This is a genomic window from Arthrobacter sp. Soc17.1.1.1 (assembly GCF_036867195.1).
GTDB lineage: Bacteria > Actinomycetota > Actinomycetes > Actinomycetales > Micrococcaceae > Arthrobacter_D.
In genome coordinates, this window is the sequence record NZ_JBAJII010000001.1 from 1,655,402 (window position 1) to 1,710,841 (window position 55,440).

At 70.2% G+C, this 55,440-nt stretch carries 57 protein-coding genes, 1 pseudogene and 1 riboswitch (2 of these 59 only partly in view); of the genes and pseudogenes, 34 read left to right on the forward strand and 24 right to left on the reverse strand.

Annotation, left to right across the window (positions count from 1 at the left end; translation table 11 throughout):
* Positions 1–2, reverse strand: a 2-nt sliver of a protein-coding gene (gene aztA, locus V6S67_RS07465) for a zinc ABC transporter ATP-binding protein AztA (RefSeq protein WP_334209636.1). It extends 796 nt beyond the left edge of the window; only 2 of the gene's 798 nt are visible here; only part of the start codon is in view: it crosses the left edge, with 2 bases visible at positions 1–2; its stop codon lies off the left edge, out of view.
* 53 nt (positions 3–55) lie between these two features.
* Between aztA and aztB the strand changes: the two genes are divergently transcribed.
* From aztB to aztD, 4 genes are read left to right on the forward strand one after another with little or no spacing between them, the layout of a single operon-like run.
* A complete protein-coding gene (aztB, locus tag V6S67_RS07470; RefSeq protein ID WP_334209637.1) occupies positions 56–964 on the forward strand; it encodes a zinc ABC transporter permease AztB in 909 nt (302 codons plus the stop codon).
* Positions 951–2,243: an ABC transporter gene (locus tag V6S67_RS07475; RefSeq protein WP_334209638.1), complete on the forward strand. Its 1,293-nt coding sequence runs from the start codon at positions 951–953 to the stop codon at positions 2,241–2,243. Before aztB ends, V6S67_RS07475 begins: the two co-directional genes overlap by 14 nt.
* The gene (gene aztC, locus V6S67_RS07480; protein WP_334209639.1) at positions 2,240–3,169 is read left to right on the forward strand and encodes a zinc ABC transporter substrate-binding protein AztC; all 930 of its coding nucleotides are present in this window, start codon (positions 2,240–2,242) and stop codon (positions 3,167–3,169) included. The genes V6S67_RS07475 and aztC overlap by 4 nt, the downstream gene beginning before the upstream one ends.
* A 26-nt stretch (positions 3,170–3,195) precedes the next feature.
* Positions 3,196–4,449 carry a zinc metallochaperone AztD gene (aztD, locus tag V6S67_RS07485; protein ID WP_334209640.1) on the forward strand — a complete coding sequence of 418 codons (1,254 nt, stop codon included), beginning with the start codon at positions 3,196–3,198 and terminating at the stop codon, positions 4,447–4,449.
* Positions 4,450–4,469: 20 nt separating this feature from the next.
* On the opposite strand, the gene V6S67_RS07490 is transcribed toward aztD, so the two are convergent.
* Entirely contained in the window at positions 4,470–5,294 is an 825-nt protein-coding gene (locus V6S67_RS07490) for a sigma-70 family RNA polymerase sigma factor (protein ID WP_334209641.1), read from the reverse strand.
* Between the two features lie 302 nt (positions 5,295–5,596).
* On the opposite strand from V6S67_RS07490, the gene V6S67_RS07495 reads away from it, so the two are divergent.
* On the forward strand, positions 5,597–5,794 hold the full coding sequence (locus tag V6S67_RS07495; RefSeq protein ID WP_334209642.1) for a hypothetical protein: 198 nt from the start codon (positions 5,597–5,599) through the stop codon (positions 5,792–5,794).
* Positions 5,795–5,946: 152 nt separating this feature from the next.
* Here the strand turns inward: V6S67_RS07495 and V6S67_RS07500 are convergent, their stop codons facing one another.
* The 7 genes from V6S67_RS07500 to V6S67_RS07530 all read right to left on the reverse strand — a co-directional run bounded on the left by V6S67_RS07500 (position 5,947) and on the right by V6S67_RS07530 (position 11,774).
* A complete protein-coding gene (locus tag V6S67_RS07500; RefSeq protein ID WP_334209643.1) occupies positions 5,947–6,993 on the reverse strand; it encodes an NAD(P)-dependent alcohol dehydrogenase in 1,047 nt (348 codons plus the stop codon).
* A gap of 129 nt (positions 6,994–7,122) precedes the next feature.
* The gene (locus V6S67_RS07505; protein WP_334209644.1) at positions 7,123–7,584 is read right to left on the reverse strand and encodes a MerR family transcriptional regulator; all 462 of its coding nucleotides are present in this window, start codon (positions 7,582–7,584) and stop codon (positions 7,123–7,125) included.
* A 129-nt stretch (positions 7,585–7,713) separates the two neighbouring features.
* Positions 7,714–8,670 (reverse strand): manganese catalase family protein, encoded by a 957-nt coding sequence (locus V6S67_RS07510; protein ID WP_334209645.1) that lies wholly within the window; start codon positions 8,668–8,670, stop codon positions 7,714–7,716.
* Between the two features lie 184 nt (positions 8,671–8,854).
* Positions 8,855–9,646 carry a ZIP family metal transporter gene (locus V6S67_RS07515; protein ID WP_334209646.1) on the reverse strand — a complete coding sequence of 264 codons (792 nt, stop codon included), beginning with the start codon at positions 9,644–9,646 and terminating at the stop codon, positions 8,855–8,857.
* An 83-nt stretch (positions 9,647–9,729) separates the two neighbouring features.
* Positions 9,730–10,254 carry a hypothetical protein gene (locus V6S67_RS07520; RefSeq protein WP_334209647.1) on the reverse strand — a complete coding sequence of 175 codons (525 nt, stop codon included), beginning with the start codon at positions 10,252–10,254 and terminating at the stop codon, positions 9,730–9,732.
* A 212-nt stretch (positions 10,255–10,466) separates the two neighbouring features.
* Complete coding sequence (locus V6S67_RS07525) at positions 10,467–10,850, reverse strand: cupin domain-containing protein (protein WP_334209648.1); 384 nt, start codon at positions 10,848–10,850, stop codon at positions 10,467–10,469.
* Positions 10,851–10,886: 36 nt separating this feature from the next.
* The gene (locus tag V6S67_RS07530; RefSeq protein WP_334209649.1) at positions 10,887–11,774 is read right to left on the reverse strand and encodes an SDR family NAD(P)-dependent oxidoreductase; all 888 of its coding nucleotides are present in this window, start codon (positions 11,772–11,774) and stop codon (positions 10,887–10,889) included.
* A gap of 164 nt (positions 11,775–11,938) precedes the next feature.
* Between V6S67_RS07530 and V6S67_RS07535 the strand changes: the two genes are divergently transcribed.
* Both V6S67_RS07535 and V6S67_RS07540 read left to right on the forward strand, forming a co-directional pair.
* On the forward strand, positions 11,939–12,796 hold the full coding sequence (locus tag V6S67_RS07535; protein WP_334209650.1) for a helix-turn-helix domain-containing protein: 858 nt from the start codon (positions 11,939–11,941) through the stop codon (positions 12,794–12,796).
* 177 nt (positions 12,797–12,973) lie between these two features.
* Positions 12,974–13,582, forward strand: a complete 609-nt coding sequence (locus V6S67_RS07540; protein WP_334209651.1) for a DUF1349 domain-containing protein — start codon at positions 12,974–12,976, stop codon at positions 13,580–13,582.
* 281 nt (positions 13,583–13,863) lie between these two features.
* Here the strand turns inward: V6S67_RS07540 and V6S67_RS07545 are convergent, their stop codons facing one another.
* From V6S67_RS07545 to V6S67_RS07555, 3 genes and pseudogenes are all read right to left on the reverse strand, one after another.
* Entirely contained in the window at positions 13,864–14,409 is a 546-nt protein-coding gene (locus V6S67_RS07545; protein WP_334209652.1) for a hypothetical protein, read from the reverse strand.
* Entirely contained in the window at positions 14,402–14,752 is a 351-nt protein-coding gene (locus V6S67_RS07550; RefSeq protein ID WP_334209653.1) for a PadR family transcriptional regulator, read from the reverse strand. The genes V6S67_RS07545 and V6S67_RS07550 overlap by 8 nt, the downstream gene beginning before the upstream one ends.
* Positions 14,753–14,908: 156 nt before the next feature.
* Positions 14,909–15,663, reverse strand: a pseudogene (locus tag V6S67_RS07555) (MerR family transcriptional regulator).
* Positions 15,664–15,731: 68 nt separating this feature from the next.
* Between V6S67_RS07555 and V6S67_RS07560 the strand changes: the two are divergent.
* Both V6S67_RS07560 and V6S67_RS07565 read left to right on the forward strand, forming a co-directional pair.
* Complete coding sequence (locus tag V6S67_RS07560) at positions 15,732–16,190, forward strand: DUF6194 family protein (protein ID WP_334209655.1); 459 nt, start codon at positions 15,732–15,734, stop codon at positions 16,188–16,190.
* Positions 16,191–16,292: 102 nt separating this feature from the next.
* Positions 16,293–16,820 carry a putative immunity protein gene (locus tag V6S67_RS07565; RefSeq protein ID WP_334209656.1) on the forward strand — a complete coding sequence of 176 codons (528 nt, stop codon included), beginning with the start codon at positions 16,293–16,295 and terminating at the stop codon, positions 16,818–16,820.
* Here V6S67_RS07565 and V6S67_RS07570 read toward each other — a convergent pair.
* A complete protein-coding gene (locus V6S67_RS07570; protein ID WP_334209657.1) occupies positions 16,817–17,542 on the reverse strand; it encodes an SDR family NAD(P)-dependent oxidoreductase in 726 nt (241 codons plus the stop codon). The genes V6S67_RS07565 and V6S67_RS07570 overlap by 4 nt on opposite strands.
* A gap of 89 nt (positions 17,543–17,631) precedes the next feature.
* On the opposite strand from V6S67_RS07570, the gene V6S67_RS07575 reads away from it, so the two are divergent.
* Positions 17,632–18,021, forward strand: a complete 390-nt coding sequence (locus V6S67_RS07575) for a winged helix-turn-helix transcriptional regulator (RefSeq protein WP_334209658.1) — start codon at positions 17,632–17,634, stop codon at positions 18,019–18,021.
* Positions 18,022–18,145: 124 nt separating this feature from the next.
* Positions 18,146–19,060 (forward strand): pyridoxal 5'-phosphate synthase lyase subunit PdxS, encoded by a 915-nt coding sequence (gene pdxS / locus V6S67_RS07580; protein WP_334209659.1) that lies wholly within the window; start codon positions 18,146–18,148, stop codon positions 19,058–19,060.
* 296 nt (positions 19,061–19,356) lie between these two features.
* Here pdxS and V6S67_RS07585 read toward each other — a convergent pair whose 3' ends face one another.
* Both V6S67_RS07585 and V6S67_RS07590 read right to left on the reverse strand, forming a co-directional pair.
* Positions 19,357–20,073 carry a GNAT family N-acetyltransferase gene (locus V6S67_RS07585; protein WP_334209660.1) on the reverse strand — a complete coding sequence of 239 codons (717 nt, stop codon included), beginning with the start codon at positions 20,071–20,073 and terminating at the stop codon, positions 19,357–19,359.
* Between the two features lie 22 nt (positions 20,074–20,095).
* Entirely contained in the window at positions 20,096–22,105 is a 2,010-nt protein-coding gene (locus V6S67_RS07590; protein WP_334209661.1) for a M3 family metallopeptidase, read from the reverse strand.
* Between the two features lie 207 nt (positions 22,106–22,312).
* On the opposite strand from V6S67_RS07590, the gene V6S67_RS07595 reads away from it, so the two are divergent.
* From V6S67_RS07595 to V6S67_RS07605, 3 genes are all read left to right on the forward strand, one after another.
* A complete protein-coding gene (locus V6S67_RS07595) occupies positions 22,313–23,878 on the forward strand; it encodes an alpha/beta hydrolase domain-containing protein (RefSeq protein ID WP_334209662.1) in 1,566 nt (521 codons plus the stop codon).
* Between the two features lie 71 nt (positions 23,879–23,949).
* On the forward strand, positions 23,950–25,137 hold the full coding sequence (locus tag V6S67_RS07600) for a GNAT family N-acetyltransferase (RefSeq protein WP_334209663.1): 1,188 nt from the start codon (positions 23,950–23,952) through the stop codon (positions 25,135–25,137).
* A 37-nt stretch (positions 25,138–25,174) separates the two neighbouring features.
* On the forward strand, positions 25,175–25,669 hold the full coding sequence (locus V6S67_RS07605; protein ID WP_334209664.1) for a DUF1990 family protein: 495 nt from the start codon (positions 25,175–25,177) through the stop codon (positions 25,667–25,669).
* A 43-nt stretch (positions 25,670–25,712) separates the two neighbouring features.
* Here V6S67_RS07605 and V6S67_RS07610 read toward each other — a convergent pair whose 3' ends face one another.
* From V6S67_RS07610 to V6S67_RS07630, 5 genes are all read right to left on the reverse strand, one after another.
* On the reverse strand, positions 25,713–26,270 hold the full coding sequence (locus V6S67_RS07610; protein ID WP_334209665.1) for a hypothetical protein: 558 nt from the start codon (positions 26,268–26,270) through the stop codon (positions 25,713–25,715).
* A gap of 138 nt (positions 26,271–26,408) precedes the next feature.
* Positions 26,409–26,771, reverse strand: a complete 363-nt coding sequence (locus V6S67_RS07615) for a VOC family protein (protein ID WP_334209666.1) — start codon at positions 26,769–26,771, stop codon at positions 26,409–26,411.
* Positions 26,772–26,965: 194 nt separating this feature from the next.
* Entirely contained in the window at positions 26,966–28,177 is a 1,212-nt protein-coding gene (locus V6S67_RS07620; protein WP_334209667.1) for an MFS transporter, read from the reverse strand.
* A gap of 7 nt (positions 28,178–28,184) precedes the next feature.
* The gene (locus V6S67_RS07625; RefSeq protein ID WP_334209668.1) at positions 28,185–28,955 is read right to left on the reverse strand and encodes a type 1 glutamine amidotransferase; all 771 of its coding nucleotides are present in this window, start codon (positions 28,953–28,955) and stop codon (positions 28,185–28,187) included.
* Entirely contained in the window at positions 28,955–30,226 is a 1,272-nt protein-coding gene (locus V6S67_RS07630; RefSeq protein ID WP_334209669.1) for a MurT ligase domain-containing protein, read from the reverse strand. The genes V6S67_RS07625 and V6S67_RS07630 overlap by 1 nt, the downstream gene beginning before the upstream one ends.
* Positions 30,227–30,339: 113 nt before the next feature.
* On the opposite strand from V6S67_RS07630, the gene pdxT reads away from it, so the two are divergent.
* From pdxT to V6S67_RS07675, 9 genes are all read left to right on the forward strand, one after another.
* The gene (pdxT, locus tag V6S67_RS07635; RefSeq protein WP_334209670.1) at positions 30,340–31,149 is read left to right on the forward strand and encodes a pyridoxal 5'-phosphate synthase glutaminase subunit PdxT; all 810 of its coding nucleotides are present in this window, start codon (positions 30,340–30,342) and stop codon (positions 31,147–31,149) included.
* A 2-nt stretch (positions 31,150–31,151) separates the two neighbouring features.
* Positions 31,152–31,910 carry a YebC/PmpR family DNA-binding transcriptional regulator gene (locus V6S67_RS07640; RefSeq protein WP_334209671.1) on the forward strand — a complete coding sequence of 253 codons (759 nt, stop codon included), beginning with the start codon at positions 31,152–31,154 and terminating at the stop codon, positions 31,908–31,910.
* A 45-nt stretch (positions 31,911–31,955) separates the two neighbouring features.
* Positions 31,956–32,531, forward strand: coding sequence for a crossover junction endodeoxyribonuclease RuvC (gene ruvC / locus V6S67_RS07645; RefSeq protein ID WP_334209672.1), 576 nt, complete (start codon positions 31,956–31,958; stop codon positions 32,529–32,531).
* A 156-nt stretch (positions 32,532–32,687) separates the two neighbouring features.
* Complete coding sequence (gene ruvA / locus V6S67_RS07650; RefSeq protein ID WP_334209673.1) at positions 32,688–33,317, forward strand: Holliday junction branch migration protein RuvA; 630 nt, start codon at positions 32,688–32,690, stop codon at positions 33,315–33,317.
* The gene (ruvB, locus tag V6S67_RS07655) at positions 33,314–34,429 is read left to right on the forward strand and encodes a Holliday junction branch migration DNA helicase RuvB (RefSeq protein ID WP_334209674.1); all 1,116 of its coding nucleotides are present in this window, start codon (positions 33,314–33,316) and stop codon (positions 34,427–34,429) included. Before ruvA ends, ruvB begins: the two co-directional genes overlap by 4 nt.
* A gap of 102 nt (positions 34,430–34,531) precedes the next feature.
* On the forward strand, positions 34,532–35,140 hold the full coding sequence (gene yajC / locus V6S67_RS07660; RefSeq protein WP_334209675.1) for a preprotein translocase subunit YajC: 609 nt from the start codon (positions 34,532–34,534) through the stop codon (positions 35,138–35,140).
* Between the two features lie 84 nt (positions 35,141–35,224).
* The gene (gene secD / locus V6S67_RS07665) at positions 35,225–37,090 is read left to right on the forward strand and encodes a protein translocase subunit SecD (protein WP_334209676.1); all 1,866 of its coding nucleotides are present in this window, start codon (positions 35,225–35,227) and stop codon (positions 37,088–37,090) included.
* Positions 37,087–38,085 (forward strand): protein translocase subunit SecF, encoded by a 999-nt coding sequence (secF, locus tag V6S67_RS07670; RefSeq protein WP_334209677.1) that lies wholly within the window; start codon positions 37,087–37,089, stop codon positions 38,083–38,085. The genes secD and secF overlap by 4 nt, the downstream gene beginning before the upstream one ends.
* 177 nt (positions 38,086–38,262) lie before the next feature.
* The gene (locus V6S67_RS07675) at positions 38,263–40,668 is read left to right on the forward strand and encodes a RelA/SpoT family protein (protein ID WP_334209678.1); all 2,406 of its coding nucleotides are present in this window, start codon (positions 38,263–38,265) and stop codon (positions 40,666–40,668) included.
* 10 nt (positions 40,669–40,678) lie between these two features.
* Here the strand turns inward: V6S67_RS07675 and V6S67_RS07680 are convergent, their stop codons facing one another.
* Together V6S67_RS07680 and V6S67_RS07685 are read right to left on the reverse strand one after the other, a co-directional pair.
* Positions 40,679–41,329, reverse strand: a complete 651-nt coding sequence (locus tag V6S67_RS07680) for a hypothetical protein (protein WP_334209679.1) — start codon at positions 41,327–41,329, stop codon at positions 40,679–40,681.
* Between the two features lie 111 nt (positions 41,330–41,440).
* Entirely contained in the window at positions 41,441–43,036 is a 1,596-nt protein-coding gene (locus tag V6S67_RS07685) for a DUF349 domain-containing protein (RefSeq protein ID WP_442884870.1), read from the reverse strand.
* A 503-nt stretch (positions 43,037–43,539) separates the two neighbouring features.
* On the opposite strand from V6S67_RS07685, the gene hisS reads away from it, so the two are divergent.
* Complete coding sequence (gene hisS / locus V6S67_RS07690) at positions 43,540–44,868, forward strand: histidine--tRNA ligase (protein WP_334209681.1); 1,329 nt, start codon at positions 43,540–43,542, stop codon at positions 44,866–44,868.
* Between the two features lie 87 nt (positions 44,869–44,955).
* Here the strand turns inward: hisS and V6S67_RS07695 are convergent, their stop codons facing one another.
* On the reverse strand, positions 44,956–46,212 hold the full coding sequence (locus tag V6S67_RS07695; protein WP_334209682.1) for an APC family permease: 1,257 nt from the start codon (positions 46,210–46,212) through the stop codon (positions 44,956–44,958).
* 213 nt (positions 46,213–46,425) lie between these two features.
* On the opposite strand from V6S67_RS07695, the gene aspS reads away from it, so the two are divergent.
* The 9 genes from aspS to hisF all read left to right on the forward strand — a co-directional run bounded on the left by aspS (position 46,426) and on the right by hisF (position 54,335).
* Complete coding sequence (gene aspS, locus V6S67_RS07700; protein WP_334209683.1) at positions 46,426–48,210, forward strand: aspartate--tRNA ligase; 1,785 nt, start codon at positions 46,426–46,428, stop codon at positions 48,208–48,210.
* Positions 48,211–48,384: 174 nt separating this feature from the next.
* Positions 48,385–48,529, forward strand: a riboswitch (FMN riboswitch).
* 115 nt (positions 48,530–48,644) lie between these two features.
* Positions 48,645–49,328 carry a nicotinamide riboside transporter PnuC gene (pnuC, locus tag V6S67_RS07705; RefSeq protein ID WP_334209684.1) on the forward strand — a complete coding sequence of 228 codons (684 nt, stop codon included), beginning with the start codon at positions 48,645–48,647 and terminating at the stop codon, positions 49,326–49,328.
* Complete coding sequence (gene ribD, locus V6S67_RS07710) at positions 49,328–50,431, forward strand: bifunctional diaminohydroxyphosphoribosylaminopyrimidine deaminase/5-amino-6-(5-phosphoribosylamino)uracil reductase RibD (RefSeq protein WP_334209685.1); 1,104 nt, start codon at positions 49,328–49,330, stop codon at positions 50,429–50,431. Before pnuC ends, ribD begins: the two co-directional genes overlap by 1 nt.
* 60 nt (positions 50,432–50,491) lie before the next feature.
* Positions 50,492–51,148, forward strand: a complete 657-nt coding sequence (locus V6S67_RS07715) for a riboflavin synthase (RefSeq protein ID WP_334209686.1) — start codon at positions 50,492–50,494, stop codon at positions 51,146–51,148.
* Positions 51,145–51,783, forward strand: coding sequence for a 3,4-dihydroxy-2-butanone-4-phosphate synthase (gene ribB / locus V6S67_RS07720; RefSeq protein ID WP_334209687.1), 639 nt, complete (start codon positions 51,145–51,147; stop codon positions 51,781–51,783). The genes V6S67_RS07715 and ribB overlap by 4 nt, the downstream gene beginning before the upstream one ends.
* Before the next feature lie 26 nt (positions 51,784–51,809).
* Positions 51,810–52,292 (forward strand): 6,7-dimethyl-8-ribityllumazine synthase, encoded by a 483-nt coding sequence (gene ribH / locus V6S67_RS07725; RefSeq protein ID WP_334209688.1) that lies wholly within the window; start codon positions 51,810–51,812, stop codon positions 52,290–52,292.
* 91 nt (positions 52,293–52,383) lie between these two features.
* Entirely contained in the window at positions 52,384–52,647 is a 264-nt protein-coding gene (locus tag V6S67_RS07730; protein ID WP_334209689.1) for a phosphoribosyl-ATP diphosphatase, read from the forward strand.
* 63 nt (positions 52,648–52,710) lie between these two features.
* Complete coding sequence (hisG, locus tag V6S67_RS07735) at positions 52,711–53,556, forward strand: ATP phosphoribosyltransferase (protein WP_334209690.1); 846 nt, start codon at positions 52,711–52,713, stop codon at positions 53,554–53,556.
* An 8-nt stretch (positions 53,557–53,564) separates the two neighbouring features.
* The gene (gene hisF, locus V6S67_RS07740) at positions 53,565–54,335 is read left to right on the forward strand and encodes an imidazole glycerol phosphate synthase subunit HisF (protein WP_334209691.1); all 771 of its coding nucleotides are present in this window, start codon (positions 53,565–53,567) and stop codon (positions 54,333–54,335) included.
* 74 nt (positions 54,336–54,409) lie between these two features.
* Here the strand turns inward: hisF and V6S67_RS07745 are convergent, their stop codons facing one another.
* A complete protein-coding gene (locus V6S67_RS07745) occupies positions 54,410–55,054 on the reverse strand; it encodes a TIGR03085 family metal-binding protein (protein WP_334209692.1) in 645 nt (214 codons plus the stop codon).
* Between the two features lie 81 nt (positions 55,055–55,135).
* Here V6S67_RS07745 and hisI point away from each other — a divergent pair, with 81 nt between their 5' ends.
* Positions 55,136–55,440, forward strand: partial view of a phosphoribosyl-AMP cyclohydrolase gene (gene hisI, locus V6S67_RS07750; RefSeq protein ID WP_334209693.1) — the 5' portion only. It continues 148 nt past the right edge of the window; only the first 305 of its 453 coding nucleotides appear in the window; it begins with the start codon at positions 55,136–55,138; the stop codon falls past the right edge of the window.

The following is a 55,440-nucleotide window of genomic DNA, read 5'->3' on the forward strand; positions in this document are numbered from 1 at the left end:
ATGGATCGAAACTAGCACGTTGAGAATGATTCGCATTTAAGTCTAGGGTTGGGGCGTGCCCTTCCTCCTCGAACCCTTCACCAGCGACTTCATGCTGCGAGCACTCCTCGGCGGCTCGCTCTGCGCGGTGATCTGCGCCGTCGTCGGCACCTGGGTCGTGATCCGGGGGATGGCCTTCCTGGGCGAGGCGATGGCGCACGGGATGCTGCCCGGCGTCGCCCTCGCCACCCTCGCCGGAGTGCCGGTGATCCTCGGGGCGGCGGCCAGTGCCCTCGTCATGAGCCTCGGCGTGAGCGTCCTGGCCCGGCGGGGACGCCTGTCCCACGACACGAGCATCGGCCTGTTCTTCGTCGGCATGCTCGCCGCGGGGGTCATCGTCATCTCCCACTCCAGGAGCTTCGCGACCGACGCGACGGCCATCCTGTTCGGCGACGTGCTGGCGATCGGCACGGAGGAGATCCTGGTGCTCGCCGGTGCCCTGCTCGTCACCCTGATCGTCGCGGTGGCCTTCCACCGCGCCTTCGTGACCCTCGCCTTCGACGGCAGGATCGCCCAGGTCATGGGGTTACGCCCACGGCTCGCCCAGGTACTCCTCGTCGGACTGGTCACGCTCGCCGTCGTCGCGTCCTATCAAGCCGTCGGTGCTCTGCTCGTCATCGGACTGCTCCTCGGCCCGGCCGTCGCCGCCGCTCCCTGGACCACGCGCGTTCCCGGCACCATGGCCCTCTCGGCACTGATCGGCGCAGTCTCCGTCCTCCTCGGGCTCCTCGCCTCCTGGCACTACGGCACGGCCGCCGGTGCCTCGATCGCCCTCGCGGCCATCGGGTGCGCCTTCCTGTCGAGCACCCTCCGCGGCCTCACCCGCCGCCCCAGCAGCCCTGCCCGCTCCACCAGCCCTGGTGGGCGGTCCGCCGGTCCGACGCCGGCACCTCCCTCACAGAAAGTCCTCCGTGCGAACGCCTGATTTCCCGCTCGTCCCTCGTCCCGTGCCCGTCCTCCTGCTCGTCCCCCTGCTCGCCCTCACCCTGGTCTCCTGCTCCTCGCCGGGGCCCGCCGGTGGCGCCGTCGCGGATCCTCCGGTCGTCACCCCTGCATCGGTCCCTCCATCGATCGGCGACGGTCATGGGACGCTCGAGGGCTCCACGGAGGTCGCGGAGCCCCAGCTCCACCTGATGACCCTGGATCCGCAGGGCCGGATCGGCCTGCTCGACCTGGCCGACGGGACGACCAGTGATGCCGGCCAGGTCCCGGACGTCAGCTCCACCTCGACCGACGGACGCTACCTCTTCGCATCCTCCGCCACGGGCGGAGCTCTGACAGTCGTCGACAGCGGCATGTGGACGTGGGACCACGAGGACCACTTCCACTACTACCGCGGCGGATCGAGAACCGTCGGCACCGTGGAGGGCCTGGGCGAAGCCGTGGTCACCTCCGGCACCTCGGCCACCGGCGTCTACTTCCCCGACAGCGGCGAGGCCACCGTGCTCGACAACGACGCCCTCGCGAAGGGGGAGCTCGGCGTCCGTGCCGAATTCTCCGTGGAGCCGTATCCCGGCATGCTCGTCCCGCTCTCGGACCTCACCCTCCTGACCCGACCAGGCGTCGGCGGGGCAGCCGCCTCGGTCCAGGCATACGACGCCGACGGCGAGCCGGTCGAGGGCGCGACCGCCGACTGCATCGACGCCCTGGGCACCATCACCACGTCGGTCGGCGCCGTGATCGGGTGCGACGACGGTGCGCTCCTCGCGACCCTCGACGGCGGGGACGTCGCGTACGAACGGATCCCCTACCCGGCCGGCACGGATGCGGCGAGGGCGACGGAGTTCCGGGCCCGCGAGGGACGGCCGACCGTCGCCGCGGTGGCGGGGGACCAGGGCGTCTGGCTGCTCGACACGCGTGAGCGGTCCTGGCAGCTCGTCCGGACCGACGTGCCGCTCCTGCAGGCCTCCGCCGTGGACGACAGGGAAGGGCACGTCGTCGCCCTCGCCGAGGACGGACGGGTGCTCGTGCTGTCCGCCGACTCCGGCGCGACACTCGCCGCGACGGAACCCCTGCTGACCGAGACGCTGAAGAACCCTGCGCTCCTGGCCGGCGTGGAGCTGATCGCCGACCAGCACCGCGTGTACCTCAACGCTCCCGCCGAGCAGCAGCTGTTCGAGATCGACTTCGCCGACGGTGCCCGGATCGCCCGCACCTTCGACACCGACACCGTCCCCGCGCATCTGGCAGAGGTCGGCCGATGACCCGGACGCAACGGCAGCAGGCCCTGGTGCTGGCTGCGACGACCCTCATCAGTGCCTCGGGGTGCGCCGCCGCCGGGAGCGACGAGCCGGTCATCGTGGTGACCACCAACATCCTCGGCGACGTGGTGCAGAACGTCGTCGGTGACGAGGCCGAGGTCCGCGTCCTCATGCAGCCCAACGCCGATCCGCACTCCTTCGAGATCTCCGCGCAGGACGGCGCCATGATGAGGCGGGCGGACCTGATCGTCACCAACGGCCTCGGTCTCGAGGAGGGCCTGCAGCAGCACATCGACAGCGCCCGGTCAGAGGATGTCCCCCTGCTCGTCGCCGGCGAGGTCATCGAACCCCTCGACTACGCCGACGGCGACTCCGGAGGGGAATCGGAGGGTGCACCGGACCCGCACTTCTGGACCGATCCGGCGCTCATGGCCGACGTCGTCGACGAACTGGAGCAGCAGGTCCTCGGCATCGACGGCATCGATAGCGAAGCCGTCGAAGCCGCTGCTGCCACCTACCAGGCAGACCTCGCAGAGCTCGATGCAGCCATGACCGAAGCCTTCGCGACGATCCCCGCGGACCGGCGGAACCTGGTGACCAACCACCACGTCTTCGGCTACCTCGCGGAACGCTACGACTTCCGCATCGTCGGTGCTGTGATCCCGGGCGGTACCACACTCGCCTCGCCCAGTGCCTCCGACCTGCGCGACCTCGTCGCGGCCATCGAGGAGGCGAGGGTGAGCACCATCTTCGCCGAGTCCTCCCAGCCGGACCGGCTCGTCCAGGTCCTCGCGGACGGCGCGGACCTCGACGTCGACGTCGTCGAGCTCTTCACCGAGTCGCTCACCGACCCCGGCGAGGGTGCGGACACGTACCTCGCCATGATGCGCATCAACACCGAGCGCATCTCCACCGGGCTCTCACCCTGAGATCCGACACCACAGGAAGAACGATCATGACAGTCATCCCGCTCACCGGACGCTCACGGCACCTGTCCCTCGCCGCAACCGTCGCCACGTCCGCACTGCTCCTGACAGCGTGCGGATCCTCCTCCGAACCGGCGTCGGAGGCGTCAGCCGCACCGGAAACCACCACCTCGGCCGCAGCTGCATCGCCCACTCCCCGCGTCGCCCTGACCTACGACGGCGGCATCGTCGTCGTCGACGGGACCACGCTGGAACCCGTCGGCGATCTCCCCATCGAGGGCTTCACGCGCCTCAACCCCGCGGGAGACGGGCGCCACGCCCTCGTCACCGTCCCCGCCGGCTTCCAGGTCCTGGACCTCGGCACGTGGACCGACTCCTCCGGCTCACAGCAGGCGGAACCGAAGCTCACTGACCTCGTCTTCGGCGCGGACACCGCGGGCCACGTGGTCCAGCACGGCGACAAGACCGTCCTCTACGCCGACGGCACGAGCGACACCACCATCTACACCACCGATGATCTCCTCGAGGATCCCGGGAGCCTCCCGGCGACCGAGGTCATCCCCGGCGGCGATGCCCACCACGGTGTCTCGATCGTCCTCGAGGACGGCACCTTCCTCACCACCGTCGGAACCTCAGAGAGCCGCTCCGGCATCAAGGCGCTCGACGCCGACGGCAACGAGATCGCCACCAGCGACCAGTGCCCCTCCGTCCACGGCGAGGGGACCGCGATGAACGAGGTCGTCGTCTTCGGCTGCAGCGATGGCGCACTCGTCTACGACGGGGGAGAGATCACCAAGATCGACGCCCCGGACGAGTTCGGCCGCATGGGCAACGCCTACGTGAGCGAGACCAGCCCCATCATCGCCGGGGACTACAAGTCGGACCCCGACCTGGAGGGCTACCTGCTGCACCAGCTCACGCTGATCGACACCGAGACCAAGACCATGAAGGTGATCGACCTCCCCGAGGGCGTCGAGTACACCTTCCGCGACGTGGCCCGCGGCCCGGAGGACGAGGTGCTCATCCTCGCCTCCGACGGCGCCCTGCACAGCATGGACGCCGAGAACGGCGAGATTACCACCTCGATCCCCGTGATCGACCCGTGGCAGGGACCCGCCGAGTGGCAGGACCCGCACCCCGCGCTCAAGGTCGTCGGAGGTACCGCCTACATCACCGATCCGGCGTCGAAGAAGCTCCACGCCGTCGACATCGCCACGGGCGGGATCACGTCCTCGGACGAGCTTCCGGGCGCGCCCAACGAGATCGCGGCCGTCGAAGGCTGACCGACCGGTACGGCAGGGGGTCAGGACGCAGACGCGAACGCCGGCCTGGCGGATGTGCGTGAAGCGACTGTCGTGTGGAGCGGTGCCAGCGCCGCGCCGAGTGCCGAGAGGTACTCGGCGCGGCGCTTCGGCGAGATCCTGGACACAGGCGCGGACGGGGTGCCCGCGGTGTCGGCGTAGTGGGTCGCGAGTCCGTCCTGCAGCAGCCGCAACGCCTCGGATTTCTGCTGCGACACGGCCGAATGGGTGGTGCCGAGCTCCGCGGCGACCTCGGTGACGGACCTGCCCTCGAAGAAGACCTGCTCGATGATGTGGCGCATGCGCCCCGGGAGATGCATGACGGCGGCCCGCAGATGGCGCACCTGCTCCTCGGCGAGCAGCGCGGTCTCGGGAAGCTGCTCGACAGCGGGAACGATGTCCAGCACGGTCTCGTCGAGCGCCTGGATCGAACGGCCGGCGTCGTCGAGTGCCGCCTGCACCTCACGGCGGCTGACACCGAGCGTCATGGCGAGCTCATCGACCGTCGGTGTGCGACCGAGCGACGCGGCCAGCGCGTCCTGCGCCGCCAGGGTCTCGCCGATACGGCGCCGGACGGACCGGGGTGCCCAGTCGTTGGACCGGAGCTCGTCGGCGAACGCGCCGGTGATCCGGCGACGCGCGTAGGCGCCGAAGGGCACGCCGAGTGTGGGATCGAACGAGTCCGCGGAGGTGATGAGCGCGAGCGCACCCACCGATGCGAGGTCGTCCCTCGAGAGGTGTGTGGCACGGGCGCACAGGGCGGAGACGAGATATCCGACCAGAGGCAGATTGGCGACGATGAGTTCGTCGCGGTCGTGTGAATGCATGAGCAAGCTCCCCAGCTGCTTCGATGGCATCGCTGTCCGCTGGTGTCCGGCAAGGGTCTGCCGCGGCGGCAGGATGTCGCTCTGAAGCTATCAGCGGGTTCCTGCGGGAGGGCTGCGCTGAGCCAATCCTGCCCAAAGGTTGAGTATCTTGCGCTAACGATCGGGGTGACAGGGGAAACGCGCACCTCGACCGACGTCACTGCCGTCGCCGGGGACCACGGACCGCTCCGGGCGTCGGCCGATGATTCCGCTCTCCCCGGTCCGTCCAACCAGCATCGGACAACGACGCGGGAGGACACGCGATGACCCACCGCAGTGGATGGCTGCCGGACGATCTGCACATCGTCTCCGACGCGGACCTGCTCCTGCTGCAGCACGGGGCCCAGTCTCCGTGCCGGCAGGGAACAGCAGGTCGGTTCCGGGCGTCGCCCTGGTCCGACGGCCTCGAGCGCGTGCTCGACGAACTCGAGCGCCGGGGCCTGGTCGCGCCAGAGTCATGACGGGGTACCGGTCTCCGGGTGCACCTGAGCGACCGTGAGGGTGGCTCCGTCGTGGAGACAGAGCCGGGCCGGAGCACCCCTACCACCAGGCCCCGGTCCGGGATCGGGCGCAGTGGTAGGGGTCGCGACGTATCCGGGACCGGGCTGGTCGCCTAGGCGAAGGTGGCGGCGTCGATGACGAACCGGTAGCGGACGTCCGAGGCGAGGACGCGCTCGTAGGCGTCGTTGATCCTGTCCGCCGGGATGACCTCGATCTCGGCACCGATGCCGTTCCGGGCGCAGAAGTCGAGCATCTCCTGTGTCTCCGCGATGCCGCCGATCATGGAACCGGCGAACGAACGGCGACCGCCGATGAGTGCCATCGCATTCACCGGCAGTGGCTCGGCAGGCGCGCCGACGTTGACGAGGGCGCCGTCGACCGTCAGGAGTCCCAGGAAGGCGCTGATGTCGATGCTGGCGCTGACCGTGTTGATGATGAGGTCGAACGAGCCGGCCAGGTCGGTGAACGTGGTGTCGTCGCTGGTGGCGTAGTAATGGTCCGCGCCCAGGCGGAGGCCGTCCTCCTGCTTCTTGAGGGACTGTGAGAGGACGGTGACGTCGGCGCCCATGGCGTGCGCGATCTTGACGGCCATGTGGCCCAAGCCGCCGAGACCGATCACGGCGACTTTCTTGCCGGGGCCGGCGCCCCAGCGGTGCAGGGGTGAGTAGGTCGTGATACCGGCGCAGAGCAGGGGAGCGGCGGCGTCGAGCCCGATGCCCTCGGGGATCCTCAGGACGAAGTCCTCGGTGACGACGACGTGGGTGGAGTAGCCGCCCTGGGTGATGGTTCCGTCGCGGTCGGTGGCGCCGTAGGTGCCGACCATCCCGTTGACGCAGTACTGCTCGTCGCCCGCCGTGCAGTTCCTGCACTCACCGCAGGAGTTGACCATGCAACCGACGCCGACGCGATCGCCGACCGAGTGCTTGGTCACTTCGGAGCCGACTTCCGCGACGACGCCGGCGATCTCGTGTCCGGGTACCAGCGGGTAGGGCTGCGGACCCCAGTCACCCTGCACGGTGTGGATGTCGGAGTGGCAGATGCCGGCGTACTTGATCTCGATCAGGACGTCATGGGGGCCGACGTCGCGGCGTTCGATGGTGGTGGGGGCGAGGTCGCCGTCGGCGGAGGGTGAGGCGTAAGCGGACACGGTGGTGGTCATGTGTTTTCTCCTTCTAGGGGCATTCAGTTGCAGGTCACGGCCGCCCGGCCGTGGTCCTGGTCGACGATGTGGGGCATGAAGTGGGCGCGCCTGACGCGCGGATCGACGGATCCTGTGTCGGGTGGGTGCCTACTGCTTCTTGGTCTTCTTGAGGTCGTCAGCCAGGGAGCGCGCTTCATCCGACAGTTGCGCGGCCCTGGAGTCGTCCCCGGCCTGCACGGCCTGCCAGTAGTCGATCTTCAGTGCGACGTAGCGTTCGCGCAGGGCGATGGACTTCGCCTCGATGGCCAGCTGTTCCTGCTGTGCCTTCAACAGCTCGATCTGCTCTGGGGCAGCAGCCGCCCCGAGCGTCCCGTTCCCGATGTAGCGACGCATGTCGCTCACCGACATTCCCGTTGCGCTCAGGCAGGAGACCCAGGTCAGCAGATCAAGGTCCTCCGGCGTGTAGACCCGGTGCTTGCTGGTCGCGCCCCGAGAGATCGGCGTGATCACACCGATCGACTCGTAATAGCGCAGCGTGCTCGCCGGCAGTCCCGTCAGGGCCGCCGCTTCCTTGATCGTGTAGGTTCTCCGGATGGTCGGTGCGCTCATCTCCTCAACCATAGGAACTTCAAGTACTTGAAGACAAGCTGAGGCCGGCAGGGAGGCTGTTGAGGATCAAGGACACAGCAGAGGGGTGTCAGCCTGCGCTGACAGCCCCTCTGCTGGGTGTCCTGGCAGCTACCGGGTGGTCATGGGGCCGAAGGTTGCGTCGATGTCGGCCATCTCCATGTCCGCCGTGGCCTGGATCAGGGCGAGCAGCTCGGGATCCAGTCCGGGGGCGAACTCCTCCAGCCGCTCGGGGGCGATCTGCGACGGCACACCCTCGGGGGCCTGCTCGCTGGCGTCGAGGGTCGTCCCGTCGTTCGACGGGGACAGCCCCTGGTAGATCTTGCCGGCCTCCGACTGTCCCTTGAGATCGAAGGTGTACTGCTTGCTCTGCAGCCCGAGGTCGAGGAGCTTCTTGACCTCGGGGAACTGCTCGGCGTTGGTCTTCGGGATGGGTAGCAGCGACTTCCAGTTCACGCCGAGGGTCTCGAGGGCCTTGGCGTAGCCGTTCTCGTGGGCCTGGTCGCGGACGATCAGGTAGGAGATGGTGGAGCGGGCGGTCTTGTTCTCCGTCATCTCGTACATGCGGCACTTCTGCAGTCGGCCGGTCGCCTCGAGCATCAGGTTGTACAGGAGGTCCAGGGGGAGGTTGCCCGAGTTGTAGACGTAGCTGCCGCTCCAGGGATTGCCCGCCGAGTCGACGGGCAGGGCACCCTGCGCGCCCACGAGGTAGTGGTGGATGTTGCCCTGGGACAGGGCGAGGTTCAGCGGGATCGCGCCTCCGGCACCGGGGGTGTCCAGCGGGTCGTCGAGTTTGCCCTGGTAGCGCGGAGACCCGTCGAGGAGGCGGGAGATGGTGGTGCCGATCAGCTCGACATGGCTGATCTCCTCAGTGCCGATGCCCTGGATCAGGTCGCGGTAGGGCTTGGCGGCGGCGCCGCGGAAGTTCATGCTCTGGAACAGGTACTGCATCATGGTGCGCATCTCGCCGAACTGCCCGCCCAGGCCCTCCTGGAGGGCGTTGGCGGCCGCGGGATCCGGCTCGTCAGGGATGATCTCGTTGATGAGCTGCTGGACGTGGAAGAACATGGAACCTCCTGATGACAGGCGGAAAAGGAAAGCCGCCTTACCTTCACCCTTCACTGCCGGACCTGAGAGCACAAGTGGGCGGTGACCAGCTGTGAGCGAGCTCGAACGAATCTCCGGAGTGTGCACTGGTGCCCGGGGGCACCAGGGACCAAGCAACCGCTCGTGGGATCGCTCACGTGGACGCTCACATGAGGGACAGGGTGAAGGAGAGGACAAAACCGGCGGCAGTGCTCATGGCCACTGCTGGTCCACCGTGTTCGTAGGCTTCAGGCATCAGGGTGTCGGCCAGGGACGCGATGACAGCACCGGCGGCGAAGGCCAGGGGCAGCGAGATGGCTTCCGGGTCTGCCCCTGAGAGGGGACCGGCGCCGATGAGGACAGCGACAACCAGGAGGACGGCACAGGCCCCCCACAGCCCGAGGATCCGCTGGGTGGACCGGCCCTGGGACCGCATCGACGACGCTCCGACGAGGGCTTCGGGGAGGTTGGAGACGAAGATCGCGGCCAGGAGGGCAAGGCCTCCGGTTCCTCCGCCCAGTGCCACACCGAGGGCCACGTTCTCCGGGACGCCGTCCAGGGTGACGGCGGCAAGAAGGGCCAGGCCTGCCGCGCCGCGTACTGAGGCTTTGGAGGCTGACTGGTCCGAAGCGGCAGCGTCGGTGTCCAGTTTCGCACTGCCTTCATGCTCATCGGCCGGTGTGGGATCCTCGCCTGCTTGGGCCCATCGGTCGAGCAGGGCACTGAGGACGGTGAAGACGAGGGCGCCTGCGAGCAGGCCCAGTGCCGCGCGCCAGATACCGCCCTGTTCGAACGCATCCTCGAACAGTTCGAAGGCCAGAGCGGTGATCAGCGATCCTGCGGCAAAGGACAGCAGGATAGCCAGCACCCGTTTGGGAAGATCGAACCGCACACCGATCAGAGCGCCGATGATCAGCGCGCTGGAGGCCACCACACCGAACAGCAGCGACATCATCATGCGGCAAGTATGCGACCACTACACGAACCAGGCCAGCGACGAGCGACGCCTCCCGATACACGAGGGAGCGGACCCGTTCCTGGTCACGATCGGTGCAAGCGGGGCCCGAATGCCTGGGCGAGGAGATCCTCGGCGTGAGGGTTGGGCAACCACAGCAGCTTGTGCTCACTTCCGTCGGTCATCCTGATACGCAACCGGGAAGAGCTGATTCCGGGCCGGTAGTCGAGAGTGTCGATATCGTCGCGGCCGAGGATCAAGGCCTTCGGCTGATGATCGAGCTCGCCCGCCCATGTCTCCTTCTCGACCTCGACCACCGCGCCTGGTGCGGGACGGGTACTGGCGAACTTCTTGCCCGCCGCCTGCACCGCGAGGAGTCCCAGGCCTCCTGCCGCAGCGGCGGCACCGCCTATCGCACCACCTTTCGCCGCGGACCTCAGGGTGAGCTCACGCCGACCGATCCGAACCACGTGATCCGGTGTCAGCCACAGTTCACCATGGCCCCAGTTCAGCCAACCCGTCGTGCAGGAGTCGGCCAGGAGAGCGATCCTCACGCCTGCCACCGTCCAGCGGATCCTGACATCACAAGAGAGGCAAGCATCGAACTCCATTCAGGAAGGAACCAGCGACTGACCAGCAGGGACGCTCCGAGCACTCCTGTGCGCGGAAGGCGGCAAGAGCGCGCCGATGCCATGAAGGCTACTGAGGGACGCGTACCTCGTGCACGAGTACCACCTACCCCACCCAGCCAGGCAGCTACCCGCGTTTCTCGTGCGTGATGGTGCGAAGGAAGGTCGGGGCAGAGTTCCGGGCCGACGCCGGGTCAGCCGAGATGGCTCACCTGGTCTTCGATGGCCACGGTGCCCTGGACAGTGGTGTTCCCGGTGTGTGAGGTGGTGACCGTCTCGATGAGGACGATGTGTACTTCCTCCTTCGCTACAGGGTTGTGCCGGACACCGCGTGGTACGACGTGGAACTGGCCCGGGCCCAGTTCCACGTCGTCCTGTCCTTCGATCTCGATCCGCAGGTGTCCTGAGATCACGAGGAACATCTCGTCCTCGTCGTCGTGGGCGTGCCAGACGAGTTCTCCGAGGAGCTTGGCGACCTTGATGTACTGGTCGTTGACCTGCCCCACGACTCGTGGGGTCCAATGCTTCACGACGTGCTCGAGCTCGCCGGCGATGTCTGTCGTTGATAGTCGTGTCATGGCACCAGTCTTCCCTGAGTGCTCCTCGAGCAGGAGTCAGAGGGCGAAGGCAAGGTCCGCTCCAACCACTTTGTTCGTCTCGTCCCACAGATCGCGGGCGAGGTTCTCGTTGCGGGCTGTCCGGGATGGCCGGCGGATCGTCGGGTATCCCTTGATGCTCGCCAGACCATCGGGGCCGACATAGGACCCGCCGGGGACGTCCTGTGTTGCCGCGTACAGCGTGGGCAGGGCGCCCTGCTCGACGGTGTTCAGCAGCGGCCCGAGGTAGTTGATGCGGCCGGTCAGTCCGCCGGCGTGCGAAGCGAGGCTGGTCCGGGCGATTCCCGGGTGGGCTGTGATGGAACGAACGGGACTGTTCACGGCCGTCAGGCGCCGCTGGAGTTCGCTGGAGAACAGGACGACGGCGAGTTTGGAATCCGCGTAAGCGGCCAGGTCGTCGTACTTCCGTGTCTTCCACGCCAGGTCATCGAGGCGGACGTGCCCGGTGCGGTGAAGCTGGGACGACAGGGAAACGACCCGGTCGGTGATGTGGGGCAGAAGAGTCCTGGTGAGGGCAAATGCGCCGAAGTAATTCGTCGCCATCTGCAACTCGAGCCCGTCACGGGTGTGAGCGAGGGGGACCTGCATGATGCCGGCGTTGTTGATCAGTACGTCGATCGGGTCGGACCAGTTCCACCCGAACTCGCGGACAGACCCCAGATCCGCCACATCCAGGTGGCGGATCTCGATCTGCCCCTTCGTGGGCCCCATGCCGCGGAGGATGTCCGCTGCTTTCTGTTCATTGCGGACCGCCATGACCACATGCGCGCCGGCGCGAGCAAGCTCCCGTGTCGTCACTTCGCCGAGACCTGCCGTGGCCCCTGTCACGACGATCGTCCTCCCGGTCAGGTCCGGCAGATCCGCCGTCGTCCATCGAGTACTCATTGCTCGCTCTTCTCTTCGTCCGTGCCCGGATCGGGTTGGTGGTCAGGTGACGTCGGGTAACGCTACGGAGATGGTCGGGCCCGAGGAAGGGCCCGTTGATCCTCTGACTACCAGGCAGGGGCTGGGCAGTGGCTGACGTAGGACGCGTGCTGGAAACTACTCGTATGGAGAGAACCGCGCTGGCCGATTTCCTGCGTTCCAGGCGGGAGAAGCTCCAACCCGAGGACGTCGGCCTGGCCAGGGGTGAGCGGCGTCGAACGCCGGGGCTCCGCCGGGAGGAACTCGCAGCACTGACCGGAATGTCCGCTGACTACTACTCACGGATGGAGCGCGGTCACAGCCCGAGACCATCGGAGCAGATGCTCGCCGCCCTCGCCCGTGGCCTGCGCTTGTCCCTGGAGGACCGCGACTACCTGTTCCGCCTGGTGGGCTACGACACCCAGCGGCGTGTACGCCGCACAGACCACGTGGACGTTGGACTGATGCGCGTCGTGGACAGACTCACCGACACCCCTGCCGCCGTCCTCAACTCCCTGGGCGAGACACTGTTCCAAACCCAGCCGGGGCTGGCGCTCCTGGGCGACCATCGGGCTCACCACGGACTGGCCCGCAGCGTCGTCTACCGGTGGTTCACCGACACCGGTGAGCGGAACCTGTACCCGCCTGAGGACCACCCCAAGCACTCACGGGTCCTCGCCTCTCAGCTGCGGCAGGTCCTGACCCGAGAAGGCCCCCGATCCCGTGCAGCCGACATCGCCGACGCCTTACGGGACAGCAGCACCGAGTTCGCAGAAGTATGGGCGGAGCACCCGGTGGGATGGCGTTACAGCGAACACAAACGCCTCCTCCACCCCGATCTGGGAGAGCTGACCGTCCACTGCCAGAGCCTCCTGGACCCCGAACAGACCCAGACCCTGCTCGTCTTCACGGCAACCCCGGGCACCGAGAGCCACAACAAGCTCCAGCTGCTCTCCGTCATCGGAACGCAAGACCTGAGCCCCTCCGACGGTGACAGCGTATGAGGCGTTTCCGTCAGTAGACGGGGCTGATCGTTGAAGCGGTGTCGAGCGATCCGGAGGCACAGGATGCACCAACAATCACCCGATCGACGATCGATCGACCGGACTTCGCTTCTGTGTCGGACATGCCGCTGGTTGAATGGAGCCCGAGGCTTGAATGACCAACTCAGGGGATGTGGCATGACACGAATTACCAGTGGAGCCGGCGAGGTCTGGGATCGGGGAAGGTGGCGGAATCCGCCCGTGCGTGCCGTCGCTGAGGGGCAGACTCTGCGGGTGACCGCAGCTGAGAACAGTGACGCCTGGAGACACACCTCGTATGGCTTCGTCCATGACAGCGCGCATGCCTTACTGGCTCCGCTGCCCGCCGAGAGTGCGGTGGAGGTTTCATTCCTCCTGGACTACACCGAGCAGTTCGACCAGGCGGGGATCTACCTTCACGTATCGGATTCGCTGTGGATCAAAGCCGGTGTGGAGGTATCTGATGGGATCCCTCAGGTTGGGGCGGTTGTCACACATGGCGCCTCTGACTGGTCGGTGGCACCTGTCCCTGAGTGGATCGACAGGGAGATCACAGTGCGCCTCAGCAGGGCCGGTAACGCCGTCACGATCCGGGCCCGCGCCGGGGACGAGCCTTTCCGACTCATCCGTGTCGCCCCTCTGGATGAAACCGTGAGTGCCGAGGGCGGCCCATTCTGCGCCTCTCCCACTCGGGCTGACCTCACGACCACCTTCACCGGATGGGTTGTCACCGATCCAGATGCGTCGCTGCATCCCGACCACGGCTAGAGCCGCAACCTCCGCGGATCTCCTCCTGGTCGTCGGTGTCCTGGTACCGGCTGTCGTCGTCGTGTTTCCCGGGCCCTGGGGTTGCGGGCCGTCCGGATCGGAGCAGCGAGTGAGTCGAGTGCTGTGATGAACAGTCGCCCGGCCGACGAGGATATCGAGTACCGGATGGAGGCGCGAATGAGCAGCGCACAACCGGCTGCAATCCCGAACGCGTGGCGCTCGTCCAGTCAAGCGACCCTGGACGGATCCGTGAACGGGCGCGGATCAGTGTTCGTCCTTGCTCACTTCGTGTCATTCCTCATGGCGATCGCACGCCACGCTCTGGCTCCGAGGAGGAAGGCAAGGGTGGCGATGACGATGGGGACGACGAGCCAGGCCCAGTCGCTGGTCCAGCCGATGCCGACGGCTTCGGCGGTGGAGTAGGCGGTGACTTCGATGGTCAGGAATCTGGCGTGGGCTTCGCTGGAGCCGAGGGACTCGACGGCGGCGAGCATTCCGAAGACGTAGGACAGGAACACTGTCCAGTAGATCAGGAGTGCTGCGCCGGCGGTGATGATGCCGACGGACCATAGGGGCCTGCGGCGCGTGTCGTCGGCGTACTGCTCAGCGAGTGCTTTCGGTGATCCGAGGTCCCGGAGGCTGGAGGACATGTCCCGGGGATCACTTACCAAAGACTGCCGGAGGTCTTTCACTGTCGCTCGACGCGCCTTGCCCGGTAGGACCCCTTCCAGGTGCCAGTCGAGTTTGGTGAGGTACAGGTCGGCCCGTAGTTTCTCGCTGATGGATCGACGACGGGCGGGAGTGGGTTCAAGGATCCTGTCAGGCATGAGGTGCGTGCTCCTTCTCGGTGGCAGCGTGAACGGCTGTGGCCACGACCTGCCACTGGTCCTTCACTGATGCTCGCGTGGTGTGGCCTGCTTCTGTCAGGGCGAAGTACTTCCGCGGTGGTCCGTTCGTCGAGGGAACCATGCGGGTGGTCACCAGTCCGTCCCGTTCGAGTCTGCTCAGCAGCGGGTACATCAGCCCGGTCGTCACTTCCAGGCCCAGGTCCTCGAGACGCTCGATGAGCTGGTAGCCGTAGGACTCCTCGTCGGCGAGGAGGGTCAGCGTCAGCAGTGGCAACGCTGCCCTGGTGAGTTGCGCGTCTTGCTGCGCCTTGATTCTCGACATAGTAATAATAAAACATTAATACTGAAGAGGCACAAGAGCGGCTGGGATCTGCTGTTCACGCTGCCCGTAGGCCGGTCCTTCACCGGGCGAGATGCGGGGCAGCGGGTCTCCAGGTCTCGGTGAAGACCCCGACCGGCGACGGCTCCAGCGTCGTGGTCACCCACACGTGGTGCCGTGGTCACTGGCGGCTCGATGTGTGTGGTCCGATGCGGCTAGAAGTGCGAACAGTGGTGTCGAGGCGATCAGCAGGTGGCGTGACCGGTGCGTGATGTCCCGGTGGCGAGCAGCAAGGGCCGTGGTGAGCTGCTCGGGGTCCTGCCCCGCCCGTAGGGCCGGGAGTAGTTGCCGGATGCTGGGAATCGGCTGGCCTACTGCTCGCAGTTGCTGGACGATCCGTACCTCCCTGACCTGCGCGGGGGAGTAGCGCCGGGACCGTCCGGCCCGCGGTCGGGACGGGCAATGCCTTCCGAGTCCCAGAAGCGGAGTGTCGACGCTCGGATACCCAGGGCCGTTGCGAGCTCTCCGATCGTGAAGGCGTCGTCGTCGCTGCTTCCCCCGACGGGTTCGTCAGCGATGTGCAGAGCAGCGTCCTGTGCGCGTAGGAGAGACTCCCGCTCCAGACTGAGGTGTTGATGCGCCTCGTCCAGTGCCGCCAGGGTGTCTGCCTCGTCCTGTGTCTGCAGGTCGCGCAGGAACTGCTTGGCGCTGACTGGACCGAGGGCGACGGCGAGAGGCCGATAGGCACGGACGGCCTGCACGTGCAGGAGCTGATACTGCCGGTACCCGGTTGCTGAGCGATGTGCCGGCGGGATGACGCGTTCGCGCTCGAGTTTGCGTATCTGCTGCACGGAGTAGTCGGTGAGGCGGGCGACGTCGACGGTGCGCAGCGAAGGGGTGTGCAGAGTTCTCACCTACCAATGCATCCTGGGCGGGGAGAAACCCGCCACAGGGAGTTTAATAGCAGGCTTTAACCATGGATATGTCGACGATCATCGAGATGGTTGGGGAGTGGGAGGGTGCCCTCGTGGTTCGCCCTCTCCCGGGTGACAGGACACCGGAGATCGCATGGGGCGATACCTTCTTCTACTACGAACCCGGTCACGTCATGCCGGTGAACCGGCAACCGTTCGCGACGATCGTCACGAAGGACTATCCCGACGATGATCGGTCGAAGTTGCATCGGGAAGGCCACTACCGGGTCAACATCCACCCGGGGAAGGGTTCGTTCTCGACGTGGACGGCAGACAACAGGTCCAGCCCGGACTCGACCGACACCATCTTCGCCCACCCCGTCTACGGGGATGCGGGGTGGCTTGCGGTCGTCAATCCCGGCTCGAGGACATCGGACGCCGTGCGGGCCCTCCTGAGGGAGGCTTTCGAGCTGGACCGGGACCGGTACGAGCGTCGCCACCTACCGACGAAGGAAGGCAATGACTAGCATCTCCTGCCCGGGTCGGCCGCGGGAGCTGCGCTTCAGCGGGCTCACCAACGCGCCACGCCGACGCTCCGGCGCGTGGAGCCCTCCAGGAGGCACGTTCTCGTGATTCTTCCCGAACTGCGCGACCCCCGGTTCGTCACGCTCCGTCGTGGAGGCACCCTGACTGACGATGATCATCACCTCCTCGCTCTCTGGGCGGCCCTGTGCGCCGACCACGTCCTCGGCCTGTTCGAGTCGATCCGGCCCGATGACTCGCGCCCGCGGCTCGCGATCAGTGGAGCCCGGTCATGGGTTGCGGGCGACCTGACGATGATGGAGGCTCGCGCCGCCGGAGGGCATGCGATGGCAGCGGCGCGGGATCTCGTAGGAGCTGCACGCTTCGCCGCCTACGCTGCAGGGCAGGCCGGTGCTGTTGCTCATGTCGCAGCTCATGAACTCGGAGCGGCGGCCTACGCCATCAAGGCCGTACGGGCAGCCGTACCAGGAACCAGGGAACGTGCCGCAGGGCGGGCGGAACGTGACTGGCAGCGCGACCAGCTGCCTGCCGCGATCCGTGACCTGGTGCTGGATGACCAGCGGTTGCGCAACGACATCTGTTGGCACGTGTTCGACGACTCCCGCTCGATCTAGAGCGCGGCGACCCTGCGGCTCACCCGCGTCGGCGCAACGCGCATGAGGGTCGGAAGCATTCTGGATCCTCCCGGCAGGGCCATGGGCCGTCGGTGGTCCAGGGCGTCAAGAGTCGCGTCGGCGACGGCCGAGGGAGGAAGCATCCTCCCGGTCGTGCCGGCGTTCATGGGCGTGTCCGTCGTCGGAGGGAGCACCTCGAGCACATGCGTGCCACGAGGTGCGAGTTGTCTGCGAAGGCCGTCCGCGAAGCCATGGAGCCCCGCTTTGACGGCGCCGTAGCTCGGGGCCCGGGCAGGCGACACCAGCGCGAACCCCGAGGTGACGAAGACGATCGCCTCCATCCTCGGCCAACGGGAGAGGGTTTCCCCGGTGAGGTGGATGGGCGCGCTCAGGTTGAGGTGCACCTCCTCGTCCAGGTTCTGTGTGGCGTGAGCGGCCACGGTGAAATCGCGCTCGACGAAGGTCCCGGCGTTGTTGACCAGGATGTCAAGGCGCCCGTACCGCTCCGTCACCGCATCGAGCATGGCCGCGCGCTTCGCCTGATCGGTCACGTCCGCCCGAAGGGCCAGGATGCCAGGGTGAGCGGAACTCATCCGGTCGAGGGCCGCCTGGGATCGTCCGCAGACCGCTACGGTGTCTCCACGACGCAGGAAGGCCTCTGCGAGAGCGAGACCGATACCGGAACTGCCACCGGTGATGAGGACGACTCGTCGGGCGTTCATGATGTATCTCCTTGATCATGGTGGATAGTTGGTATCCACCAGATACCGACCCTAGGACCGGAGACGGAAACCGTCGAGGAGGCACTTTCGTGAAACTAGATGACCTACGGGAAACCGCCGACTGCAATCGAGCCACGGAGACGCTGGCCAGGGTCGGCGACAAGTGGTCGGTCCTGGTCTTCATGCAGTTGGAGGATGAGACGGTGCGCTTCGGAGAGTTGCGACGCAGGATCAGCGGAATATCGCCGAAGATGCTCGCCTCCACCCTCCGCGGCCTCGAGCGGGAGGGCTTCGTCGTCCGCACCGTGCACCCGACGAAGCCACCGAGCGTCGATTACGCCCTGACCGCTCTGGGTCGGGAGATGGCAACCCCCATCCGGGCGGTCGGAACCTGGGTGCTGGACAATATCCATCGCATCGAGGACGCGCGTCGACGCTTCGACACCGAGCACGCGGCATCGAAGGCACCGGTCCGGTAGCCGTCCACGGCACAGGCGTGAGGGGCATCGCCGGGGCAGGCCCGCACCACGCCAGCGAGCAGGGCAGGGCCGCCCTGCGTCGTATCATGGAGGGTCAGCTTTTATCTACCTTGAGGGGCAAATCGTGTCCACCGTTGAAGACCGTTCGGCAACCACAGCTCAGACCGGCGGCAACCGGGTCAAGCGCGGCATGGCCGAGATGCTCAAGGGCGGCGTCATCATGGATGTCGTCACCGCCGAGCAGGCGCGCATCGCCGAGGACGCCGGTGCGGTAGCCGTCATGGCGCTCGAGAGGGTCCCCGCCGACATCCGCGCCCAGGGCGGCGTGTCCCGCATGAGCGACCCCGACATGATCGACAAGATCATCGAGACCGTCTCCATCCCGGTGATGGCCAAGGCGCGCATCGGCCACTTCGTCGAGGCGCAGGTGCTGCAGTCCCTCGGAGTCGACTACATCGACGAGTCCGAGGTCCTCACACCGGCCGACTTCACCAACCACATCGACAAGTGGAAGTTCACCGTCCCCTTCGTCTGCGGTGCCACCAACCTCGGCGAGGCGCTGAGGCGCATCAATGAGGGCGCGGCGATGATCCGTTCCAAGGGCGAGGCGGGTACCGGCGACGTCTCGAACGCCACGATGCACATGCGCAAGATCCGCTCGGAGATCAACCGCCTGTCCTCGATGGCGGAGGACGAGCTGTACGTCGCGGCCAAGGAGCTCCAGGCACCCTACGAGCTCGTGAAGGAGGTGGCCTCCGCCGGTCGCCTGCCCGTGGTCCTGTTCACCGCGGGCGGTATCGCCACCCCGGCGGACGCCGCCATGATGATGCAGCTCGGCGCGGACGGCGTCTTCGTCGGCTCCGGCATCTTCAAGTCCGGCAACCCCGCGGAACGCGCGAACGCCATCGTCCAGGCGACCACCTTCCACGACGACCCCGACGTGATCGCCAAGGTGTCCCGCGGTCTCGGCGAGGCCATGGTCGGCATCAACGTCGACGAGATCCCGCAGCCCCACCGTCTCGCGGAGCGCGGCTGGTAGTACCGGAGCGTCGTACCGGAGCGACCGGCTCAGCCGATCGGAGGACCGCAGCCCGCCTCGGGCTGCGGTCCTCTCCGCGTCGGGGGCCGTCCCCGGTGCTGCCTGGGTCCCCGGGCTACCTGCGGACGGGGACCGACGTCGGAGACTCCGGCTTCCGTCGGGGCGTCGGACACGGCGCAGTAGATCTCACGCAGGTCGGGCCCCGCAGCAGGATGATCAGGCGTGCCTCGGCCTCGTGGCGACCGCCGCATGACCGGTAGCCGTTGCGCGGCAGCGCGGCAGCGGCTCGGGCGCGCTCAGAGACCGAGCGACCAGGTGCGGCCCCGGCCGAGCAGGGTGAACCCGCGCCGGGAGAGGAACTCGTAACCCTCCGGCGTCGCGTTCACGGCGAGGTGCACCGCCCCGGCCTGGCCGGCCGCCCGGGCTGTGGCGCTCAGGAGGGCCGTCGCGAGACCGCGGCGCTGGTGGGCGGGAAGCACCTCGAGGTGGTGGATCCCGCCGAGCCCGTGCAGGCCGGGATCGCCGGAGGGATGGAACGAGTACGCCGCCCCCGAGATGTTGCCGCTCACGGCGTCCCGGGTCACGGCGTGCCAGGCCTGGCGCGGCTCCGACCGGACCACCCGCAGTTCCTGCGCGAGCGGTCCCGAGTAGTCGGGCACCTCGGTGGTGAGCACGGCGCCGTCGTCCCCGGACCGGACGACGGCGGAGACCGGGGCCGTCATCCACCACGGCTGCCAGCTCGGTGCGAACCCGAGGGGGCGGAGGTCCGTGGCGTCCACCGCGCTGTTGAGCCACACCCGGGCCGAGGTGGCGCCAAGCCTCATGCCCTCGGCGAGGGCCGGGCGCACCGCGGAGGCACTGACGGCGTCGGGGAACATCATCAGGAGTTCCCGCCGTGCGGGCAGCCACACCCAGGTGCAGCCGTGCGTGGAGAACGTCTTGCCGCCCGTGGCTGCGGCGAGCGCGGCGTACCACGCGGCCTGGAGCCGCTGGGACTGCGCGATCGTCACCATCGGGCGCGGCCCGGGCCCGTGCTCACGCCAGGCCGCGGCGGACGAGCAGCGGATGGAGGTCCGCGTCCCGGCCGCGGAACCGGCGGAACGCCTCCAGCGGGTCGATGCTGTTGCCCCGCGAGAGCAGTTCACGGCGGAAGTGGTCGCCGTTCGGGCGGGTCAGGCCCCCCGAGGACTTGAACCACTCCACGGTGTCGGCGTCGAGCATCTCGCTCCAGATGTAGGCGTAGTACGACGCCGCGTAGCCGCCCGCGAAGATGTGCTTGAAGTAGGAGGTGCGGTAGCGGGGCGGCACGGGCGCGAAGTCGACGCCGGCGTCGGCGAGCGCGGTGGCCTCGAAGGCCAGGGGATCCTCGACGACGGTCCCCGCGGGGATCGAGTGCCAGGCGAGGTCCAGCAGCGTGGCGCCGAGGTATGCGGTGGTCTCGAAGCCCTCGCCCCAGGCGCCGGCGGCGTGGATGCGATCGATGACGTCCTGGGGGAGCGGCTCCCCGGTCTCGTGGTGGCGCGCGTAGTTCGCCACGATCTCCGGCCAGAGGATCCACATCTCGTTGACCTGGGAGGGGTATTCGACGAAGTCGCGCGGCACCGACGTGCCCGCGAAGAGCGGGTAGGTCACGTCGGAGAACAGGCCGTGCAGGGCGTGGCCGAACTCGTGGAACGTGGTGACCACCTGGTCGTAGGACAGCAGGGTGGGCTCACCCGCGCCCGGCTTCGAGATGTTCAGGTTGTTGACGACGACGGCGCGGGTCCCCTCCAGCGACGACTGGTCCACGAAGGAGTTCATCCAGGCACCGCCGCTCTTGGTGTCGCGGGTGTAGAAATCGCCGAGGAACAGGCCCAGGCCCGAACCGTCCTCGTTGAAGACCTCCCACACGCGGACGTCGGGGTGGTAGCCCACGAGGTCGGGGCGCTCGGTGAACGTCAGGCCGTACAGCCGGTTCGCGGCGTAGAACACGCCGTCCTGGAGGACGCGCTCGAGCTCGAAGTAGGGGCGGAGCGCATCCAGGTCGACGTCGAACTTCGCCTTCCGGACCTTCGAGGCGTAGTAGGCCCAGTCCCAGGGTTCGATCGTGTGGCCGGCCTCGGCCTCCAGCTCCGCGGCTTCGGCGCGGGCGTTGCGGACGGCCGGTGCGGCGAGCTCACGCATCCGGTCCATGATCGCCTCGAGGGAGGGCGCGGTCTGGCTGTCGGTGGCCGCAGCGGCGTGCGTGTCGAATCCCAGGAGGGCGGCGCGCTCGGCGCGCAGGGTCGCCATGCGGGTGGCGATCGCGAGCGTGTCCGCGTCGTTGCCGCGTGCGCCGCGGTGGACGGAGGCCTCGTGCAGGCGGCGGCGGACGTCGCGGTCCGTGAGCGACTCCAGGGCGGGCTGTGCCGTGGGGAGGATGAGCGTCAGGAGGTACTTCCCGTCCTTGCCGGCCTCCGCGGCCGCGGTCGCCGCGGCGGAGACGGCGTCGGGGGACAGCCCGTCCAGCTCCTCGGCGGTGTCGAGCAGCAGCGCGGAGTCGTTGGTGTCCTTCATGAGCTTCTGGGAGAACTCGGTGCTGAGAGCAGACAGCTCCGAGTTGAGCCGGCGGAGCGTGGCCTGGGCGTCGTCGTCGAGCTCGGCACCCGCCCGCACGAAACTGCGGAGGTGCTCCTCGACGAGGCGCGTCGACTCGTCGTCGAGCCCGTCCAGCGGCACCTGCCGGATGCGCTCGAACAGGGCCCTGTTCAGCTTGATGTTGTCCTCGTGCTCGGCGAGGCGCGGAGCGACCTGCTGCTCGAGCTCCTGGATGGCAGGAGTGGCGTGGCTGACTGAGTTGCTGAAGAACACGCGCGCCACGCGGTCGAGGGTGCTTCCTGCGCGCTCGAGGGCCACGAGCGTGTTCTCGAACGTCGGCGCCTCCGCGGAGCCCGTGATGGCGTCGATCTCGGCGAGGTGCTCGGCGAACCCGGCGTCGAAGGCGGGCAGGTAGTGCTCGTCCTCGATCGCAGCGAACGGTGGCAGCTGGTAGTCGAGGGTGCTCGGTGCGAGGAAAGGGTTGCTCATGAGAACTAACTTTTGCACGTAGTTGCCCTCCACCGCACCACCCTTGACCCTGCGGGTGGCCGCTACCTATGGTCGGAATGCTTCGCTGCCTGATGATCGTGGGGGGCCCGACCGGGGCATCGGCATCATGGCAGGGGCACACGGCACCGACGCCGGTGTGCCGCGGAGCATGCCGGGCAGCGCAGCCCGGTCCCGAGAAGGAGAACCATGAGCATGCGTTCCCGGACATCCGTCCTGCTGTCGCTGTCCCTCGTCCTCACCGGCCTGGGCGTCTCCGCCGGGCCGGCGGCGGCGAAAGCCCCGCCACCGCAACCCGCACTGGCCGCTCCCGACGGCACGACGCCGATCCCTGCCGTCGAGGGCCCGCTGGACACCTCGGCGGAGTCCTACCCCTTCGGCGCCGCGGATCACCAGGAGGTCCCGCAGGACCTCGGGGAGCTCGGCTACGTGGAGGAGGAGTTCCTCGTCAGCGGCACCTCCAACGTCTACACCTGGCCCACGCAGGGCCCGGCCCAGGTCCGTACCGCCGACGCCCCGTACACCACCCGGGTGCTCGTCCGGAAACCGGCGAAGGGCAGGGAGTTCAGCGGCAACGTGGTGGTCGAGATGCTCAACCCGAGCAACCTGTTCGACCTGAACATCGGTTGGGCGGTGGCCCAGGAGCAGATCGTGGCCAACGGCGACGCCTGGGTCGGGATCACGGCCAAGCCGGTCGCCGTCGAGGCCCTCAAGAACTTCGACCCCGAGCGGTATGCGGCGCTGTCCTTCGCCAACCCGCTCCCGCTGACCGACCCGGGCAACTGCGCCACCGTGGCCGCAGATTCCTCGAGGAGCACCGAGAACGGCCTCATCTGGGACATCTACTCCCAGGTCGGGGCATGGCTGAAGAGCGACGACGCCGCCAACCCGCTGCGCTACGGGTCCCGGACCACGCAGGTGGAGCACGCCTACGGATTCGGCTACTCCCAGACGGGCGGCTACCTCGTCAACTACATCAACGGCGTGCACCCGCTCGTCGTCGAGTCCGACGGCGAACCCGTGTACGACGCGTACCTCGTGGCCGTCGCGGGCGGCGCCTTCGCCGGTGCGTACCCCATGAACCAGTGCGAAGCGGCGCCGCCGGCCACGGACGCGCGACGCCAGTTCAAGGACGTCGGCGTGCCGATCATGCGGATGATGTCGCAGTCCGACTACCTGCCCGGTATCGGGTCCCGCCGCGCGGACAGCGACGCGCCCGGCGACCGGTACCGCCACTACGAGATGGCGGGCGCCGGGCACGCGACGCCGGACGAGCTGACCTTCTCGGCGTCGTCCGCGGACATCGTCGCGGCCGGCCGCACCGTTCCGCCGACCTCCTGCAACGAGGGACCGCGGAGCAGGTTCCCGAGTTCCATCTTCTTCAATGCGGCCCTCCGGAACCTCGACCTCTGGGTGCGGGAGGGCATCGCGCCACCCCGGGCCGAGCCGATCCTCGTGCGCGACGGCGCGCCGGTGCTCGACGGGTTCGGGAACGTGCAGGGGGGCCTGCGCTCGCCCTTCCTCGATGCACCGACCAGCACCTGGTTCGGCACGGCGACCGGGGCGTCGTTCTGCTTCATCGCCGGGTACGAGCGGCCGCTATCCCAGGACGTGATCGACGGCCTGTACCGGAACCACGGAGCGTACGTGAGGGCGGTCAAGGACAGCGTGCGGACGCTGGAGCGCCAGGGCTTCCTGACGGACTACGACGCCCGCGAACTGGCGAAGGACGCCGCCAGGAGCGACATCCCCTGACCCGGCGCCCGTCCTGCGTGGCGGAGGCCCCCGTTCCGGCGGGGGCCTCCGTCGTCCGTTAGATTCGGGGCATGAGCGGCAGCGTGATCGTCCTGACCGGGCCACCGGGGGCTGGCAAGTCGACGATCGCGCGGGTGCTGGCGGGCACCTACCCGCGCGCCGTCCACCTGCACGCCGACGACTTCTGGCACGCGATCGTCTCCGGCGGCATCCCGCCCTACCTGCCCGCGTCCGACGCCCAGAACCAGGTCGTCGTCGACGCCGTCGCCCGGGCCGCCGTCACCTACGCGCGCGGCGGGTACACCGTGGTGGTGGACGGCATCGTGGGGCCGTGGATGCTCGGGCACTACCGCCGCGCGCTGCGGCACCACCCCGGTGTGGAACTGCAGTACGTGGTGCTGCGCCCCGACCGTGCGACGGCGCTCGCGCGGGCCCGGCAGCGTACCGATCCCGGCGCGCTCGTCGACGAGGGCCCGATCCTCGCCCTGTGGGACCAGTTCGCGGACCTCGGCGTGCTGGACGGCCACACCGTCGATTCGACGGGACATCGGGAGGACGAGACCCTCCGGGCGGTGCAGGACGCCCTGGCCGGCGGCCGCTACCGGCTCGCGCACGACGCCGGATCCCCGCAGGACCCCGCCACCGGTCCTGAGGACGACCGTGACGAGGTGCACCACGCGCCGCGCGGGGGCGTCGAGGACGCCCTGCTGCTCGGCGAGAGGCGGACGGCGCGTCTCCTGCTCCGCCGCCTCCTTCCCGGCGACGAGGCGGCGGTCCTGGCCTACCGGTCGGACGCCCACGCCTCCCGGTACCTCGGGCACGGGCCCATGGAGCCGGGCCGGTACGCCGGGTGGCTGGCCGAACGGGCCATCGGCTGGCCGCTCGAACACCCGGGCGACCGCCGCTTCTACGCCGTCGTCGAGTCAGCGTCCGGGCGCGTGGTCGGCGACGCCGTCCTCGTCCGAGCGGCGGAGGGACTGCAGGGCGAACTCGGCATGTTCCTGCATCCGGAGACCTCCGGACTCGGCTACTCGCTCGAGGCCGGGCGGGCGCTGCTCGGCATCGCGTTCGACGAGCTCGCCTGGCACCGGATCGTCGCCCGCGCGGATGCGGACAACCGGAGTTCGGTGAGGGCGATCGAGAAGCTGGGGCTGCGGCGCGAGGGCCTGTTCGTCGAGGGCACGCCGCGCGGAGACACGTGGGCCGATACCGTGCAGTACGCGCTGCTCGCCCGCGAATGGGCAGCATCCCTTGCCTGAGGGTCGGCGTCGACGCGGCCGCTGCCGGGGCCGCCCCGTGGGCCGGCCGGAAGCGACGACCGCCCCGGATCAGCCGCTGTGGCCGCCCACCGACGGCGCGTTCCGCCGGTCCGAGGTGACAGCCGTCCTCGGCCGCGGCGACGCGACCTGGCAGCGGGCCGGTTCCGAGGTGCTGCGGTGGACGGTGAAGACCCGGAGCGGCTTCTCCGTGAGCAGCCCCCGGCCGGTCGTCCCGGGAGAACGGCTCACCGTGACCGCGGCCCTCCTCGGCCTGACCGTCGCGGAACCGGTCGAGGTGGTCGCGGTCGTGGAGCAGCCGGAACGGATCGGCTTCTCCTACCGGACGCGGCCGGGCCATCCTGTGCGCGGGGAAGAGGCGTTCATCGTGCATCGCGACGGTGACACGGTGCTCATCACGGTCCGATCACTCACCCGTGCCGCGTCATCGCAGCCGTGGCGGGCGCTCTTCCCACTGATCCTCGTGGCCCAGCGCATCGTGCGCAGGCGGTACCTGCGCGCGTTGCAGCAGTAGCCTGGTCTCCCGCAGCAGCACGCCGGGGTGGGGACGTCCGCACCTAGCCGCGGATCGCCAGGCCGAGCGGTTCCGTGACCATCGGTCCGCCGCACGCCGCCGACCCTCCGACCCGCTCCCAGGCCAGGTCCGCCGTCGCCTCGGCGAGCACGGTGGAGTCCGCCGCGAAGGCCCGGATGGTGACGGTGTCGGGCGTGGACATGCCGACCTGCACCCTCCAGCGCCCCGCCCCGTCGGGCTCCGCCCGGTAGTACGGTGCCTCGGGGTCGTGCGGCGACGCCGGGGCCGCCGGGGCCGCCGAGGGGAGGGTGGAGGGCGGGAGGGCAGGCGTCGCGAGGGACGGCGGTGGGGGTGGGCTGTCGTCGGGAGGCGCCGGCGGGGCGGCCGGGGTGGAGCAGCCGAGATCGTCGCAGAGCTCCACCCAGGCGACCCGCTCGACGTCGTCGGCGGAACCGTCCAGCCTGATCTCGACCGCGTTGATCCAGCCGATCGCCGGGCAGGCCTGCCCGGCGAACGGCTCACAGCCGGTCAGCAACACCGCGAGCACCGCACCGCCCAGCACCGCGATTCCCGACCGTGTCCGTGCACCGGAGGCATTCATGAGCCGACCCTGCCATGCCTCCGGGCGGGGAGACAGGGGCGGAGGGTGCCACGGCGCGACCGTTACGGGTCCGCAACGGTTCCCGTGCGCCGACCGGTCACGGAGCGTGGCCGGGCGGCGCTGTGGGGCCGGGCGCGCTCAGCCTTCGGAGGGGGGTGAGTAGAGCTGGAGGTCGTTGCCCTCGCTGTCCTTGAACGGCAGGATCCGCCCCCACGCGTACTCGCTGATCTCGCCCTCGATGGACGCGCCGCCGCGGGTCGAGATACGCTCCAGCTCCTCCTCGATGGTGCCCTCGGGCTCGAAGCTGATGACGGCGCCGCCGCCCTGCCCGCCGTGCGTGTCCTCGCGGCCGTTGAGGCCGATCGTCAGCCCGCCGGCGTCCACCACGGACCAGTCCTCCTGCTCCATGGTGACCTCCAGTCCCAGGGTGTCCCGGTAGAACGCGAGGGCCCTGCCCATATCCTCGACCGGCACCCAGACTGTCGCTACTCCCTTGGCCATGACACTCCTTCCGCGGACCCCGTGCGGGTCCGATGCTGTGGCGGGCCCCGGCCGGGGTCCGTCCCGTCGAACGCTACCGGCAGCACTCCGGGGCGGGTCGCGGCGCCGTCGCCCCTTGACGCGCACGGCGGGGTGCTGTCCCTCCTGGTGCGGTGCGGTGCGCGGTGCGCGGTGCGGCGCGGGGTGTCCGGGGGTCACCGGCCCGGTGCGGGTCCCGGTGCGTCGCGGAGAGGACGGAGGGCAGGAGCGAGGAGCACGCTGACGACGAACAGCCCGACCAGCGGCCAGAAGGCCGTGAGGATGTCGAAACCCGAGGCGAGGAACCCGATGAGGGGCGGGCTCACGAGGTTGGCGATGTACCCGAGGCTCCCCACGACCGACACCCGTGCGGCACCACCGGGCCCCTCCGCCGCGGCGGACATGCCGAGCGGGAATCCCATGGAGACGCCGACGGACCACAGGACGATGCCCGCGACGCCGGGCGCCGTCCCCAGATCGAGCACCATGAGGAGGACGCCGGCGGCACCGAGGCCCATCGTCACCCGGATCACGCGGACCCGGCCGAAGCGGTCCACCAGGGGGCCGCCGGCCACCCGGATCACCACCTGTGCCGCGGCGTAGACGCCCACCACCCCCGCAGCGAAGGCGTCGGGCTGGCCGAACGCATCACGCACCGCGACGCTCAGCCAGCTGTTCGCGGCCCCCTCGCCGAACTCGGCGGCGAACATGACGGCACCGATGGCGACGAGCCGCGGATCGAGGACGGACCCGGCGCGGCGTCGCAGCCCGGAGGTGGTCCCGTAGCGCCGGCGCAGTCCGCGCGAACCCGCAGGTACCGCCCGTACCATCAGGACGCCGGCCACCAGCACGATCAGGGCCAGCGCGATCAGCTGGACCGACGGCGCCACCCCGGCCGCCGCACAGACGGCGCCGACCCCCGCCCCGACGACGGCGCCCGCGGGCCACGCGGCGTGGAGGAGCGGCAGCAGGGAGCGGTGGGCGAGCCGCTCGACGGCGGCCCCGTCGATGTTGATGAGGATGTCGGTCGCGCCCACGCCGAACCCGGCGATCCCGAGTCCGGCGAAGAAGACCGGGACGCTCGCGGCGCCTGCGCCGCCACCCGCCACGATCATCCCGACGCTCATCGCGACGACCGTGACGAGCAGAGCCGTCCGGGCGCCGAGCAGCCGGAGCAGCGCGGGTGCGCCGACGAGGCCGACGGCCGAACCGATGGTGGGTGCCAGGAGGACGAGCCCGAGCTGCGCGTTGTCGAGGGCGAGGTCCTCGCGAAGGGCCGGCAGGCGCGTCGCCCAGCTGGAGAGGGCGAAGCCGCCGAGGGCGAAGGCGACCAGCAGCGCATTCCGCCACTGCCGCACCCCGCGCCGGCTCGCCTCCCTCCCCGGCACCGTGGTCCTACCGGGGCCGGGCGCCCGCGTGCTCCCGCGCCAGGTCGGCCAGGGAGTCGTCGAGGCCGGCGCCGTCGAAGGCGCCGAACCTGCGCTCGGCGGCGGTGCGCAGGAGGAAGTCGGCGATCGCCGGGTTCTTCGGCAGCAGCGAGCCGTGCAGGTAGCTCGCCACGATGTTCCGGTACCGCGCCCCCTCGTGCTTCTCGTGCGCGTTGTTGCCGGCGCCCTTCACCACCGTTGCCAGGGGCTTGAGTCCGGCGCCGAGGAAGGTCTGGCCGCTGTGGTTCTCGTAGCCGTGGATCTCCCCGAACTCCTCGCTGGTCGCCACGACGTTGCCGATCAGGCGCTCCGTCCCGCCCCGGGTCTCGAGGTCCAGGACGCCGATACCCGGGATCACGGTGCCGTCATGCGTGCGGAAGACGTTGCCGAACAGCTGGTACAGCCCGCAGATGAGCAGCATGGGCGTGCCGCCCTCGGCCAGGTCGCGGAGTCTCGGGGCGATGGCCTGGAGGTCGTCCTGGATGACCACCTGGCCGCTGTCCTGGCCGCCGCCACCGATGATGATGTCGACATCGTCCGGGAACGCATCGCCGGCGTTGTGCTCGAGGATCTCCGCGCCGTAGCCGCGCCACGCGAGGCGGCGCTTGAGGACGAGCACGTTGCCGTAGTCGCCGTAGATGTTCATCTCCCGCGGGTACAGCTGCAGGATGCGCAGGGTCCCCTTCGAGGGATCGGTGGGTGCCTCGCTCAGGGCGCCGGCGGAGGGGGCGTCGCTCATCAGGAGACAACCTCGACCTTCGTGATCTTGGAGAGCTCGCGGCGGACCGCGAGCATGGCCGTGTACGTGCAGAAGATCCGCTTGGGCCGGCCCTCGGACCCCCGGACGAACTGCTTCAGTGCCTCGGTGATGTCGGGCTCGACGACGCCCACCCGGACGTCGTCGTACTTCAGCCGCAGCGCCATGTCGTAGGCGCGGACGCCGCTCACCATCTCCACGCCGCCGAGGCCGAGCGAATCGAAGTCGACGTCCCACAGCCAGGACATGTCACGGCCGTCGGCGTAGTTGTCGTTGATCGCGATCATCGTCGCGCAGCCCGCGGGGTCGAAGGACTTCAGGCCGAGGCGGAAGCCGCTGGGGTTCTTGACGAGCACCAGCTCGAGCGCCTGGCCGTCGACCACGAGGCTCTCGCCGCGCCCGAAGGCGGGCTCCACGGCGGCCAGGGAGGAGAAGAGCCGCGCGGTGTCCGCCGCGCCGCCGAGGACGGCGCGCGCCGCCGCGAGAGCGGCCGCGGCGTTGAAGATGTTGTAGACGCCGCGCAGGCGCAGATCCGTGTGCGTCGTGGTGCCGTCCACCTCGAAGGATGCCGCGTTGCCGTCCACCGAGCGCAGGACGACGTCGGCCGCCAGCGCGGAGGCGGGCGCCGTGCCCGCGGCGCCGCGCAGTTCGTCGTCGTTCGGGAAGGTGCTCCGCAGCGAGGCGTCGAGGCCGAAGTAGGTCACCTGCGTGGTCGGGAGGGACGCGGCGAGGCCCGCCACGCGCGGGTCCTCCCGGTTCAGCACGACCGTCCCCGTGGTCGCCAGCGCGATGCGCTCGAGCAGGCGCGTGGTCGCGTCGATCTCGCCGAAGCGGTCGAGCTGGTCGCGGAGCACGTTCAGGAGGAGCGCGTAGCGCGGCGGGACGAGCTTCACGAAGTGCACGGCGTGCGCCTCGTCGAGCTCGAGGACGGCGACGTCGGCGTCGAGACGGCCGCGCCAGTCGACGTCGCCGAGGAGGGCCGCGGCCACGCCGCGCGTGAAGTTGCTGCCCGTGCGGTTGGTGAACACCTTCAGGCCCTGACCCTCGAGCAGTTCCACCACCATCTTGGTGGTGGTGGTCTTGCCGTTCGTACCGCTGACCACGAGCACGCCGTACGGGAGGGTGGACAGCGCGCGGCCCATGAAGCGGGGGTCGAGGCGCTCGACCACGAGGCCGGGCAGCGCGGAGCCGCCGCCGCGCAGGCGCGAGGCGATGCGCACGGCCTTGCCCACGAGGACTGGAAGGGGATTCATGCCTCCAAATTATCGCAGGCGTGCGCGTCCTCCCGGGACGCGGCGGCGAGGCGCTGCTCACGCCGGTCCGCCCGGGCACCGCCGTACGGGCGGGAACGGCCTAGAATCGGGGGATGACCTCCCCGTTCCCGTCGGTGTCCCCGCGCACGCCCGGCGCCCCGGATGCAGCCGGTCCGGCCGCCGAGGCGGCGGTCCCCGCCCCAACGCAGCGCGCCGTCGTCGGTGTACTCGCCGTGCAGGGCGACGTGCGCGAGCACATCGCCACCATCGAGTCCCTCGGCGCCCGCGCCGTCCCCGTGCGGCGGCCCTCGGAGCTCGCCGCGGTCGACGGTCTGATCCTCCCCGGCGGCGAATCCACCACGATGGACAAGCTGACCCGCACCTTCGGGCTCGCCGGACCCCTTCGCGAGCTAATCGCCGGCGGGCTGCCCGTCTACGGATCGTGCGCCGGCATGATCCTGCTCTCCGACGTGATCGCCGATCCGTCGACCGACCGGGACGGCAACCCCCAGCAGACCCTCGGCGGGCTGGACATGGTGGTGCGGCGCAACGCCTTCGGCCGCCAGCGCGAATCCTTCGAGACCGACCTCGCGTTCGCGGGCCTCGCGACGACCGGCCCGGTCGCCGGGGAGGATCCCGTGCGCGCCGTGTTCATCCGCGCACCCTGGGTGGAGAAGGTGGGCGCCGACGTCGAGGTGCTGGCCCAGGTGCCGGCCGCCGAGACGCCGCAGGCGGGTCCGTCCGGCGGTGTCCACGACCGCGATCCACAGGGTGCCGGTGCGTCCGGAGCGGACTTGGAACCGGTCGCTAGAATTGTCGCAGTGCGTTCAGGGAACCTGCTGGCCACGAGTTTCCACCCGGAGGTCACGGGTGAGCGGCGGGTCCACGAACTCTTTATCCGGATGATCAGAGGAGAAGCGTAAGCATGTCGGGGCACTCCAAATGGGCAACAACCAAGCACAAGAAAGCTGCGATCGACGCCAAGCGCGCGAAGTCCTTCGCCAAGCTGATCAAGAACATCGAGGTCGCTGCGCGGGCCGGCGGTGCCGACGTCGCGGGTAACCCCGGCCTCGAACTGGCCGTCTCGAAGGCCAAGAAGACGTCCGTGCCCATCGACAACATCAACCGCGCGGTGAAGCGCGGAGCGGGCCTGCTCGGCGAGGCCGTCGACTACCAGACGATCATGTACGAGGCGCGCGGGCCCCAGGGCTCGGCCCTGCTGATCGAGTGCCTGACGGACAACAAGAACCGTGCCGCCTCCGAGGTGCGCCTCGGCATCTCCCGCAACGGCGGCACGATCGCCGACCCGGGGTCCGTGGCGTACCTGTTCGCGCGGAAGGGCGTCGTGACGCTGCCGAAGAACGGCCTCACCGAGGACGAACTGCTGATGTCCGTCCTCGATGCCGGCGCGGACGAGGTGAAGGAATCGGCCGAGTCGTTCGAGATCGTCTCCGAGCCCCAGGACCTGCGGGCCGTGGTCGCCGCGCTCGACGAGAGCAGCATCGAGTACGAGACCGACGACGTCGAGTTCGTCCCGTCCATGCAGGTGGACCTCGACGCGGACGGCGCGCGGAAGTTCCTGAAGCTCGTGGACGCGCTGGAGGAGCTCGACGACGTCCAGAACGTCTACTCCAACGCGCACCTCCCCGAGGATGTCCTGGCGGAGCTCGAGAACGACGACTGACATCGCACCGCTGCACATCCCCGGCCACCTTGCGCGGGTGACGCCATGACCTACCGCGTCATGGGCGTCGATCCCGGACTCACGCGGTGCGGGCTCGCCGTCGTCGACATCGAACCGAACCGCCGCTCCACGCTCGTCGCCGTCGGCGTCGTCGGGACCGAGGCCGGCAGGAGCCTCGACGAGCGGCTGCTGGTGATCTCCGAGGCCGTGGACTCGTGGCTGGACCTGCACCAGCCCCAGGTGCTCGCCGTCGAGCGCGTCTTCAGCCAGCTCAACGTCAGTACCGTGATGGGCACGGCGCAGGCGTCCGGCGTCGTGATCGTGTCCGCGGCGCGGCGCGGCATCCCGGTGGCCCTCCACACGCCCACCGAGGTGAAGGCCGCGGTCACCGGCAACGGCCAGGCGGACAAGGTCGCGGTCACCAAGATGGTCACGAAGATCCTCCGGCTCGAGACGGCCCCCCGGCCGGCCGACGCCGCCGACGCCCTGGCCCTCGCCATCACGCATGCCTGGCGCAGGGGAGTGGGCGTCCAGGGCGCCGCCGCGTCGGCGGCCGGAGGGTCCATCACCCCCGCGCAGCGCATCTGGGCCGAGGCGGAGGCACGGGCCCGACGGCGGTAGCGCCGCTGCAGGGCCCGGTCCGGGGCCGTCGGCGCACACAATCGGTGTGGCGACTCGATCGAACGGCGCGACGCCAGTACCGTTAGACATTAGAACGTATGTTCGACGTCGGGCGACCGCCCGGCCGACCCCTCAGCATCTGCCCTGGAGAGCCCCATGATCAGTTCCCTGCGCGGGACAGTGACCCACGTGGGCCTGCACTCCGCCGTCCTCGACGTCAACGGCTTCGGCATGCAGGTCCAGGCCACGCCGCAGACGCTTGCCGGACTGCGCGTGGGGGAGCAGGCAGCCATCGCCACGGCGATGATCGTGCGCGAGGACTCCATGACGCTCTTCGGCTTCGAGGACGCCGACCAGCGCGAGGTCTTCGAGACCCTCCTGGCCGTCAGCGGCGTCGGCCCACGCCTCGCCCTCGCCGTGCTCGCCGTGCACACACCGGACGCCATCCGGATCGCGGCGTCGTCGGGCGACGACAAGGCCTTCAGCAAGGTGCCGGGCATCGGCCCGAAGGGCGCACGGCGCATCGTGCTCGAACTCGCCGGGAAGCTCGTGCCCCTGGAGGCGAAGCCCGGCGTCCCGGCCCGGACGTGGCAGGGGCAGGTCCTCACCGCCATGATGGGCCTCGGCTGGTCCGAGAAGGACGCGGGCGCGGCGATCGACGCCGCCGTCGCCGAGGCGCCCGAGGTGGCAGCGACCGGTGACGTGGGACAGATCCTCAAGCTCACGCTGCGCCGGCTCGGCCAGGACGGCGCCCGGAGCTCCGCCCGGACGAAGGTGGGGTCATGACGGACCGGCAGCCCGAGGACGCGCCGCTCGTCGCTCCGGCCGCCGATCCCGAGGACCGCGCCGTCGAGGCGGCGCTCCGCCCCCGGAACCTCGACGACTTCGTGGGGCAGAAGCGGGTGCGCCGCCAGCTCTCGCTCGTCCTCGAGGCCTCCCGCCTGCGCGGCCGCAGCGCGGACCACGTGCTGCTCTCCGGGCCGCCCGGGCTGGGCAAGACGACGCTCGCCATGATCATCGCGGCGGAGATGAACGCCCCGCTCCGCATCACCTCGGGGCCGGCGATCCAGCACGCGGGCGACCTCGCGGCGATCCTCTCCTCCCTGACCGAGGGCGAGGTGCTCTTCCTCGACGAGATCCACCGCATGTCCCGGCCCGCCGAGGAGATGCTCTACATGGCCATGGAGGACTTCCGGGTCGACATCATCGTGGGCAAGGGCCCGGGAGCGACGGCGATCCCCCTCGAGCTGCCGCCCTTCACCCTCGTCGGAGCCACCACCCGGGCCGGGCTGCTGCCCGGCCCGCTCCGCGACCGCTTCGGATTCACCGGGCACCTGGAGTTCTACTCCACCGAGGAACTCGAACTCGTGCTCCGGCGCTCGGCAATGCTCATGGACATGAAGGTGAACTCGGCGGCCTTCTCCGAGATCGCCGGCCGGTCCCGCGGCACGCCGCGTATCGCCAACCGCCTGCTGCGCCGCGTCCGGGACTGGGCGCTCGTGCACGGCATCGACCTCATCGACGCCCGCGCCGCGAGTGCCGCCCTCGACATGTACGAGGTGGACGCGCGCGGCCTCGACCGGCTGGACCGCTCCGTCCTGACAGCGCTCATCACCAAGTTCAACGGCGGGCCGGTGGGGCTGTCGACACTGGCGATCGCCGTGGGGGAGGAGCCCGAGACGGTGGAGACCGTCGCCGAGCCCTACCTGGTGCGCGAGGGGATGCTCGGGCGGACACCGCGCGGACGGATCGCGACGGCCGCCGCCTGGAAGCACCTCGGCCTCGAGATGCCGGCGAACGTCGCGGCGGCGATGCCCGAGGACCTGTTCTCCGTGGCGCCCGAATCGCTGCTGGACACCGAATCCGTCCTTGACAGCTGGGCCCAGCCGGAGTCCTGACGCGCCGGACGCCCAGAAATCCCCTTTACACTGGTGTCTTCCAATGTGTGCCGGGGCACAATGCTGCCGCCGCCTCACCCAGTCCCAGGAACGGAATTCCCAGTGCTTGCACACGTAGTCGCGCAGTCCGCCTCAGGAGATGCCCCCGGTTTCGACATCTTCTCCCTCCTGCTGCCGCTGGCACTGGCGTTCCTGATCTTCACCATGTTCCGCCGCCAGCGGAAGACGCAGCAGCAGGTGAAGGAGATGCGCACGCAGATGGAGCCGGGCACCGAGGTCATGACCCAGTTCGGGCTCTTCGGCACGATCGTCTCGATCGACCAGGAGAACAACAAGGCCGTGCTCGAACTGTCTCCCGGCAACTTCGCCACCGTGCACACGCAGGCCCTCTCCAAGGTCGTCCAGCAGGACACCGCGGCAGCCGGTGACCCCGTCGACGACGAGGACGCCGTCCACGGCACCACCGTCCACGGCACCACGGTCCCCGACGACGCGTCCTCGATCAGCGGTGACATCACCGATCGCACCGACCGCTCGGACCGCACGCCGTCCGCCGGGTCCACAGCGTCGGGAGCCACGGCTGCCGGGAGCGCCGGCGGCCCGGGCGCCGAGACCCCGGAGGAGACCCTGGCGCGCCTGAACCGCGACGCCGCAGGGGAGAACCGCGACGCGCGCGATCCCCGCGACCCCAGAACGAACCCCGAGAACTAGCATTCCGTAGGGCGCCGGTACTCAGCCGCGGCCTCCAGCATCAACCCGGCGCCCGAGACGCGCCACTGAATAAGGACATCCATCATGCCTCGTACCGGTCCCGGGACGGCAGCCAAGCGGACACTTGTCTGGCTGGGCGCATTGACAGCACTGCTCGCGATCCTGCTGGGAGCGGGCTCCTACTGGAGCACCGCGAGCTGGAGCCCCCGCCTGGCCCTCGACCTCGAGGGCGGGACGCAGATGATCCTCGCCCCCCGCGTCCAGGGCGGGAGCGACATCACACCCGAGCAGCTCGACCAGGCCGTGGAGATCATCCGCCAGCGCGTCGACGGCTCCGGTGTCGCCGAGGCCGAGATCAACACGCAGTCCGGCCAGAACGTCATCGTGTCGCTGCCCGGGACCCCGGACCCCGAGACGCGCGACCTCATCCAGGCCTCCGCACAGATGGAGTTCCGTCCCGTCCTCACGGGCGGCCCGGGCCAGGCGGCAGCCGCCGAGACGCCCACCCCCGACGACCAGCTGCCCCAGCCGGCCGCCGAGCCCCAGAACGCGAGCGACCCGAACTGGATCACGCCCGAGCTCTACAAGGAGTTCGAGGCGCTGAACTGCCTCGACCCGGCCGCCCTCGAGCCCGCCGAGGAGCCCGCTCCCGCCGACCGGCCCATGGTCGCCTGCGAGCCCGACACGCAGGGCAAGTACATCCTCGGCCCCGTCGAGGTCCCGGGCACCGACATCTCGACGGCCAGCTACGGCCTGCAGCGCAGCCAGCAGGGCCAGACCCTCAACACCTGGGCCGTGACGATCGACTTCAACGACGAGGGCACGCAGACCTTCCGCGAGGTCACCGAACGCCTCTACGCGATCGGCTCGGGCGACCCCCGGAACCAGTTCGCCATCGTGCTCGACGGGCGCATCGTCTCCGCGCCGACCACCAACGCCGTCATCCCCGACGGCAACCCCCAGATCACGGGCAACTTCACCGAGGAGTCGGCAGCGGCCCTGTCGGAGCAGCTGAAGTACGGCGCCCTGCCGATCAGCTTCGAGATCCAGAGCGAACAGCAGATCTCCGCGACGCTCGGTGCCGACCAGCTGCGTCTCGGCCTCATCGCGGGCCTCATCGGCCTGCTGCTCGTGGCCGTGTACTCGATGTTCCAGTACCGGCTGCTCGGCCTGGTCACGATCGCCTCGCTGGTGGTCGCGGGCGTGCTGACCTATCTCGCCATCTGCATCCTCGGCTGGACCGAGAACTACCGCCTGTCCCTGGCGGGCGTGGCCGGCCTGATCGTCGCCATCGGCCAGACGGCCGACTCGTTCATCGTCTACTTCGAACGCATCCGTGACGAACTGCGCGACGGGCGCGGCCTCGTCTCCGCCGTGGAGAACGGCTGGCGCCGGGCCAAGCGGACGGTGCTCGCCTCCAAGGCGGTCAACCTCCTCGCCGCCCTCGTGCTCTATTTCGTCGCCGTCGGCAACGTGCGCGGTTTCGCGTTCACGCTCGGCCTCACGGCCATCGCGGACCTCGTGGTCGTGTTCATGTTCACGCACCCGGTGCTCCGCCTCCTCGCGAAGACGAAGTTCTTCGGCGAGGGACACCCGTGGTCCGGGCTCGACCCGCGCCGACTCGGCGGGATCCCGCTCTACCGCGGCGCCGGCCGTCTGCGCGAGCCGGGCGAGAAGCCCGTCACCGTCGCCCGCACCAAGAACAAGGGTGCCTCGGCGGAGGCCGAGCGACGCCTGACCATCGCCGAGCGCCGTCGCGCGGAGCAGCAGAAGGCCCTCGCCGGGCGCGCGGGGTCCTCGGCTGCCGGGTCGGCCGTCGCGGATCCCACCGTCGCGGATCCCACTGCCGTCGAAACCGGTGCCGGACGCCCTGAGGCGTCCGTCCCCGCGCGGACCGGTTCCACCGTCGCCGGGCGCACCGGATCCTCCCAGAAAGAGACCAAAGAATGAGCCGCACCAGCTTCGCCACGTTCGGCAACGAGCTGTACTCGGGCAAGCGCTCCTACCCCTTCGTCGCCAAGCGGAACCTCTGGTTCCTCATCGCCGGCATCGCCATCCTGATCTCGATCATCATCCCGGTGGTCAAGGGCGGGTTCAATCTCGGTATCGACTTCCGGGGCGGCTCCGAGTTCACCGTCTCCGCCACCGAGAACACCGATGTGGCCGTCGGCGAGAAGGCGGTCACGGACGTGGTGCCCGACGCCGTCCCGCGCGTCACCAACATCGCAGCCGACACGATGCGCATCCAGACCGAGCGGCTCTCCGACGACCAGACGCTCAGCGTCCGCGACAACCTCGTCAGCGGGTACGGCGTGGGTGAGGACCAGGTGACCTCGAGCTTCGTGGGTCCGACCTGGGGCGAGGACGTCAGCCGTCAGGCGCTGATCGGGTTCGGCGTGTTCGTCCTCCTCGCCGCGGTCCTCATGGCGATCTACTTCCGCACCTGGAAGATGGCCCTCGCCGCGATGGCGGCCCTCGTGGTGGTCATGGTCGTCACCGCGGGCCTGTACTCGCTGAGCGACTTCGAGGTCACGCCGTCGGCCATCATCGGCTTCCTGACCATCCTCAGCTACGCCCTGTACGACACGGTGGTGGTCTTCGACAAGATCCGGGAGAACACCGCCGACGTCACCATCTCGACGAAGCGGACGTTCGCCGAGCAGGTCAACCTCGCCGTGAACCAGACCCTCGTGCGCTCGATCAACACCTCCGTGGTGGCGATCCTGCCGGTCGCGTCGATCCTCTTCATCGGCTCGTTCCTGCTGGGAGCGGGTACCCTCCAGGACCTCTCGCTGGCCCTGTTCATCGGCATCATCCTCGGCACGCTCGGCACCATCTTCATCGCGGCACCCCTGTACGCGGCGCTGCGGCTCAACGAGCCGGAGCTGAAGAAGCAGGAGAAGAAGGTCCTGAACCGCCGCTCCCTGGAGGCGGCGGCCGTCTGATCCGACATCCCGTCGGGCAGGACCGTCGCCGACGCTCGGTCCCATCCTCAGCCGCAGCGGCTCCCACGGGCCCGCTGCGGCTGAGTCGGTTCGAGCCCCGCTAGACTTGAAGGTGCCGCAGAACCGGCGGCACGATGGATCCTTGCCGGATTCCGGATGGAGATTGAGGAACTGGATATGGCTGAAGCGGTGAATCCCGGAGAGAACCCGGGAGCTCCGGCGCCCGGGGTCCCCGGACCGGTCGCCACCGACGCCTCGCGCCCGGCTCCCGCCCGCGGGCTCGTGCAGCCGGCGTCGCCCACGTCCGCGCCGTCGGCCACGAGCGCCGACCAGGTCGCTCCCGGACGGCGCGGCCGCACGCGGGCGCGCATCGCCCGCCTCACCGGTCGCGGCTCCTCGGGCTACTCGCCCGTGCTCGAGCCCCTGCTCCGCACCGTCCGGGCCAACAACCCGCGCGAGGACCTCGACCTCATCCAGCGGGCCTACCTCGTGGCGGAACGGAGCCACGAGGGCCAGACACGCAAGAGCGGCGACCCGTACATCACCCACCCGGTCGCGGTCGCCACCATCCTCGCCGAACTCGGCATGACCGGCACCACGCTCGCCGCAGCCCTCCTGCACGACACCGTCGAGGACACCTCCTACACCCTCGAGGAGCTCAAGCGGGATTTCGGCCCCGAGGTGGCCATGCTCGTGGACGGCGTCACCAAGCTCGACAAGGTGTCCTTCGGGGACGCCGCGCAGGCCGAGACGGTGCGCAAGATGGTCGTGGCGATGGCGAAGGACATCCGTGTCCTCGTCATCAAGCTCGCCGACCGGCTGCACAACGCCCGCACCTGGCGCTTCGTCTCGCCCGCGTCCTCGGCGAAGAAGGCGAGGGAGACCCTCGAGATCTTCGCGCCCCTCGCGCACCGCCTCGGCATGAACACCATCAAGTGGGAGCTCGAGGACCTGTCCTTCGCCGCGCTGCACCCGAAGGTGTACGAGGAGATCGTCCGGATGGTGGGGGACAGGACCCCCGAGCGGGAGAAGCATCTGAGCCTCGTCCGCAACCAGATCGAGGAAGACCTCCGGGCCGTGAAGATCAAGGCCACGATCACGGGCCGCCCCAAGCACTACTACTCGATCTACCAGAAGATGATCGTCCGGGGGAAGGACTTCGACGACATCCACGACCTGATGGGCGTGCGCGTCCTGGTCGACAGCGTGCGGGACTGCTACGCCACCCTCGGCTCGCTGCATTCACGGTGGAACCCCCTGCCCGGGCGGTTCAAGGACTACATCGCGATGCCGAAGTTCAACATGTACCAGTCGCTGCACACCACGGTGATCGGTCCGGGCGGCAAGCCCGTCGAGGTGCAGATCCGCACGCACGACATGCACCGCCGCGCCGAGTACGGCGTGGCAGCCCACTGGAAGTACAAGAACGGCGGCAAGCAGCCCGAGGCGGCCGACAACGGTGACCTGGGCTGGCTGCGGAGCCTCGTGGACTGGCAGCAGGAGACGTCGGACCCCGACGAGTTCCTCGACTCCCTGCGCTTCGAGATCAACGCGCGCGAGGTCTTCGTCTTCACGCCCAAGGGTGAGGTCATGGCGTTGCCCGCCGGCTCCACGCCCGTCGACTTCGCCTACGCCGTCCACACCGAGGTGGGGCACAGGACCATCGGCGCGCGGGTCAACGGCAAGCTCGTGCCCCTCAACAGCGAACTGAACCACGGCGACTGGGTGGAGATCTTCACCTCCAAGGCCGAGGGCGCCGGGCCCAGCCAGGACTGGCAGGGCTTCGTCAAGAGCCCGCGCGCCCGCAACAAGATCCGGCAGTGGTTCACGAAGGAACGCCGCGAGGAGGCGATCGACAAGGGCAAGGAACTGCTGACCCGCGCCATGCGGAAGCAGAACCTCCCGCTGCAGCGCATGATGACGCACACGGCCCTGCTGACGGTCGCCCAGGAGCTCCGGCACCAGGACATCTCGGCCCTCTACGCGGCCGTCGGGGACGGGCACACGTCCGCCCAGAACGTGATCGAGCACCTCGTGGCGCTCATGGGCGGCCACGAGGACGCCGAGGACAAGATCGCGGAGACGGCGGTCGCCACGCAGCCCCGCCGGCCCAAGTTCTCCGACTCGGGCGTCACCGTCCGCGGGGTCGGCGACGTGTGGGTCAAGCTCGCCCGCTGCTGTACGCCCGTGCCGCCGGACCCGATCATTGGGTTCGTGACGCGCGGATCCGGGGTGTCCGTGCACCGCAGCGACTGCCGTAACGTGCAGGAGCTGCGTGACCAGCCTGACCGGATCGTGCCGGTGGAGTGGGCGCCGACGCAGTCGAGCGTGTTCCTCGTCGAGATCCAGGTCGAGGCCCTCGACCGCAAGAGCCTCCTCTCCGACGTGACGAGCGTGCTCGCCGAGAACCACGTGAACATCCTCGCGGCGAACGTCAACACGTCGTCCGACCGGGTGGCGATGTCCCGGTTCGCGTTCGAGATGGGCGACCCGAAGTACCTGAGTCACATCCTCAGCGCGGTGCGCCGCATCGACGGCGTCTTCGACGTGTACAGGACCACGGGCTCCCAGCGACGCCCCTGACCACCGTGCCTCACGCCCGCGCGTCCTGCGGGCGCCGGGCCGCGCGCAGCCGGGCGAGCGCCCGCGCCTTGCCCGGCACCCGCGGAGCGTTGACGAGCGCGGCCTCGACGAGCCGCAGGGGACAGTCGAGGGCCGCGGTCCCGCTGATCGCCCGGAGGATGGGCACCGCGTCCCGCTCCTCGCCGTGGACGGCGATGTCCAGCGCCGTGCGGAGCGGTGTGGTGACGGACACCCCGCCGATCAGGTTGACGTCGAACGGGCCGAGCGCCACCTGGTGCATGACGGCGGGGGTGAAGGGCGGCAGCGCCGTGGTACGGCGCCGGTGGTCCGTGACCAGGCTGATCAGGGCGGGCGGCGGAGCGCACCCGTAGATCCAGGCCGCGGTGGAGCGGCCCAGGGCCACCCGCGCCCGCATCGGGGCGGGGACGCTGCGGACAGCCGACCGCGACCTCGTGGCGGGGTCCTCCCTGAAGTCGCTGCGGAGGTACGAGTCCCCGATGACGAGGTGCACCAGTCCGTCGAGCCGCATGGCCTGCAGCTCCGCCGACGTGAAGATCTCCCCGGCATGGAACAGCGCCCCGCCGGTGGATGTGACCGGCTGCCCCGGGCCCAGGACGCGCTCCGGAGGTGCTCCGGATGCGGTGCTGTCCAGGGGAGGCATTGCTCCAGCATCCCCACCGCGGGGAGCACGCAGAAGCCCTCCGGCGCCGATGTGGACAACGGTGCCGGAGGGCCTGGTCGGTGCGGGAGCCTCCCCCTGGGAGGCCTGCGGTCAGGAGAAGTCCTGGGCAGACCTCTGCAGCATCTCGAGCCACTGCTCGCGGGCCGCCAGTGCCTCCCGCGCGGACGCGATCTTCTTCGCGTTCCCCGCGCTCTCGGCGTCGGCGAGGTCGTCCCTGAGCTGCGCGATGGTCGCCTCGAGCTGGCTCAGCGCACTGTTGGTGCGGGCCTTCGTCTCGGGGTTCGTCTTCGTCCAGTGCTCGTCGTCGGCCGCCTTCACGGCGTCCTCGACCTTCCGGAGCCCGGCGTCGATGCGCCCCATGTCGGCGCGCGGGACCTTCCCCGCCTCGTCCCACCGGTCCCTGACGGACTGCAGGGCCTTCTTCGCGGCCGCGAGATCCCGGATGGGCAGGATCTGCTGGGCCTCCTTGAGGAGCGCCTCCTTGACCCCGAGGTTGCCCGCGTACTCCTCGTCCACGGCTTCGTTCGCGGCCTTGCGGGCCTCGAAGAAGCGGTCCTGGGCGGCGCGGAAGCGGGCCCACAGGGCGTCGTCGTCCTTACGGCTCGCGCGCTTGGACGACTTCCACTCGTCCATCAGGTGACGGTACTCGGCGGCGGTCTGGCCCCAGTCCGTGGAGTCCGAGAGCTGCTCGGCGCGCCGGATGAGCGCCTCCTTGGCCTGCTTCGCCTCCGCGTTGTCGCTGTCCAGCTGGGAGAAGTACGCGCGGCGGTGACGGTCGAACACGGTGCGCGCGGACCGGAAGCGCTTCCAGAGGGCGTCCTCCGTGCCGCGGCCGAGCCTCGGCCCGTTCTTCTGGGCGGCCTTCCACATCTCGAAGAGCTCGTTCATGCGCGTGCTGCTGGCCTTCCACTGCACGGTGGAGGGGTCACGCTCCGCGAGCTCCTCGGCCTCGGCGACGATCGCCTCGCGGGCGGCGAGTTCCTTCGCCTTCAGGGCGTCCTGCGCTGCCCGCTCGGCCTTCTCCAGGCCGCCGATCTCACCGAGCAGCGCGTCGATCCGCGCCTCCAGTGCGAGGACGTCGCCGACCATCTTGCGTTCGCCGACCTGCGTGCGCAGGTGCTTGGCGGTCTTGGCCATGTCCGACGACGGCGCCTTCGCCTGGACACGCTGCTCCAGCAGCGCGACCTGGGCCACGACGTCGTCGTACTTGCGCACGAAATAGCCGAGCGCCTCCTCGCGCGTCGCGTCGGGGTACTGGCCCACCGGGTGCTCGGCGCCGTCCACGAGGAGGAAGACGTGGCCGTCCTCCTCGACGCGGGCGAACCGGCCGGCCTCCTCGAGGGACGTGCTGTGGGCGGGAGGGGCCGCCAGGGGCTGCGCGGCCTTCTTGAGCGGGCGGGGTGCCATCGCGGTGGGCAGGGGCGCGCGCGCCGGGGCCGTGCTGGGCGACGGCGTGCTCAGCGGTGCGGGCTCGGGAGCGAGCGGGACCGACGGCTCGGTGCTGCCGGCGTCGTCGGTCGCCTCGGTCTGGACGTCGGGCGCATCGGACGCGTCGGTGTCGCCGGCGGCCTCGGGCTGGACACCGGGCTCCGCCTCGGTCTCGGCCGCAACGGGCTCCGCGGCCGCCGATGCCTCGGCTTCCGGGGTGCCGACGGCGTCCGCCACAGTGGCGTCGACGCCCTGCACGGGGTCGGCGGGAGCAGCGTCCTGCGTCTGGTCCGAGTCCCCGTCCGTGCCAGGGGCCGAAGGAGAGGATGCGGGCGTGGGGGCACCGTCGGCTGCCGCAGCGTCCTGCTGCGAGTGCCGGCCGATGGTCGTTTCGTCGGATTGCTGACTGTCTGTCACCGCTAGAAGTCTTTCGCTCGTCGGATGGCCGTGAGCAACGCCGGGGCCATTTGATGCAGGGTCTAGGAGTCTATCGGCCCGGCCCGCCGGGTAGCGGCGGAAGAGCCCGCCGAACGGGACTCCTCAGCGCCCACCGATTGCCCGGGCAGCGCGCAACCTGCCCTGAGGTTACTTTACCCACTGGCCCCTGATCCGCGTCACGGCGGGGAGCGGGGCTTGCCCCCGACTGCTGCCGGCGCCCCTTTTCCCGCACGCCGCCGCCGGGACCTAGGATTGAGGCCGCAGAACCGCTCCGCTGCTCCGTCCGCGGGAGCCGGTCCCCATCGCAGGAGGAGAACCACCCCATGGCCCGCAAGGCATCACTGTCCGGCTTCCCCGAATGGCTTCCGGAGGAACGCCTGATCGAGCTCCACGTCCTCGGGGTGCTGCAGCGGACGTTCGAGCTGCACGGCTTCTCCAGTATCGAGACGCGCGCGGTCGAGACCGTCGAGCACCTCCTGCGCAAGGGCGAGATCGACAAGGAGGTCTACGCGGTCTCGCGACTGCAGGCCGACGAGGCGTCCGCCTCGGAGAGCGGACTCGCCCTCCACTACGACCTCACCGTCCCGTTCGCGCGCTACGTCGTCGAGAACGCCGGGCACCTCGCCTTCCCGTTCCGCCGGTACCAGATCCAGAAGTGCTGGCGCGGCGAGCGGCCGCAGGAGGGCCGTGCCCGCGAATTCACGCAGGCGGACATCGACGTCGTGGGCGACGGTGTCCTGCCGTTCCGGTACGACGTCGAACTCGCCCTCGCCGTGGTGGAGGCCCTCGGCGCCCTGCCGATCCCGGACTTCACGCTGCGCGTCAACAACCGGAAGCTCGCGGAGGGGTTCTACCGGGCCATCGGTCTCGAGGACACGGCCGCCGTGCTGCGGAGCATCGACAAGCTGGAGAAGATCGGCGCCGAGAAGGTGGGCACGCTGCTGCGCGACGAGGTGGGCGCCGATGACCGGCAGGTGCGCCTCGCCCTCGACCTCGCGTCCATCCGCACCGCCGACACCTCCTTCGTGGAGCAGGTGCGCGCGCTGGGCGTCACGAACGAGCTCCTCGAGGAAGGACTCGAGGAGCTGCGCCAGGTGGTCGGCGAGGCGTCGCGGCGCGCGCCGGGCCGCGTGGTCGCCGACCTCAGCATCGCCCGCGGCCTCGACTACTACACGGGCACCGTCTACGAGACGGTCCTCGACGGACACGAGGCGCTCGGCTCCATCTGTTCCGGCGGCCGCTACGACGCCCTGGCGCGCAAGGGCAACCGCACCTTCCCCGGCGTCGGGCTGTCCATCGGCGTCACGCGGATCGTCTCGCGCATCCTCAGCCAGGGCTTCGCCACGGTCTCCCGCTCCGTGCCGACGGCGGTGCTCGTGACGCTGGCCGACGACGACTCCTGGTCCGAGGCCCAGGACGTCGCCGCGGCCCTGCGCGGTCGCGGCATCCCGGCCGAGGTCGCGGCGAGCGCGGAGAAGTTCGGCAAGCAGATCAAGTTCGCCGATCGCCGTGGCATCCCGTTCGTCTGGTTCACGTCGGCGGACGGCGCCCACGAGGTCAAGGACATCCGGTCGGGCGAGCAGACGCCGGCGGACCCGGCGTCCTGGGCGCCCCCGGCGGAGGACCTCCGGCCGGTGGTCAGCACCGCCTGACACCGGGCGGCCGCGCCGCGGGCGCGGCCGCCGATGCGCCGCGCGCCGGGCCGGGTTGCCGCGCGGGACCGGATCCTCGCAGGACCGTCAGGCCCGCCCGCGACGACGTCCACGCACGATCCCTCGCACCACGAGCCCTCCCGCGAGCACCGCGAGCATGGTGAGCACCGACGCCGCCGGCAGCGTGAAGGCCAGCACGAGGCATGCAAGGGCGCCGACGGCGTTCAGCCAGCGCGGCGCGTACCACTGCCGCTCGGTGAGGGTGAACGCCGCGATGTTGGCGATCGCGTAGTAGAGCAGCACGCCGACGCTGGAGAAGCCGACGACGGTGAGCACGTCCGTGGCCACGAGGAGCACCACCACGACGACGGCGGTCGCGATGTCGGCGACCCAGGGCACCGCGAACCGGCGCGAGACGCGGGCGAGTGCGCCCGGGAGGTCCCCGCCGCGCGCCATCGCGAGGCTCGTGCGCCCCACGCCGGCAATCAGCGCGAGCAGCGCGCCGAGGCTGGCGAGCGCGGCCCCGACCGTCACCACGGCACCCAGCAGGCCGGCCGTCGCCGGCGCCGCGGCCTCCACCACCTGGCGCAGCGGGGCGGTGGTCGCGGCGAGCCCGGCCGGCCCCAGCGCGTGGAGCAGGGACAGGGCCAGCAGGACGTACAGCACCAGGGTGAAGCCGAGAGCGCCGAAGATCGCCGCCGGGATGTTCCGCCGCGGCTCCCGGACCTCCTCGCCCATGGTCGCGATCCGCGCGTACCCCGCGAATGCGAAGAACAGCAGCGCCGCGGCCTGCAGCACGCCCCCGACGCCGGCGGGACCGCCGCCGGCCGCCGGCGGGCCGGCGGGGGAGGCGAAGGCGACCACGATGACGAAGGCGAGGACGGGCACCACGAGCGCGACGATCACGCGCGTCGCGAGGGCCGTGCGGGTCACGCCGAGGACGTTCACCAGGGTCAGGCCGACGACGGCGGCCACCGCGGCGGGCTTCTCGGCGCCGGGAGCGGCGTAGAGGCCGAACGTCAGTGCCATCGCGGCGCAGGAGGCGAGCTTGCCCGTGACGAAGGCCCACCCCGCGAGGAACCCGGGCGCCGCCCCCAGCCGCTCCCGCCCGTACACGTACGTCCCGCCGCTCGAGGGGTAGCGGACGGCGAGGGACGCCGTCGCCGCCGCGTTGCAGTAGGCGACGAAGCCCGCGATGACGACGGCCAGGGGCAGGAGGCCGCCGGCGGTGGCGGCGGCGGGCGCAAAGACCACGAAGGCTCCCGCTCCGATCATGGCGCCGACGCCGACGGTCGTGGCATCGAAGCCACCCATCGCACGGCGGAGTCCGGGCTGCTCGGACATGGTCCTCCTCGGGTCGGGAACGGCGGGCGGTCGGGGTGGAGCTCGGATGAAGGCCGGGGAGAGGCCGGGTGCAAAGGTCGAGGGCCGACAGCGGGCCCGTCCCGGTCGGAGCGGTCGCACCGGGACCGGTAAGGTTGGTCGGGCTTGAACCAACTGTAGGCAGGCGCTTCCACGCCCTGCGACCCGACTGACACGACTGTGGGAAGGAATGCTGTGCTCCGCACGCATGAACTCGGCTCCCTCCGGCCTGAGCACGTAGGACAAACCGTCACCCTGGCAGGATGGGTCGCGCGGCGCCGCGACCACGGCGGTGTGGCGTTCCTCGATCTGCGCGACGCCTCCGGTGTCGCCCAGGTGGTGGTGCGCGAGGAGGACGTGTTCTCCAGCCTGCGCAACGAGTACGTCCTGCAGATCGTGGGCACGGTGCACCAGCGCCCCGAGGGCAACGAGAACCCGGCCCTCGCCACGGGTGCGATCGAGGTCATCGCGGACACCGTCACCATCCTCAACACCGCGGACCCGCTGCCGTTCCAGATCGACGAGCACGTCGAGGTGGGCGAGGAGGCCCGCCTAAAGCACCGCTACCTCGACCTGCGTCGGCCCGCCCCGCAGAAGAACCTGCGCCTGCGCTCCGAGGCCAGCCGGGTCGCCCGGGAGCTGCTGCACGCGGACGGCTACGTCGAGATCGAGACCCCCACCCTGACCCGCTCCACCCCCGAGGGCGCCCGCGACTTCCTGGTGCCCGCCCGCCTGGCCCCCGGCTCCTGGTACGCCCTGCCGCAGTCGCCGCAGCTGTTCAAGCAGCTGCTGCAGGTCGGCGGGTTCGAGAAGTACTACCAGATCGCCCGCTGCTACCGCGACGAGGACTTCCGCGCCGACCGCCAGCCCGAATTCACGCAGCTGGACATCGAGGCGAGCTTCGTCGAGGAGGACGACATCATCGCCCTCGGCGAGCAGCTCATCACGCGCCTGTGGAAGCTGATCGACGTCGAGATCCCCACCCCGATCCGCCGGATGACCTACGCCGACGCCATGGCGAAGTACGGCTCCGACAAGCCGGACCTGCGCTTCGGACTCGAGCTCACGGAGCTCACCAGGTTCTTCAAGGACACCGGCTTCGGCGTCTTCAAGGCCCCCTACGTCGGCGCCGTGGTCATGCCCGGCGGTGCCTCCCAGCCCCGCCGCACGCTCGACGCCTGGCAGGAGTTCGCCAAGCAGCGCGGCGCCAAGGGCCTCGCGTACGTCCTGATCGACGACGACGGCAGCCTCCGCGGCCCCGTGGCCAAGAACCTCAACGACGCCGAGCGCGAGGGCCTCGCCGCCGCCGTGGGCGCCGGCCCCGGCGACTGCGTCTTCTTCGCCGCCGGCGAGAAGACACCCTCCCGGGCCCTGCTCGGTGCGGCGCGCGTCGAGATCGGCCACCGTACCGGACTCATCACGGACGGCGACTGGGCCTTCGTGTGGGTGGTCGACGCCCCGATGTTCGAGCCCGCATCCGCCGCCGTCGCCGCCGGTGACGTCGCCGTCGGCGGCGGTGCCTGGACCGCCGTCCACCATGCCTTCACCTCCCCGAAGCCCGAGTTCCTCGACACGTTCGACACGGACCCCGAGAACGCGCTGGCCTACGCCTACGACATCGTCTGCAACGGCAACGAGCTCGGCGGCGGGTCCATCCGTATCCACCGGCGCGACGTGCAGGAGCGCGTGTTCGCCGTCATGGGCCTCGGCGCCGAGGAGGCCCAGGAGAAGTTCGGCTTCCTGCTCGAGGGCTTCAAGTACGGCGCGCCTCCCCACGGCGGGATCGCGCTCGGCTGGGACCGCGTGGTCTCCCTGCTCGCGGGTACCGACTCCATCCGCGACGTCATCGCCTTCCCGAAGTCCGGCGGCGGGTACGACCCGCTGACGGCCGCGCCCGCGCCGATCACGGCGCAGCAGCGCAGGGAGGCCGGCGTCGACGCGAAGCCGAAGGCCGACGCGCAGCCGGCGTCGGCCGGCTGACAGCGGATCGCTTGACCAGCAGATCCGCTGACCTGCAGATCCGCTGACGACAGGAGCGGGGCACCCTCGACGGGGTGCCCCGCTCCTGTCGTAGGCCCCCGTCCTGATCGCTGTCGGACGAATTGTGACGGATCCTCCACCCCGGGCCCGCGCGCTGTGAAATAATCGGCGCTGTACGTGCTCCGGGGTCGGTGTAAGTCCGAACCGGCGGTTATAGTCCGCGACCCGTCCACCATCCGCGCACCCGCGCGGGCAGTGGACGGTTGAGCCGGTGGAATTCCGGGACCGACAGTCACAGTCTGGATGGGAGAAGCACGCACAGCAGGGGCTTGCCGCTGCCCGCTTCCGGGCTGCGGTCCTGTCGTGGTACAGCCACGGCGTTGCGCCCCTCCTTCTGCCATTCCCCGGAGCCGTTCTATCGGCGAAGGATCGGCATGGAATTTCTGCAGTGGCTCTTCGAAGCCCGCATCCCCGTAGGCAACGGCTCCCTCCTGCTGCGCGAAGTGGTGGGCAACATCTTCGGCCTGCTCAGCGCCCTCGGCGGCATGCGCCGCCGCGTGTGGGCGTGGCCCGTCGGCATCATCGGCAACCTCCTGCTCCTCACGGTGTTCCTGGGCTCCCTGTTCGGCGCGGCGAGCGCAGCCAATCTCCTCGGCCAGGCCGGACGGCAGGTCATGTTCATCGCCGTCTCCGTCTACGGCTGGCGGCAGTGGCAGGCGAGCCGCCACCGCGGCGGCCAGGCCGTCGTCCCGCAGTGGGCCGGCACCAGGGCACGGATCGGCATGGTCGCGTTCCTGCTCATCGGCACGCTCGCGCTGACCCCGCTCTTCCGCGTCCTCGGCTCCTACGAGCCGGTCTGGGCCGACGCCTGGACCTTCGTCGGCTCCCTGCTCGCCACCTACGGCATGGCCAAGGGGTGGGTGGAGTTCTGGCTCGTCTGGGTCGCCGTGGACATCGTCGGCGTGCCGCTGCTCTTCAGCGCCGGCTATTACGCCAGCGCCTTCATGTACATGTTCTACGGCGCCTTCACGCTCGTCGGCTTCTTCGTCTGGGCGCGCGCCCAGCGCACCGCGAAGCCCGGCATCGAGATCCTCCTCCCGGATCCGACGCTGCGCTGATGGCGACCCCCGGCACACCCGGCACCACACCGGCGGAAGCGGCGGCCATGCTGCGCGCCCTCGACCTCGCCGCGCGCGGCGTGCGGGGCGCCAACCCCCTCGTGGGCGCCGTCCTGCTCGGGCCCGACGGCGCCGTCCTCGGCGAAGGCCACCACAGGGGTGCGGGCACGCCCCACGCCGAGCCCGCCGCCCTCGCCGATGCCCGCGACCGCGGCAGCGACCCGCGAGGCGCCACCATGGTGGTGACCCTGGAACCGTGCAGCCACACCGGCCGCACCGGTCCCTGCAGCACGGCACTGATCGACGCCGGTGTCGCCCGCGTCGTGTACGCGGCCGACGACGGCAACGCGGCCGCGGCCGGCGGCGCACGGCAGCTGCGCGCCGCGGGCATCGACTGCATCGGAGGACTGGAGGCCGGCCGCGCGCAGGCCCTGAACGAGCGCTGGACCGACGGCCTCGCCGACCGGCGCCCGTTCGTCACCCTGAAATCCGCGCAGTCCCTCGATGGGCGCGTTGCCGCCCCGGACGGCACCAGCCAGTGGATCACCGGCGCCGAGGCACGCGCCGACGGCCACCGGCTCCGCACCCTCGCGGACGCCGTCCTGGTGGGCACCGGCACCGTCCTCGCCGACGATCCGCGACTCACCGCACGGCAGGACGCCGCGCTGTCCGCCCCGCTGTCCTCCCCGCTGCCCGCCGGGAGGCCCGGACTGCGGGTCGTCATGGGCGAGCGCCCCGTGCCCGACGGCGCCGCCGTCCGCGGCGAGGGCTTCCTCCACCTGCCCACCCGGGACGTGCACGAGGTGCTCGACGCGCTCCACGGCAGGGGGGTCCGCCACCTCCTCGTCGAGGGAGGCCCCCGCATCGCGTCCGCCTTCCTCCGGGCGGGCGTCGTGGACGAGGTGTTCAGCTACGTCGCCCCGCTGCTGCTCGGCGACGGTGCCGCGGCGTTCCCGGCACTCGGCGTCACGACCCTCGCCGCCGCCTCACGCTGGCAGCTCGACGACGCAGGGGGGCCCGCCGTCGGCCGGTTCGGCCCCGACGTGAGACTGCACCTGCGGCCACCGCTCGGACACCCGGCCGCCCCGCCCGACCCCGCCTGACCCGCCGTATATCCGCCCGCCACGACACCCCATGCCCGACCGCAACCGAAGGAAGCACCAGTGTTCACAGGAATCGTCTCCGAGCAGGGGAGCGTCGTCTCCCTCGAGCTCACACCCGACGGCGAGAGCGGCCTCCTCGTCGTCGAGGCGCCCGAGACCGGGCAGGACCTCGCCCCCGGCGCGTCGATCGCCGTCAACGGCGTTTGCCTCACCGCCGTCACGCTCGACGGCGCACGCGTGGGCGTCGACGTGATGGGCGAGACCCTCCGCCGCACCACGACGGGACGCCTCCAGCCGGGGGCCCCGGTGAACCTCGAGCGGTGCGTGCCCGCGGGAGGCCGCCTCGACGGGCACGTCGTCCAGGGGCACGTGGACGGCATCGGCGTGCTGCTCGAGCGCGAGGACCTCGGCGCCTGGCACCGGCTCCGCTTCGGGCTCCCCGCGACGCTGGGGCGCTACGCCGCGGAGAAGGGGTCCGTGGCGATCGACGGCGTCTCCCTGACGGTCACGGCGGTCAGCCCGCCCCAGGACCTCCAGCAGTGGTTCGAGGTCGGGCTGATCCCGACCACGCTCCGCGCGACAGGTCTCGGCACCAAGGCTCTCGGCGACCCGGTGAACCTCGAGATGGACGTGCTCGCCAAGTACGCCGAGCGGCTCCTCGGCTTCGCAGCCGTCGACGCCCGGCGGCAGGACGACACGGGCCGGAGCCTCCCGTGACGGGCGCCATCCGCCTCGACACCGTCGAGGACGCCATCGCAGCCCTCGCCGCGGGCCGTGCGGCCGTCGTCGTCGACGACGAGGACCGCGAGAACGAAGGCGACATCGTCTTCGCCGCCGAGGACGCGACGCCGGAGCTCATCGGCTGGACGGTGCGCTGGACCTCGGGTGTGCTGTGCGTGCCGCTGCGGGCCGAGGACGCCGACCGTCTCCTCCTGCCCCCCATGACGGCGGTCAACGAGGACGCCAAGGGCACGGCCTACACCGTCTCGTGCGACGCGGCGGCCGGTGTCAGCACCGGCATCAGCGCCGCGGACCGCGCACGCACGGCCCGCGTCCTCGCCGACCCCGCCAGCGGCCCGCAGGACCTCACCCGCCCCGGCCACGTCTTCCCGCTGCGCGCCGCACCGGGCGGTGTCCGCGAACGCGCCGGGCACACGGAGGCCGGCGTCGAACTGAGCGTCCTCGCGGGCAAGCGCCCCGCCGCCGTCATCGCCGAACTCGTGCACGACCACGGCGGCATGATGCGCCTGCCCGCCCTGCGGGAGTTCGCCGACGAGCACGGCATCCCGCTGGTCTCCATCGAGGACCTCGTCGCCCACGTGGCACGAACCGCCCCCACCCACCACGCCTGACCACCCCCCCCCACCGAAGGAGAACCATGAGCGGCCACGGAGCCCCGAGCATCGACATCAGCGCACTCACACCGGAGGGCGCGCCCCTGCGCCTCGCGATCATCGCCGCGAGCTGGCACACCCAGATCATGGACGGCCTGCTCGACGGGGCGCGCCGCGCCGCGGCCGACGCCGGCGCGGTCGTGACCGAGATCCGCGTCCCGGGCAGCTTCGAGCTGCCGGTCGCCGCCGCCCGCCTCGCACCGGGGTTCGACGCCGTCGCAGCGCTCGGCGTCGTCATCCGCGGCGGGACGCCGCACTTCGACTACGTGTGCCAGGCGGCGACGTCGGGACTCACCGACGTGAGCGTGCGCACCGGCGTGCCGGTCGGATTCGGCGTACTCACCTGCGACACGGAGCAGCAGGGACTCGACCGTGCGGGCCTGCCGGGCTCCTCCGAGGACAAGGGCTACGAGGCGGTGTCCGCCGCGCTCGCCACGGCCGCCGTCCTCCGCCCCTGGACGGAGTAGCCCGGTGCGCACGGAGCCGGCGCCGGAGGCGTCCGTCACACGAGGGCGGCCGCGGGACGGAGGAGCCCGGCGAGCCGATAGCCTAGGGGATGTGAAAACCTTTGAATCCCTGTTCGAGGAACTCAGTGCGAAGGCCGCCGACCGCCCCGCCGGCTCCCGGACCGTCGCCGAGCTCGACTCCGGCGTGCACGGCATCGGCAAGAAGGTCGTCGAGGAGGCCGCCGAGGTCTGGATGGCCGCCGAGTACGAGTCCCTGGAGGACGCCGCCGAGGAGATCTCCCAGCTGCTCTACCACCTGCAGGTCCTCATGCTTGCAAAGGGGCTCACCCTGGAGGACGTCTACAAGCATCTGTAGCCGCGCCGGCGACCCGCCCGCGGCCCTGCTTGCCCCAGTCCCTCCTTTCCCCCAAGGATCCCCATGCTCCGTGTAGCAGTCCCCAACAAGGGCGCCCTCTCCGAGGCCGCCTCCGCCATGCTCGCCGAAGCCGGCTACCGCCAGCGCCGCGACCCCCGCGAGCTCGTGCTCGTCGATCCCGAGAACGAAATAGAGTTCTTCTTCCTCCGCCCCCGCGACATCGCGGTGTACGTCGGCTCGGGCACGCTCGACGTCGGCATCACCGGGCGCGACCTCTTCCTCGACGCCCAGGTGAAGGCCGAGGAGCTCATGCAGCTCGGCTTCGGCGCCTCCACCTTCCGATTCGCCGGGCCCGTCGGGGACTTCTCCTCCGTGGACGAGCTCGAGGGCCGCCGGCTCGCCACGAGCTACGAGGGGCTGCTCAACGACTACCTCTCCGCACGCGGCATCACCGCCTCCGTGGTCCGGCTCGACGGCGCCGTGGAGTCCTCCGTGCGCCTCGGCGTCGCGGACGCGATCGCCGACGTTGTGGAGACCGGCAGTACGCTGCGCGCGGCCGGCATGGAGATCTTCGGCGATCCCATCCTGCAGAGCGAGGCCGTCCTCATCGGCCGGTCCGCCGCCGAGGCGCCCGCCGGGCTCGACGTGCTGCTGCGGCGCCTGCAGGGCGTCCTCGTGGCACGCCAGTACGTGATGATGGACTACGACATCCGCACGGACCTCGTGGACCGGGCCGCGGCCCTCACGCCGGGGCTCGAGTCGCCGACCATCTCCCCGCTGCGCGACTCCGACTGGGTGGCCGTCCGCGCGATGGTCAAGCGCAACGGGACGAACCGCATCATGGACGAGCTGTACGAGCTCGGCGCGCGCGCCATCCTCGTCAGCACCATCCACGCCTGCCGGATCTAGGGCCCGCCATGACCGTCGCCATCCGTGTGATCCCCTGCCTTGACGTCGACGCCGGGCGCGTCGTCAAGGGCGTCAACTTCGCCGACCTCCGCGATGCCGGCGACCCGGTGGAGCTCGCGCACCGCTACGACCGCGCCGGCGCCGACGAACTGACGTTCCTCGACGTCACCGCCTCCTCGGGCAACCGGGAGACGACCTTCGACGTCGTCGCCCGCACCGCGGAGGAGGTCTTCATCCCCCTGACCGTGGGCGGGGGAGTCCGCGAGATCTCCGACGTCGACCGCCTCCTGCGCCACGGCGCCGACAAGGCCTCGATCAACACGGCCGCCGTCGCGCGCCCGTCGGTCATCGACGAGATCACCGCGCACTTCGGGGCGCAGGTCCTCGTGCTCTCCCTCGACGCGCGCCGCACACGGGATGCCGGCACACCGTCGGGCTTCGAGGTCACCACGTACGGGGGCCGCAAGGGCACCGGGATCGACGCCGTCGCCTGGGCCAAGGAGGCCGCGGACCGGGGCGTGGGGGAGATCCTGCTCAACTCGATCGACGCCGACGGCACGAAGGAGGGCTTCGACCTGGAGCTCATCCGGGCCGTGCGCGCCGCCGTGGGCGTGCCGCTGATCGCCTCCGGCGGTGCGGGCCGGCCGGAGCACTTCCCGCCGGCGGTGCAGGCCGGGGCCGACGCCGTCCTGGCGGCGTCCGTCTTCCACTTCGGTCCGGTCGACGCGATCGCCCAGGTGAAGACGGCCATCCGCGAGGCGGGCTTCCCCGTCCGCTAGTCCCCGGCAGCGACCGGACGGCCGCCTCCGGGGGACCGGGTCCAGCCGGCGTCGCGGTCCTTCAGGGGTGCAGGCTACAGGCCGACGTCGGCGCTCTCGAGCAGGGCGACGGCGTCCGGCTGGCCCTCGAACGTGACCAGCGCCTGCCGGCGCCGTCCGTGGGCGTGCAGCAGCAGTTCGCCCGGATCGCCGACGATCGCCACCGAGACGGGGGCGCGTTTGGCCACGTGCCGCGGGCCGTCCGGCCTCACCAGCACCACGCCGAGGTCCACGCCGCGGTACAGGATGGCCGCCCGCTTGACGAGTTCCTCCCAGAGGGCGTCCGCGTAGTCCTCGTCGAGCGCCCGGGGGGCCCACCGCGTGGTGGCCCGGCGGACGTCCTCCGTGTGGACGAAGTACTCGATGAGATTGGCGCTCTTGTCGATCGTGCTGATGCGCATCGGCGACAGCGCCGGGGGACCGGCCACGAAGCGGTTGACCAGGGCCTCGTACCCGGCGGGTGAGGCCGCGCGCTCGGCCGTCTCGCTGATGGCGCGCTCCGTGACGGACGCCAGCTTCCGCACCACCATCCCGAGACCGAGCGCGGGCTTGTGCTCCCGCAGGTACAGGTGCGCGGCGAGGTCGCGCGTCTGCCACCCCTCGCACAGCGTGGGGGCGTCGGGACCGGCGGCCAGGAGCGTCTCGGCCAGGACCTCGCGGGACGGGGTTACGTAGTGCATCACTGCTGAAAATAGCATGCCGTGCCCGGGCGGAGGCGGCTGCGGGGGCGCGCGCCCGCAGCCGCACTAGAATCAGGGGTGATGTCACCCTCCACTCCGGCCCCGCCCGTGTCCGCGACGCCCCCCGTCGCGCCTCCCGCCCCGCCGCCCCACGGGGAGCGCCCCGCGCTCGATCCGGCGGTCGCCGCCGCGCTCAAGAAGGACGACGCCGGTCTCGTGGCCGCCGTCGTGCAGCAGTACGACACCCTCGAGGTGCTCATGCTCGGCTGGATGGACGAGGAGGCCCTCCGGCGCACCCTGACGAGCGGCCGCGTGACGTTCTACTCGCGGTCCCGTGCCGAGTACTGGCGCAAGGGCGACACCTCCGGCCACCGCCAGTGGGTCAA

Bases quoted from the DNA above. Each gene is read 5' to 3' on its own strand.
- aztC (WP_334209639.1), top strand. From the start codon at position 2,240: ATGACCCGGACGCAACGGCAGCAGGCCCTGGTGCTGGCTGCGACGACC.
- aztD (WP_334209640.1), top strand. From the start codon at position 3,196: ATGACAGTCATCCCGCTCACCGGACGCTCACGGCACCTGTCCCTCGCC.
- V6S67_RS07490 (WP_334209641.1), bottom strand. From the start codon at position 5,294: ATGCATTCACACGACCGCGACGAACTCATCGTCGCCAATCTGCCTCTG.
- V6S67_RS07495 (WP_334209642.1), top strand. From the start codon at position 5,597: ATGACCCACCGCAGTGGATGGCTGCCGGACGATCTGCACATCGTCTCC.
- V6S67_RS07500 (WP_334209643.1), bottom strand. From the start codon at position 6,993: ATGACCACCACCGTGTCCGCTTACGCCTCACCCTCCGCCGACGGCGAC.
- V6S67_RS07505 (WP_334209644.1), bottom strand. From the start codon at position 7,584: ATGAGCGCACCGACCATCCGGAGAACCTACACGATCAAGGAAGCGGCG.
- V6S67_RS07510 (WP_334209645.1), bottom strand. From the start codon at position 8,670: ATGTTCTTCCACGTCCAGCAGCTCATCAACGAGATCATCCCTGACGAG.
- V6S67_RS07515 (WP_334209646.1), bottom strand. From the start codon at position 9,646: ATGATGATGTCGCTGCTGTTCGGTGTGGTGGCCTCCAGCGCGCTGATC.
- V6S67_RS07520 (WP_334209647.1), bottom strand. From the start codon at position 10,254: ATGGAGTTCGATGCTTGCCTCTCTTGTGATGTCAGGATCCGCTGGACG.
- V6S67_RS07525 (WP_334209648.1), bottom strand. From the start codon at position 10,850: ATGACACGACTATCAACGACAGACATCGCCGGCGAGCTCGAGCACGTC.
- V6S67_RS07530 (WP_334209649.1), bottom strand. From the start codon at position 11,774: ATGAGTACTCGATGGACGACGGCGGATCTGCCGGACCTGACCGGGAGG.
- V6S67_RS07535 (WP_334209650.1), top strand. From the start codon at position 11,939: ATGGAGAGAACCGCGCTGGCCGATTTCCTGCGTTCCAGGCGGGAGAAG.
- V6S67_RS07540 (WP_334209651.1), top strand. From the start codon at position 12,974: ATGACACGAATTACCAGTGGAGCCGGCGAGGTCTGGGATCGGGGAAGG.
- V6S67_RS07545 (WP_334209652.1), bottom strand. From the start codon at position 14,409: ATGCCTGACAGGATCCTTGAACCCACTCCCGCCCGTCGTCGATCCATC.
- V6S67_RS07550 (WP_334209653.1), bottom strand. From the start codon at position 14,752: ATGTCGAGAATCAAGGCGCAGCAAGACGCGCAACTCACCAGGGCAGCG.
- V6S67_RS07560 (WP_334209655.1), top strand. From the start codon at position 15,732: ATGTCGACGATCATCGAGATGGTTGGGGAGTGGGAGGGTGCCCTCGTG.
- V6S67_RS07570 (WP_334209657.1), bottom strand. From the start codon at position 17,542: ATGAACGCCCGACGAGTCGTCCTCATCACCGGTGGCAGTTCCGGTATC.
- V6S67_RS07585 (WP_334209660.1), bottom strand. From the start codon at position 20,073: ATGGTGACGATCGCGCAGTCCCAGCGGCTCCAGGCCGCGTGGTACGCC.
- V6S67_RS07590 (WP_334209661.1), bottom strand. From the start codon at position 22,105: ATGAGCAACCCTTTCCTCGCACCGAGCACCCTCGACTACCAGCTGCCA.
- V6S67_RS07595 (WP_334209662.1), top strand. From the start codon at position 22,313: ATGAGCATGCGTTCCCGGACATCCGTCCTGCTGTCGCTGTCCCTCGTC.
- V6S67_RS07600 (WP_334209663.1), top strand. From the start codon at position 23,950: ATGAGCGGCAGCGTGATCGTCCTGACCGGGCCACCGGGGGCTGGCAAG.
- V6S67_RS07610 (WP_334209665.1), bottom strand. From the start codon at position 26,270: ATGAATGCCTCCGGTGCACGGACACGGTCGGGAATCGCGGTGCTGGGC.
- V6S67_RS07615 (WP_334209666.1), bottom strand. From the start codon at position 26,771: ATGGCCAAGGGAGTAGCGACAGTCTGGGTGCCGGTCGAGGATATGGGC.
- V6S67_RS07625 (WP_334209668.1), bottom strand. From the start codon at position 28,955: ATGAGCGACGCCCCCTCCGCCGGCGCCCTGAGCGAGGCACCCACCGAT.
- V6S67_RS07630 (WP_334209669.1), bottom strand. From the start codon at position 30,226: ATGAATCCCCTTCCAGTCCTCGTGGGCAAGGCCGTGCGCATCGCCTCG.
- pdxT (WP_334209670.1), top strand. From the start codon at position 30,340: ATGACCTCCCCGTTCCCGTCGGTGTCCCCGCGCACGCCCGGCGCCCCG.
- V6S67_RS07640 (WP_334209671.1), top strand. From the start codon at position 31,152: ATGTCGGGGCACTCCAAATGGGCAACAACCAAGCACAAGAAAGCTGCG.
- ruvC (WP_334209672.1), top strand. From the start codon at position 31,956: ATGACCTACCGCGTCATGGGCGTCGATCCCGGACTCACGCGGTGCGGG.
- ruvA (WP_334209673.1), top strand. From the start codon at position 32,688: ATGATCAGTTCCCTGCGCGGGACAGTGACCCACGTGGGCCTGCACTCC.
- ruvB (WP_334209674.1), top strand. From the start codon at position 33,314: ATGACGGACCGGCAGCCCGAGGACGCGCCGCTCGTCGCTCCGGCCGCC.
- secD (WP_334209676.1), top strand. From the start codon at position 35,225: ATGCCTCGTACCGGTCCCGGGACGGCAGCCAAGCGGACACTTGTCTGG.
- secF (WP_334209677.1), top strand. From the start codon at position 37,087: ATGAGCCGCACCAGCTTCGCCACGTTCGGCAACGAGCTGTACTCGGGC.
- V6S67_RS07675 (WP_334209678.1), top strand. From the start codon at position 38,263: ATGGCTGAAGCGGTGAATCCCGGAGAGAACCCGGGAGCTCCGGCGCCC.
- V6S67_RS07680 (WP_334209679.1), bottom strand. From the start codon at position 41,329: ATGCCTCCCCTGGACAGCACCGCATCCGGAGCACCTCCGGAGCGCGTC.
- hisS (WP_334209681.1), top strand. From the start codon at position 43,540: ATGGCCCGCAAGGCATCACTGTCCGGCTTCCCCGAATGGCTTCCGGAG.
- V6S67_RS07695 (WP_334209682.1), bottom strand. From the start codon at position 46,212: ATGTCCGAGCAGCCCGGACTCCGCCGTGCGATGGGTGGCTTCGATGCC.
- pnuC (WP_334209684.1), top strand. From the start codon at position 48,645: ATGGAATTTCTGCAGTGGCTCTTCGAAGCCCGCATCCCCGTAGGCAAC.
- ribD (WP_334209685.1), top strand. From the start codon at position 49,328: ATGGCGACCCCCGGCACACCCGGCACCACACCGGCGGAAGCGGCGGCC.
- ribH (WP_334209688.1), top strand. From the start codon at position 51,810: ATGAGCGGCCACGGAGCCCCGAGCATCGACATCAGCGCACTCACACCG.
- hisG (WP_334209690.1), top strand. From the start codon at position 52,711: ATGCTCCGTGTAGCAGTCCCCAACAAGGGCGCCCTCTCCGAGGCCGCC.
- hisF (WP_334209691.1), top strand. From the start codon at position 53,565: ATGACCGTCGCCATCCGTGTGATCCCCTGCCTTGACGTCGACGCCGGG.
- V6S67_RS07745 (WP_334209692.1), bottom strand. From the start codon at position 55,054: ATGCACTACGTAACCCCGTCCCGCGAGGTCCTGGCCGAGACGCTCCTG.